Origin of the sequence: Nocardia sp. CA-135953, assembly GCF_050955735.1 — a bacterium.
In the GTDB taxonomy this organism is placed as follows: domain Bacteria; phylum Actinomycetota; class Actinomycetes; order Mycobacteriales; family Mycobacteriaceae; genus Nocardia.
Map to the genome: position 1 here is coordinate 2,171,833 of NZ_CP192082.1, position 57,671 is coordinate 2,229,503.

48 protein-coding genes, 3 pseudogenes and 1 riboswitch (2 of these 52 only partly in view) are annotated in these 57,671 nt (G+C 66.1%); of the genes and pseudogenes, 35 read left to right on the plus strand and 16 right to left on the minus strand.

What is annotated here, in order from left to right; genetic code table 11:
* Positions 1-742: the 3' portion of a D-alanine--D-alanine ligase family protein gene (locus ACQPXH_RS10000; protein ID WP_433602037.1), read on the plus strand. Its footprint begins 356 nt before the window's first position; only the last 742 of its 1,098 coding nucleotides appear in the window; the start codon falls outside the window, past its left edge; it ends in the stop codon at positions 740-742.
* 78 nt (positions 743-820) lie between these two features.
* Here the strand turns inward: ACQPXH_RS10000 and ACQPXH_RS10005 are convergent, their stop codons facing one another.
* Positions 821-1,876, minus strand: coding sequence for a DUF3515 family protein (locus ACQPXH_RS10005; RefSeq protein WP_433603397.1), 1,056 nt, complete (start codon positions 1,874-1,876; stop codon positions 821-823).
* 172 nt (positions 1,877-2,048) lie between these two features.
* On the opposite strand from ACQPXH_RS10005, the gene thiL reads away from it, so the two are divergent.
* Genes thiL through ACQPXH_RS10025 form a run of 4 tightly spaced genes read left to right on the plus strand, consistent with a single transcriptional unit; the run spans position 2,049 to position 5,087 of the window.
* Complete coding sequence (gene thiL, locus ACQPXH_RS10010; protein WP_433603398.1) at positions 2,049-3,161, plus strand: thiamine-phosphate kinase; 1,113 nt, start codon at positions 2,049-2,051, stop codon at positions 3,159-3,161.
* An 11-nt stretch (positions 3,162-3,172) separates the two neighbouring features.
* On the plus strand, positions 3,173-3,856 hold the full coding sequence (locus ACQPXH_RS10015) for a uracil-DNA glycosylase (RefSeq protein WP_433602038.1): 684 nt from the start codon (positions 3,173-3,175) through the stop codon (positions 3,854-3,856).
* A gap of 43 nt (positions 3,857-3,899) precedes the next feature.
* A complete protein-coding gene (locus ACQPXH_RS10020) occupies positions 3,900-4,166 on the plus strand; it encodes a hypothetical protein (protein ID WP_433602039.1) in 267 nt (88 codons plus the stop codon).
* A 57-nt stretch (positions 4,167-4,223) separates the two neighbouring features.
* A complete protein-coding gene (locus ACQPXH_RS10025) occupies positions 4,224-5,087 on the plus strand; it encodes an alpha/beta fold hydrolase (RefSeq protein ID WP_433602040.1) in 864 nt (287 codons plus the stop codon).
* Here the strand turns inward: ACQPXH_RS10025 and ACQPXH_RS10030 are convergent, their stop codons facing one another.
* The 3 genes from ACQPXH_RS10030 to rpmB form a co-directional block, all read right to left on the minus strand.
* A complete protein-coding gene (locus ACQPXH_RS10030) occupies positions 5,088-5,870 on the minus strand; it encodes an enoyl-CoA hydratase/isomerase family protein (RefSeq protein WP_433602041.1) in 783 nt (260 codons plus the stop codon).
* A gap of 39 nt (positions 5,871-5,909) precedes the next feature.
* Entirely contained in the window at positions 5,910-6,401 is a 492-nt protein-coding gene (locus tag ACQPXH_RS10035) for an N-acetyltransferase family protein (RefSeq protein ID WP_433602042.1), read from the minus strand.
* Between the two features lie 102 nt (positions 6,402-6,503).
* Positions 6,504-6,695: a 50S ribosomal protein L28 gene (gene rpmB, locus ACQPXH_RS10040; protein ID WP_011210730.1), complete on the minus strand. Its 192-nt coding sequence runs from the start codon at positions 6,693-6,695 to the stop codon at positions 6,504-6,506.
* Between the two features lie 340 nt (positions 6,696-7,035).
* On the opposite strand from rpmB, the gene ACQPXH_RS10045 reads away from it, so the two are divergent.
* Together ACQPXH_RS10045 and recG are read left to right on the plus strand one after the other, a co-directional pair.
* Positions 7,036-9,864 carry a DAK2 domain-containing protein gene (locus ACQPXH_RS10045; RefSeq protein ID WP_433602043.1) on the plus strand — a complete coding sequence of 943 codons (2,829 nt, stop codon included), beginning with the start codon at positions 7,036-7,038 and terminating at the stop codon, positions 9,862-9,864.
* Between the two features lie 4 nt (positions 9,865-9,868).
* The gene (recG, locus tag ACQPXH_RS10050; protein ID WP_433602044.1) at positions 9,869-12,133 is read left to right on the plus strand and encodes an ATP-dependent DNA helicase RecG; all 2,265 of its coding nucleotides are present in this window, start codon (positions 9,869-9,871) and stop codon (positions 12,131-12,133) included.
* Between the two features lie 72 nt (positions 12,134-12,205).
* Here the strand turns inward: recG and ACQPXH_RS10055 are convergent, their stop codons facing one another.
* Positions 12,206-13,660, minus strand: a complete 1,455-nt coding sequence (locus ACQPXH_RS10055) for a short-chain fatty acyl-CoA regulator family protein (protein ID WP_433602045.1) — start codon at positions 13,658-13,660, stop codon at positions 12,206-12,208.
* 225 nt (positions 13,661-13,885) lie between these two features.
* Here ACQPXH_RS10055 and ACQPXH_RS10060 point away from each other — a divergent pair, with 225 nt between their 5' ends.
* Positions 13,886-14,272 (plus strand): nuclear transport factor 2 family protein, encoded by a 387-nt coding sequence (locus ACQPXH_RS10060; protein WP_433602046.1) that lies wholly within the window; start codon positions 13,886-13,888, stop codon positions 14,270-14,272.
* Positions 14,273-14,727: 455 nt separating this feature from the next.
* On the opposite strand, the gene metE is transcribed toward ACQPXH_RS10060, so the two are convergent.
* Entirely contained in the window at positions 14,728-16,983 is a 2,256-nt protein-coding gene (gene metE / locus ACQPXH_RS10065) for a 5-methyltetrahydropteroyltriglutamate--homocysteine S-methyltransferase (protein ID WP_433602047.1), read from the minus strand.
* A gap of 141 nt (positions 16,984-17,124) precedes the next feature.
* Positions 17,125-17,360, minus strand: a riboswitch (cobalamin riboswitch).
* Positions 17,361-17,594: 234 nt separating this feature from the next.
* Here metE and ACQPXH_RS10070 point away from each other — a divergent pair.
* From ACQPXH_RS10070 to coaD, 3 genes are read left to right on the plus strand one after another with little or no spacing between them, the layout of a single operon-like run.
* Positions 17,595-20,999, plus strand: coding sequence for a pyruvate carboxylase (locus ACQPXH_RS10070; protein WP_433602048.1), 3,405 nt, complete (start codon positions 17,595-17,597; stop codon positions 20,997-20,999).
* Positions 20,996-21,556 carry a 16S rRNA (guanine(966)-N(2))-methyltransferase RsmD gene (gene rsmD / locus ACQPXH_RS10075; protein ID WP_433602049.1) on the plus strand — a complete coding sequence of 187 codons (561 nt, stop codon included), beginning with the start codon at positions 20,996-20,998 and terminating at the stop codon, positions 21,554-21,556. Before ACQPXH_RS10070 ends, rsmD begins: the two co-directional genes overlap by 4 nt.
* 54 nt (positions 21,557-21,610) lie before the next feature.
* Positions 21,611-22,096 carry a pantetheine-phosphate adenylyltransferase gene (coaD, locus tag ACQPXH_RS10080; RefSeq protein ID WP_433602050.1) on the plus strand — a complete coding sequence of 162 codons (486 nt, stop codon included), beginning with the start codon at positions 21,611-21,613 and terminating at the stop codon, positions 22,094-22,096.
* A 63-nt stretch (positions 22,097-22,159) separates the two neighbouring features.
* Here the strand turns inward: coaD and ACQPXH_RS10085 are convergent, their stop codons facing one another.
* Entirely contained in the window at positions 22,160-22,675 is a 516-nt protein-coding gene (locus ACQPXH_RS10085; protein WP_433602051.1) for a GtrA family protein, read from the minus strand.
* 305 nt (positions 22,676-22,980) lie between these two features.
* Between ACQPXH_RS10085 and ACQPXH_RS10090 the strand changes: the two genes are divergently transcribed.
* From ACQPXH_RS10090 to ACQPXH_RS10130, 9 genes are all read left to right on the plus strand, one after another.
* On the plus strand, positions 22,981-23,727 hold the full coding sequence (locus ACQPXH_RS10090) for a DivIVA domain-containing protein (RefSeq protein ID WP_433602052.1): 747 nt from the start codon (positions 22,981-22,983) through the stop codon (positions 23,725-23,727).
* Positions 23,728-23,803: 76 nt separating this feature from the next.
* Positions 23,804-24,433, plus strand: a complete 630-nt coding sequence (locus tag ACQPXH_RS10095; RefSeq protein ID WP_433602053.1) for a YceD family protein — start codon at positions 23,804-23,806, stop codon at positions 24,431-24,433.
* A 54-nt stretch (positions 24,434-24,487) separates the two neighbouring features.
* Complete coding sequence (gene rpmF, locus ACQPXH_RS10100; RefSeq protein WP_014987105.1) at positions 24,488-24,670, plus strand: 50S ribosomal protein L32; 183 nt, start codon at positions 24,488-24,490, stop codon at positions 24,668-24,670.
* A 22-nt stretch (positions 24,671-24,692) separates the two neighbouring features.
* Positions 24,693-25,415: a ribonuclease III gene (rnc, locus tag ACQPXH_RS10105; protein WP_433602054.1), complete on the plus strand. Its 723-nt coding sequence runs from the start codon at positions 24,693-24,695 to the stop codon at positions 25,413-25,415.
* Positions 25,416-25,592: 177 nt separating this feature from the next.
* Positions 25,593-26,459 carry a bifunctional DNA-formamidopyrimidine glycosylase/DNA-(apurinic or apyrimidinic site) lyase gene (mutM, locus tag ACQPXH_RS10110; protein WP_433602055.1) on the plus strand — a complete coding sequence of 289 codons (867 nt, stop codon included), beginning with the start codon at positions 25,593-25,595 and terminating at the stop codon, positions 26,457-26,459.
* Between the two features lie 94 nt (positions 26,460-26,553).
* Positions 26,554-27,135: a dihydrofolate reductase family protein gene (locus ACQPXH_RS10115; RefSeq protein ID WP_433602056.1), complete on the plus strand. Its 582-nt coding sequence runs from the start codon at positions 26,554-26,556 to the stop codon at positions 27,133-27,135.
* A gap of 5 nt (positions 27,136-27,140) precedes the next feature.
* Entirely contained in the window at positions 27,141-28,214 is a 1,074-nt protein-coding gene (locus ACQPXH_RS10120; RefSeq protein ID WP_433602057.1) for a PHP domain-containing protein, read from the plus strand.
* Between the two features lie 151 nt (positions 28,215-28,365).
* Positions 28,366-29,904: a PstS family phosphate ABC transporter substrate-binding protein gene (locus ACQPXH_RS10125; protein ID WP_433602058.1), complete on the plus strand. Its 1,539-nt coding sequence runs from the start codon at positions 28,366-28,368 to the stop codon at positions 29,902-29,904.
* A gap of 65 nt (positions 29,905-29,969) precedes the next feature.
* Complete coding sequence (locus ACQPXH_RS10130) at positions 29,970-30,419, plus strand: carboxymuconolactone decarboxylase family protein (RefSeq protein ID WP_433602059.1); 450 nt, start codon at positions 29,970-29,972, stop codon at positions 30,417-30,419.
* A gap of 1 nt (position 30,420) precedes the next feature.
* Here ACQPXH_RS10130 and ACQPXH_RS10135 read toward each other — a convergent pair whose 3' ends face one another.
* Positions 30,421-30,702 carry a hypothetical protein gene (locus ACQPXH_RS10135; RefSeq protein WP_433602060.1) on the minus strand — a complete coding sequence of 94 codons (282 nt, stop codon included), beginning with the start codon at positions 30,700-30,702 and terminating at the stop codon, positions 30,421-30,423.
* A 463-nt stretch (positions 30,703-31,165) separates the two neighbouring features.
* Here ACQPXH_RS10135 and ACQPXH_RS10140 point away from each other — a divergent pair, with 463 nt between their 5' ends.
* The 3 genes and pseudogenes from ACQPXH_RS10140 to ACQPXH_RS10150 all read left to right on the plus strand — a co-directional run bounded on the left by ACQPXH_RS10140 (position 31,166) and on the right by ACQPXH_RS10150 (position 33,348).
* On the plus strand, positions 31,166-32,269 hold the full coding sequence (locus tag ACQPXH_RS10140) for a glycosyltransferase family 4 protein (RefSeq protein ID WP_433603400.1): 1,104 nt from the start codon (positions 31,166-31,168) through the stop codon (positions 32,267-32,269).
* Positions 32,266-32,980 (plus strand): annotated as a pseudogene (locus ACQPXH_RS10145) (glycogen debranching N-terminal domain-containing protein); the annotation flags it as partial. The gene ACQPXH_RS10140 and the pseudogene ACQPXH_RS10145, both read left to right, overlap by 4 nt.
* 182 nt (positions 32,981-33,162) lie before the next feature.
* Positions 33,163-33,348, plus strand: a complete 186-nt coding sequence (locus ACQPXH_RS10150; protein ID WP_387289187.1) for a hypothetical protein — start codon at positions 33,163-33,165, stop codon at positions 33,346-33,348.
* 49 nt (positions 33,349-33,397) lie between these two features.
* Here ACQPXH_RS10150 and ACQPXH_RS10155 read toward each other — a convergent pair whose 3' ends face one another.
* From ACQPXH_RS10155 to kdpA, 3 genes are read right to left on the minus strand one after another with little or no spacing between them, the layout of a single operon-like run.
* Positions 33,398-34,285, minus strand: a complete 888-nt coding sequence (locus ACQPXH_RS10155) for a potassium-transporting ATPase subunit C (protein WP_433602061.1) — start codon at positions 34,283-34,285, stop codon at positions 33,398-33,400.
* A gap of 1 nt (position 34,286) precedes the next feature.
* Positions 34,287-36,449, minus strand: a complete 2,163-nt coding sequence (kdpB, locus tag ACQPXH_RS10160; RefSeq protein ID WP_433602062.1) for a potassium-transporting ATPase subunit KdpB — start codon at positions 36,447-36,449, stop codon at positions 34,287-34,289.
* A 1-nt stretch (position 36,450) separates the two neighbouring features.
* Complete coding sequence (kdpA, locus tag ACQPXH_RS10165) at positions 36,451-38,121, minus strand: potassium-transporting ATPase subunit KdpA (RefSeq protein WP_433602063.1); 1,671 nt, start codon at positions 38,119-38,121, stop codon at positions 36,451-36,453.
* Positions 38,122-38,586: 465 nt separating this feature from the next.
* On the opposite strand from kdpA, the gene ACQPXH_RS10170 reads away from it, so the two are divergent.
* The 10 genes and pseudogenes from ACQPXH_RS10170 (at position 38,587) to ACQPXH_RS10215 (ending at position 46,310) form a co-directional block, all read left to right on the plus strand.
* A complete protein-coding gene (locus ACQPXH_RS10170) occupies positions 38,587-38,745 on the plus strand; it encodes a hypothetical protein (protein WP_433602064.1) in 159 nt (52 codons plus the stop codon).
* Positions 38,742-41,243: an ATP-binding protein gene (locus ACQPXH_RS10175; RefSeq protein WP_433602065.1), complete on the plus strand. Its 2,502-nt coding sequence runs from the start codon at positions 38,742-38,744 to the stop codon at positions 41,241-41,243. Before ACQPXH_RS10170 ends, ACQPXH_RS10175 begins: the two co-directional genes overlap by 4 nt.
* Positions 41,244-41,281: 38 nt before the next feature.
* Entirely contained in the window at positions 41,282-41,989 is a 708-nt protein-coding gene (locus tag ACQPXH_RS10180) for a response regulator (protein WP_433602066.1), read from the plus strand.
* A 180-nt stretch (positions 41,990-42,169) separates the two neighbouring features.
* Positions 42,170-42,640: an OsmC family protein gene (locus ACQPXH_RS10185; RefSeq protein WP_387289172.1), complete on the plus strand. Its 471-nt coding sequence runs from the start codon at positions 42,170-42,172 to the stop codon at positions 42,638-42,640.
* Complete coding sequence (locus tag ACQPXH_RS10190; RefSeq protein WP_433602067.1) at positions 42,640-42,918, plus strand: acylphosphatase; 279 nt, start codon at positions 42,640-42,642, stop codon at positions 42,916-42,918. Before ACQPXH_RS10185 ends, ACQPXH_RS10190 begins: the two co-directional genes overlap by 1 nt.
* Before the next feature lie 319 nt (positions 42,919-43,237).
* Entirely contained in the window at positions 43,238-43,921 is a 684-nt protein-coding gene (locus tag ACQPXH_RS10195) for a hypothetical protein (protein WP_433602068.1), read from the plus strand.
* Positions 43,921-45,084 carry a glutathionylspermidine synthase family protein gene (locus ACQPXH_RS10200; protein ID WP_063042864.1) on the plus strand — a complete coding sequence of 388 codons (1,164 nt, stop codon included), beginning with the start codon at positions 43,921-43,923 and terminating at the stop codon, positions 45,082-45,084. Before ACQPXH_RS10195 ends, ACQPXH_RS10200 begins: the two co-directional genes overlap by 1 nt.
* A gap of 29 nt (positions 45,085-45,113) precedes the next feature.
* Positions 45,114-45,563 (plus strand): DUF350 domain-containing protein, encoded by a 450-nt coding sequence (locus tag ACQPXH_RS10205; protein WP_433602069.1) that lies wholly within the window; start codon positions 45,114-45,116, stop codon positions 45,561-45,563.
* Positions 45,564-45,645: 82 nt separating this feature from the next.
* Positions 45,646-45,843 (plus strand): annotated as a pseudogene (locus ACQPXH_RS10210) (SDR family NAD(P)-dependent oxidoreductase); the annotation flags it as partial.
* An 80-nt stretch (positions 45,844-45,923) separates the two neighbouring features.
* Complete coding sequence (locus ACQPXH_RS10215) at positions 45,924-46,310, plus strand: hypothetical protein (RefSeq protein WP_433602070.1); 387 nt, start codon at positions 45,924-45,926, stop codon at positions 46,308-46,310.
* A gap of 126 nt (positions 46,311-46,436) precedes the next feature.
* Here ACQPXH_RS10215 and ACQPXH_RS10220 read toward each other — a convergent pair whose 3' ends face one another.
* The gene (locus ACQPXH_RS10220; RefSeq protein WP_433602071.1) at positions 46,437-48,422 is read right to left on the minus strand and encodes a hypothetical protein; all 1,986 of its coding nucleotides are present in this window, start codon (positions 48,420-48,422) and stop codon (positions 46,437-46,439) included.
* A 146-nt stretch (positions 48,423-48,568) separates the two neighbouring features.
* On the opposite strand from ACQPXH_RS10220, the gene ACQPXH_RS10225 reads away from it, so the two are divergent.
* The gene (locus ACQPXH_RS10225) at positions 48,569-48,952 is read left to right on the plus strand and encodes a hypothetical protein (RefSeq protein WP_433603401.1); all 384 of its coding nucleotides are present in this window, start codon (positions 48,569-48,571) and stop codon (positions 48,950-48,952) included.
* On the opposite strand, the gene ACQPXH_RS10230 is transcribed toward ACQPXH_RS10225, so the two are convergent.
* The 4 genes and pseudogenes from ACQPXH_RS10230 to ACQPXH_RS10245 form a co-directional block, all read right to left on the minus strand.
* Positions 48,861-49,805 carry an alpha/beta hydrolase gene (locus tag ACQPXH_RS10230; protein ID WP_433602072.1) on the minus strand — a complete coding sequence of 315 codons (945 nt, stop codon included), beginning with the start codon at positions 49,803-49,805 and terminating at the stop codon, positions 48,861-48,863. The two genes, ACQPXH_RS10225 and ACQPXH_RS10230, sit on opposite strands and share 92 nt — an antisense overlap.
* An 816-nt stretch (positions 49,806-50,621) precedes the next feature.
* Positions 50,622-51,499 (minus strand): annotated as a pseudogene (locus tag ACQPXH_RS10235) (endonuclease domain-containing protein).
* Positions 51,500-51,764: 265 nt separating this feature from the next.
* Positions 51,765-52,190, minus strand: a complete 426-nt coding sequence (locus ACQPXH_RS10240) for a DUF1707 SHOCT-like domain-containing protein (RefSeq protein ID WP_433602073.1) — start codon at positions 52,188-52,190, stop codon at positions 51,765-51,767.
* 831 nt (positions 52,191-53,021) lie between these two features.
* Positions 53,022-54,653: a hypothetical protein gene (locus tag ACQPXH_RS10245; protein ID WP_433602074.1), complete on the minus strand. Its 1,632-nt coding sequence runs from the start codon at positions 54,651-54,653 to the stop codon at positions 53,022-53,024.
* Between the two features lie 740 nt (positions 54,654-55,393).
* On the opposite strand from ACQPXH_RS10245, the gene smc reads away from it, so the two are divergent.
* Positions 55,394-57,671: the 5' portion of a chromosome segregation protein SMC gene (gene smc, locus ACQPXH_RS10250; protein ID WP_433602075.1), read on the plus strand. It continues 1,340 nt past the right edge of the window; the window shows 2,278 of its 3,618 coding nt (coding positions 1-2,278); it begins with the start codon at positions 55,394-55,396; its stop codon lies off the right edge, out of view.

A 57,671-nucleotide genomic window follows, 5' to 3' on the forward strand; every position in this document is an offset into this window, starting at 1 on the left:
GCAGGGCATGCTCGAATTGGCCGGGGTGCCGTATGTCGGGCCGGGGGTACTGGCCAGCGCCGCTGGCATGGATAAGGAATTCACCAAGAAGCTGCTCGCCGCGGAGGGGCTACCGATCGGGCGGCAGCTGGTGCTGCGGCGCGGGACCGACACACTCGCTGCGGACGATCGTGCGCTGCTGGGCCTGCCGGTGTTCGTCAAACCGGCACGCGGTGGCTCCTCGATCGGCATCACCAAGGTCACCGACTGGAGCGAGTTGGACGCGGCGATCGCGACGGCGCGCGAACACGATCCGAAGGTGATCGTGGAAGCGGGCATTGTCGGACGCGAAGTCGAATGTGGCGTGCTGGAATTTCCGGACGGGCGGGTCGAGGCCAGTGTGGTCGCCGAGATTCGGATGCCGGATGCCGATGCCGCGGCGCCGGAGTTCTACGACTTCCACACCAAATACCTCGACGATGTCTGCGAATTCGATGTTCCGGCGAAACTGGACGACGAAGTGTCCGACAGCGTCAGGGAACTCGCGGTGCGGGCGTTCAAAGCGCTCGACTGCCAAGGGTTGGCGCGGGTGGACTTCTTCGTCACGACGGAGGGGCCGGTGATCAATGAGATCAATACGATGCCCGGCTTCACCTCGATCTCCATGTATCCGCGGATGTGGGAGGCGACCGGAATCGACTACCGGGCACTGGTTTCCACACTGATCGAAACGGCGCTCGCACGTGGTACCGGATTGCGGTGAGCGACCCTCTTTTGGCCAGGGCCGCTCATTCGGTGTCTCGAGTAGAGCTGGTGTGGCGATACGACGCGGGGTGCGACGTCAGTTCGGCAGCGGGCCGGGATCGATCGGCTGAGCCGGTATGTTGGCGGTAATCGCGTCCGAAACTCCTTGCAGCGGAGTGGGTCCGGAGCCGTCGGGGACGGTCAGCGCGATATAGGTCGGGCGGTCGACGGCGAACCAGGTGCTCGCCTTGGCGGCCGCATCGCGGACCTCGAACCACTGCACGCCATCGACGATCTGTAGCGGCGAGGCGCGGTTGAACTCCAACGGTCGTTCCAAACCGCAGCGCAGCACGATCGCGTCGCCGCCGTCCTTGCGCTGCCAGGCGCGAGTCGCTGGAGGAGCCGGCTCCACCAGCGTGGATTTGGAGTATTCGCCGAGATCGACCGGCAATGCGGGCAGCAGCGCGGCGCACGCCGGACCATCTGCTGCGGGTGCGGGAACCGGACCGAGAACCAGCGGTTCGCGTTCGGTCGGTGCGCGTAGCGCGAGGACCGCGGCGACCAGAACGGCGACTACCAGCACGACCGGGAGTGCGACCGCTGTCGCGATCAGCGCGGGCGGGTATCCGCTGGATTCGGTGGCGGGCTCGTCGGCGGATTCGGTGCTGTCGGACGCCGCGAGTTCGGTGTCGGCGGCATCGGCGACCGCGGGTTCGGTGTCGGCGGCATCGGCGACCGCGGGTTCGGTGTCGGCGGCATCGGTCGCGGCTGGTGCGGTGTCGGCGGGCTCGGCGTTAGCGGCATCGGTTGAAGCTGTGGCGGGCTCAGCGTCGTCGGTAACGGTTGGGGCTGCTACGGGGTCCGTGGGTCCGGTGTCGGCGGAACCGTTTGAAGCTGTTGGGGAGCCAGCGGCCTTGGCTTCGGCGGCACCGGTCGAGGCTGGTGCGGGCTCGGCATCGTCGGCACTGGCGGAGGCTGGTTCGGGCTCGGCGTCGGCCGCTGGAGAAGGGCTGTCGGCTCCGGTGTGATCGACGGTGGGCGTGGGTTCTGCCGCAGCGCTGTCCGCGGGCGAATCGGCCGTCCCTTTCGACAGCTCGGCCTCGGATGACGACTCCGCCGCCGACGAATCGCGGTCCGACGATCCCGCAGCCATGCTCACCGGTCCCTTCCTGTTCGCGCCGGCGGGCCCGGTCACCTGGGGATGGATGCCGCGCACCGGCCTGGTCGTACTCGATTGCCTTGGAAAGGGTACCCTCGGGGCGATTTCAGCCAGCACGACGCCGGGAAGGGACCAGGTCATCAGCGACAGCACACGGCCGAGCACAGTGCGTGAGCTGGGGGAGTTCGCGCTGATCGAGCGGATCAACTCGGGGCGGACGCAGGCGCCCGGCGTGCTGCTCGGCCCCGGTGACGACGCCGCCCTGGTAGCAGCGCCGGACGGCCGTTTCGTGGTCACCACCGACATGCTGATCCAGGATCGACATTTCCGGCTCGACTGGTCCGATCCGCGCGATATCGGGCGCAAGGCCATCGCGCAGAATGCCGCCGACGTGGTCGCGATGGGTGCCGTGCCGACCGCATTCGTGGTGGCGTTCGGTTGCCCGGCCGATACGCCGCTCGAGCTGGTGGACGGGCTCACCGACGGGATGTGGGCCGAGGCGCGTCGCGCGGGCGGTTCCATCGCGGGCGGCGATGTGGTGCGCAGCCCGCAGCTGGTCATCTCGGTCACCGCTTTCGGTGATCTGGACGGCCGCGCGCCGATCACCAGAGCCGGTGCACGCGTGGGGGATACGGTCGCCGTGGTCGGTCGCCTCGGCTGGTCCGCAGCCGGGTTGGCGGTGCTGACCGCCGGATTCGATCCGGCAGACGAACTATTCGCCGAAGTGCTTGCGGCCCATCGGGTCCCACGGCCGCCCTATTCGGCTGTGCTCGCTGTTGTCGCCGATTCCGCTGCCGAAGTGGACAACTCGGGGGCGTCCCCCGCGGAAGGCGTGCTCGGTTCGGAGCACATCGGGGTGTCGGATCAGAACGCGACGGAGTTCGAATCGGAAGGCGTCATCGGGTCTCCCACCGAATGGCCCGCGATACCCACCGCGCTCACCGACATCTCGGACGGATTGCTCGCGGATCTGGGGCATATCGCCGAGGCGTCCGGCGTCGCCATCGATGTCCACTCGAAGACATTGCGCGATCCCGCTCTGGCGACCATCGCGCGGCGTCTGGATGCCGATGCGGCGCAATGGATTCTGACCGGCGGCGAGGATCACGCATTCGCCGGAACCTGGCCCGCGCACCGTGAGCTGCCGCCCGGATGGGTGCCGATCGGACGGGTGCTGGCAGGTCACGGCATCACCGTCGACGGCGTGCGGCATCCGGGCAGTGGGGGCTGGGAATCGTTCAGCGGGGTGGACTCGGCATCCGAGCCGGAGCCACGATAGGTTGTGCGGTCATGGGCGCGAAACCACTGACGGAAATCATGGATCCGGGTTGGGCGAAGGCTCTCGAGCCGGTTGCCGAACAGATCTCGGCGATGGGCGAATTCCTGCGCGCGGAGAATGCGGCGGGCCGCGGTTATCTACCTGCCGGTGAGAATGTGCTGCGCGCTTTCCAGCGTCCGTTCGATGCGGTGCGCGTGCTCGTCGTCGGCCAGGATCCGTATCCGACGCCCGGACATCCGATGGGCCTGAGTTTCTCTGTCGCCCCGGATGTTTCGCCGGTGCCGCGCAGCCTCGCCAATATCTTCGCCGAATACAGCAAAGACCTCGGCCACGAGACACCGTCCAACGGCGACCTGAGCCCGTGGTCGAATCAGGGCGTATTGCTGCTGAACCGAGTCCTGACGGTTTCGCCGGGAAAGCCGGCCTCGCACCGCGGCAAGGGCTGGGAAGCGGTGACCGATCAGGCGATTCGCGCGCTGGTGGCCAGGGACGAACCGCTGGTCGCGATCCTGTGGGGTCGTGACGCACAGACACTGAAACCGCAGCTGACCGCGGCCGAGGTGCCCTATATCGAATCCGTGCACCCGTCACCACTGTCGGCCTCGCGCGGCTTTTTTGGTTCGCGACCCTTCTCACGAGTGAATGAACTACTCGACGAATTGGGTGCCGAGCCTGTTGACTGGCGCCTGCCCTAGATCCCGGGCGTCGAGGTAAAACACAGTAGAGGAGCGCAATTACATGCAGAACAAGACCGTTCGCGGCGCACTGCGCGGCACCACAGCCACGCTGGCCCTGTGCGCGGCCCTGGCCGGCGGCAGTGCGGCGGCGAATGCGGCCGGGTTGCCGCTCGAGCCCGCCACGGAGACCTCCGCGCCGAAGACCGCCGCTCCGGTCGGCGAGGAATTCACCTCCAATGGCTCCTCGACCATCTCGTCCTCGGTGAATGCCAAGGTCGCGTGCCTGCTGCAGAACACCGTCAGTGCGCAGGGCAAGTGGGACTGCTGAGGTTCCATTGACCGGGGCACGCATGAGCCCCAGAGGTAACTGTGCGATCCTCGGATCGTGAGTAATGCGAACAACCTTCTCGATCCGATCCGGCTGCGGCTGCGCGGTTCGGATGGGATCGAGCTGGCCGCTGACCAGTTCGGCCCGGCGGACGGCCCGCTCGTCCTGTTTCTGCACGGTGGTGGTCAGACCAGACACTCGTGGAAGCAGACCGGTGCGAAGCTGGCCGCCGCCGGGATGCGGGTCGTCACGCTGGACGCGCGCGGCCACGGCGACAGCGAATGGTCTCCGAACGCCGATTACCGGCGCGCCACGATGGTCGCTGACCTGGTCGCGGTCCTCGAACAGCTGGCGGCCCCAGCGGTCGTGGTCGGTGCGAGCATGGGCGGGATCACCGGCCTGCTCACCACCGCGGATCCGGGCGGCGCGGCAATCACCGCACTGGTGCTCGTCGATATCGTCACCCGCCCCGAACCCGCCGGTGTCGCGCGGGTGATCGACTTCCTCGGCAAACATCGCGACGGCTTCGACAACCTCGAGCAGGCCGCCGACGCCGTCGCGGAATATATGCCGCATCGGCCACGGCCCAAGAACACCGACGGCCTGCTGCGCAATCTGCGCCGGCGCGACGGCCGATGGTACTGGCATTGGGATCCGAATATGCTCGGTGACCGCGTCGAGGATGCGAGCGAAATGGTGCCGCGGCTGGAAGCCGTCGCGCGCGCCCTCACCATTCCCGTACTGCTGGTGCGCGGCATGCAGTCCGACGTGGTGACGCCGGAAGGTGCCGCGGAATTCCAGGCACTGGTGCCGCATGCGCAGTTGGTCGAGATCGGCGGCGCGGCGCATACCGCGGCCGGTGACGACAACGATTCGTTCACCGACGCGGTCGCGAAATTCGTGCTCCAGGCGCGCGGTTAGCTACCGGTTCCGGTAGTCGGGCTTGCGCTTCTCGACGAAGGCATCCACGCCCTCGCGTCCGGCCGGGCTGTTCGCCGCGACGCTGATGGCATCGCGCTCGTAGTCGAGCTGATCGCTCAGCGTCGACGAATTCGACCGTGCCAGTAGCGATTTGATGCTCGCGTAGGCGGATCGCGGTCCGCTGGCGAGGGTTCGGGCCACCTCGAGTGCCTCGGCCCGCACCTGCTCGTCATCGACGAGCCGACTCAGGATGCCGAGCTGAACCGCCGTTTCGGCGTCGAGAATCGCATCGGTGAGCAAGATTTCGCGGGCGCGGCCGGCGCCGACGATCCGCGGTAGCGTCCACGACATGCCGCCGTCCGGGCTCAACGCGATGCCCGGATACGCCGGGCGCAGCTTGGTGCTCGGGCCGCCGATCGCGATGTCCGCCGCGCACACCAGGCTCATCCCGGCTCCGGCCGCCCACCCCTGCACCCCGGCGACGACGGGCACGATGGTCTCGTCGAGCGCGCGCACGAAATCGTGCAGATCCGTCGCGAGGCCGTAGATATGACCGGCCCGATCCTCGGCCGCCGCGAAACCGCGCACATTGCCACCCGCGGAGAAGTTGGGTCCGGCGCCCGTCAGCAGGACGGCCCCGATCTCGCGGTCGGCCGATCGCAATGCCTCGGTGCCCGCGTTGATGCCCGCGAAGTCCAGGGAAGTGCCATTCGCGGCGGTCGAGATGGTGATCTGTAGTACGCCGTCGACGACGGTGATGTACTCGGTCTGCGTGGAAGTCATGACCAGCACATTATCTCCCCGCCCCGAGCCGCCCTCCGGTCAGCGGCGGACCATGCGGAGTTCGATGGCGGGGGTGAAGGCCTCGATGCGGCTGGTGCCGTCGAGTTCGAAGCCGTGTTTGCGGTAAAAGGCCTGCGCGCGCGGGTTCTTCTCGAAGACCCAGAGAGAGCACGGAATGTCGGGTGCGACGGCGGCGCGAACGAGGTCGTGAGCGACGCCAGTGCCGTACCAAGCGGCGCGGACGTAGAGGGCATTGAGTTCGGTTGGGGTGACCGGTGATTCGTCGCGTGACGCGCTCGCACACGAGAAGCCGATCACCTCGTCGTCGATGAGGGCGACGTAGGCGCTGCCCGGGTTGCGGACCCGGATGCGTTCCCACTGCTCGGCGCGGCGGTCGACCTCGAACGCATCCAGGATGTGGTCGGGGACCAGACCGCGATAGGCCTCACGCCAGCAGGCGATATGGCATTCGGCGAGGCCGTGAACGTATTCGGTGGTGAGTGGGGCTATGCGCCAGGCGGGCTGGGTCATGGAGACCATCGTTGCCGAGGGCGGTCGGCGATGACCAGGGTCCGCAGATGACTACGCCCCGAGCACGGGGTGGTGTCGGGGCGTACGTCGGTCTCTGGGAAATCAGCCGCGAACGACCTTGCCCGCCTTCAGGCAGGAGGTGCACACGTTCATGCGGCGGGTGTTGCCCGGCGCGACCTGTGCGCGCACGGTCTGGATGTTCGGATTCCAACGACGGTTGGTACGCCGGTGCGAGTGCGAGACCGACTTCCCGAAGCCGGGGCCCTTGGCGCAGACGTCGCAGACGGCAGCCATAGTCGCGAACTCCTTCATGTCATGTGGGGACCGCCGCACGTCGGCAGCCTGTCCGGAAACAATGTCTTAATGCCCTGCCGACTCACGTCGGCCAGCGCGAACTCTCTCGGCCGCGCTAGGCAACCCTGCAAGGGTAGCTGGCGGCGCCCTGATCCACCAAACCGGGTCATGAACCGACGACCCGTGGGCACACCCGATGGTAGTGGATCGGTGTCGCCGATCGACTGTCGGTATCGCCAGCTAACCTGGCCAACGGTGGCAGAACCTTTCGAGCGATCTGCCAGCAGTCGCTTGGGTGCGGGTGGCACGGCGGTGTGAACGATCGCAGAGAGAGGTGGCGGTGCCCGGAGTGCGGGACATGAAGGGCGACGGCCCTGACGCGGGTCTGCCTGCCGTTGCCGGTCCGAATGAACTGAACGGCACGGCCCTGCTGGGCTGGGGGCGCATCTGCCTAGAAGGTCTGCAGCAGCGTCGCGAGGAGATCAACGCCCTCAACGTCTTCCCCATCGCCGACGCCGACACGGGTACGAACATGCTCGCCACCATGCGAGCGGCAATGCAGGCCGCGGATGCTGCGGTGATCTCGGCGCGCGGGGCCGAGCAATCGGATGGTTTCGCCGGTTGTGCAGTGAATGCTGGGGCGGTCGGCGGTGTCGAGGAGTCCGATGCCGAGGCGGTCGGGAATGGGGCGATATCGGGCGCCGGAGCGGACGGCGGCGTCGCAGTGTCGCAATCCGCGGCGGAGTCGCCCGGGGAGTTCACGGATCGAGTTATCGCCCGCCGCGGCATTGATCGCCCCAACCCGCCTGATCTTGCCGGGCGGGGCAGCTCGCGGAATGGCCTCAGCGCAGCGCAGTCGGGTGGAACCGCGGACGGGTATCTCGAACCGGGCGCGTTCTCGACGCACGATGTGGCCGCGGCGATGGCGCGCGGGGCCACACTCGGGGCGCGTGGAAATTCCGGGATCATCTTGTCGCAGGTGTTGCGGGGGATTGCCGAGGCGGCGCGCGGGGGGCCGTTGACGGCGCAGACGTTGCGTGACGCGCTGGCCACGGCATCGGCGCTGGTTCGGGAATCGCTGAGTGTGCCGGTCGAGGGGACCATCCTGACCGTCCTGGAGCGGGCAGCCGAATGTGCGGCGGCATCTCCGGAATCAACCCTGGCCGACGTGGCGGTGGCGGCGGCCGACGGCGCTGCCGAGGCGCTCGGCGATACGCCCACCCAACTCGGCGTGCTGCGCGAGGCGGGGGTGGTCGATGCGGGGGCGCGCGGGTTGGTCGTGTTGCTCGACAGTCTGGTCGCGGTCACCCTCGGCCGGACGCCCGATCGACCGGCGTACGCGCGCGGCGAATTCGCATTCGAGGCAAGTGTCGATCGCGCCACCGTCCCTGCGCATACCGATTCCGCGCCGCGAACCGACGCCGAACCGCGCGGCACCTGTGCCGAACCTCTGAACAGTGCCGAACCCCACTTCGAGGTGATGTACCTCCTCTCCGACACCGACGACCGACGAATCGCACGCCTCCGAGATCGCCTCGCGGACCTCGGCGACTCGGTGGTGGTCGTCGGCGACGGCGCGGGCTCCTGGTCCGCGCACGTCCACTGCGCCGACGCGGGCGCCGCCGTCGAGGTAGGCATAGCAACCGGCACCCTCAGCGCCATCCGCATCGAAAGCTTCACCATCACCGCTCGCCCAACACCCGCGCACTACGACGCGGCCGCGCACTCGGGCAAATTCCCGCTCGCCGACTTTGCCCACCGCGCTGAGGTCGTCGGGCACCGTGACGCAGCTCCCGCCGATGTTCCCGATCGCACTGGTACCGCAGGGCAGCCTGGTGGCGCCGGGCGCACGATCGCACCCGTACCTACTGATGCTGGGCACCGCGATCCAGCCCCGGCCGCCGACGTTGCTGGTCGCGCTGATGGGTTTGCCGCTGGCGCTGTGGGCGGTGCTGATGCCGTCGTGCAGCCTGGGCGTACTGTCGCTGGCCGCCCTGATGGGGTCGCTGCCGACGTTGTGGGTGGCACCGATGCCGTCGTGCGGCCGGGACGTACTGATGTGAGTACGAGTGTTGCTGGTGGCGCTGAGGGGGTCGTCGCTGGCGTTGCGGGTGGCGCTGATGCCGTCGGGCGGCCGGGACGTATTGATGTGAGTACGAGTGTTGCTGGTGGCGCTGAGGGGGTCGCCGCCGATGTTGCGGGTGGCGCTGATGCCGTCGTGCCGCCGGGGCGCACTGACGTGAGCACGCATGCTGCTGGTCGCGCTGATGGGGTCGCCGCCGACGTTGTGGGTGGCGCTGATGCCGTCGTGCCGCCGGGACGTACTGACGCGACGGCGCGTACTGCTGCTGGCCGCCGTGATGGTACCGCGGCCGATGGCGCGGGTCAGGCTGATGACCCCGGGCAACCTGGAGGGGTTGGATGCACCGATGCGCCCGCGCGTGCTGAAGCTTCCGACACGACCATCGGATCCGGCGCAACCGCGCCCATCGGTCCCGATCACGACGGTCCCGCAGACCGCGCCGTTCTGGCTGTGGCATCGGGGGATGGTGCGGCGGCGCTGTTCGAGGCCGGGGGTGCGGTGGTGCTCGGCGGTGACGGCGCGGTGACCAGTGCGGCGCTGCTTTCGGCAATTCGGCGGCTGCCGAATCGGGAGGTGTTGGTGCTGCCGAATGGTGCGCTGCCCGCGCACGAGTTGGTTGCGGTCGGTGTTGCGGCGCGTGACGCGCATCGGGACGTCTTGTTGTTGCCGAGCGGGTCGATGGTGCAGGGGTTGGCGGCGCTGGCGGTGCACGATTGCGGCCGGATCGCGGTGGACGATGCGTTCGCCATGTCGGAAGCGGCCGCCGCGACCCGCTGGGGATCATTGCGTGCCGCGACAGAACGGGCGCTCACCATGGTCGGCACCTGCGAGGCCGGTGATGGGCTGGGGCTGGTCGGTCACGATGTTGTGGTGATCGACCGAGATGTGCCGACCGCGGGCCGGACCCTGCTCGACCGGATGCTCGCGTTCGGCGGTGAGCTGGTCACTTTGCTCATGGGCGCGGCGGCCCCCGACGAACTCGCGGACGAACTGGCCACGCATATCGCGAACGGCTTCCCCGGCGTCGAGGTGAGTGTGTATTCCGGTGGGCAGCAAGCGGATCTGGTGCAGATAGGGGTGGAATAGGGATATGGCGACACTCAGCGATCGGCTGGACCACCTGCTAGGCGTGAAGGCGGCCGAGCCGCTCGCCGATGCCTTCGACATGCACACCGTCGAGGATCTGTTGCGGCACTACCCATTACGCTATGCCACCCAAGGCCAGCCGCTCACTCAGGAGCAGCCGGAAGAGGGCGCGCACATCACCGTCATCGGTCGGGTGACGAAAACCGAACTGCGCCCGATGAAGAACCGCAGGGGGCGACTGCTCAAGGTGGCCCTCGACACCGGATCGGTCGCACCGATAGATATCACCTTCTTCAACGGAGACAAGGTGAGTTACCTTGTCCGCGAAGGAGTCCGGGCCATGATGTCGGGCACCGTGCACTGGTGGCGCCCGGACCGCTGGAACCTTTCACATCCCGACTATCTGATCCTGCCCGAGAAGGAAGAGGATTCGATCGAGAACCTCACCTCGGTGCGCGGCGGGGGCGCCTTGCGCGGACTGGCGCAGAGCGCGAAAGATAAGGGGGGAGTGGATGTTTCGTTCTTCGAACGGGAATACATCCCGGTATACCCGGCGACCGCGAAAGTGCAGAGCTGGGATCTACTCGCTTGCGTCCGGCAGGTACTCGACCAGCTCGACCCGATCGACGATCCGCTGCCGAGCGGGCTGCGCGACGACCGCGCGCTGATGAAGATCTCCGACGCACTGCGCCTGATCCACCTGCCCGAACGCAAGTCCGATATCGAACAGGCCAGGGAGCGTTTGCGTTTCGACGAGGCGCTCGCCCTGCAACTGGTCCTCGCCGAGCGACGACACGATGCGCAGGCGCGAGCGGCCCGGCCGTGTCCGCCTCGATCCGACGGTATCGCAGCGGCTTTCGACACCCGCCTGCCCTTCGAACTGACCGAGGGGCAGCAGCAGGTGATCGCGGAGATCTCCGACGATCTCGCGCGCAGCCACCCGATGCACCGGCTACTGCAAGGTGAGGTGGGTTCGGGCAAGACCATCGTCGCACTGCATGCCATGCTGCAGGTGGTCGACGCCGGTCAGCAGTGCGCGCTGCTCGCCCCAACGGAAGTCCTTGCCGCCCAACACTATCGGTCACTGCGTACGATGCTCGGCGATCTCGGCACCGCCGGTGAACTCGGCGCCGCCGACAACGCGACCAAGGTTGTGCTGGTGACCGGCTCGATGTCGGCGTCGGCGAAGAAGGCCGCGCTACTCGATGCGGTGACCGGCGAGGCGGGCATTGTGATCGGTACACACGCGCTCATCCAGGACGCGGTGGAGTTCTTCGATCTCGGCATGGTAATCGTCGACGAACAACATCGGTTCGGTGTCGAACAGCGGGATGCGTTGCGCGCCAAGGCGAAATCCGGCACCAGCCCGCATCTGCTGGTCATGACCGCGACCCCGATCCCCCGCACCATCGCCATGACTACTCTCGGTGATCTGGAGACCTCGACCCTCACCCAGCTGCCCCGCGGTCGATCGCCGATCGTGTCGAAGGTGGTGCCGCGCAAACAGCATCCGAACTGGGTCGACCGTGCCTGGGAGCGCATTCTCGAGGAGGTCGGCGCCGGTCGACAGGCCTATGTGGTGTGCTCGCGCATCGGCGACGACGAGGAGAACGGCAAGGGCCGCAACGGAAAGAAGGCAGAGGAGAAGGAGGGCCCGACCACGGCCGCGGCGCTCGAGGTCTTCGACATGCTGCGCGCCGGTCCGCTCGCGAGCGTCCGCGTCGGCCTGCTGCACGGTAGGCTCCCGACCGATGAAAAAGACCAGGTGATGCGCGCATTCAACGATGGCGACATCGATGTGCTCGTCTGCACCACGGTCGTGGAGGTCGGCGTCGACGTGCCGAATGCGACCGTCATGGTCATCGTGGACGCGGACCGCTTCGGTGTCAGCCAGCTGCATCAGTTGCGCGGCCGCATCGGCCGCGGCGAGCACCCCGGCCTGTGCCTGCTCATCACCGACGCGGGCCCCACCGGCACCGCCATGGCCCGGCTCGACGCCGTCGCCGCCACCACCGACGGCTTCGAACTCGCCGTCCTCGACCTGCGCCAACGCCGCGAAGGCGACGTTCTCGGCGCCGCCCAATCCGGCACCGCCCGTTCCCTGCGCCTGCTCTCCCTCCTCGACGACCTCGAGGTCATCACCGCCGCCCAAGACCTCGCCCGCCAACTAGTCGAATCCGACCCAGGCCTACACCACCACCCAGCCCTGGCCACCATGATGCACGCAGCCGTAGACGCCGAACGCCTCGAATACCTCGCGAAGTCCTGATCGAGAATGCGCTGGTGGAGAGTCCTTCTCGACGTCTGCCTGCACCAGCGCATGGTGATCAATTGTCCAGAGCTAGCGCAGGGCTCGGGGGTAGGGCAGATCCGTGCTGATGTGCTCGGTGACCGCGAGGGGGCTGCCGATCTGGGGGAAGGCACGCTGCGGGCAGGAGGGGCGCTCGCAGACCTTGCAGCCCGCGCCGATCGGCACCGCTGCGGCCGGACTGCCGAGGTGTAGGCCGTTCGAATACACCAGCCGGTCGGCGTATTCGATATCGCAACCCAGGCCGATCGCGAAATCCTTTGTCGCCGTGCTGAATCCGTGGGGTCCCGCGAGCGCGGTGCGGGCGATCCAGAGGTAGCGGCGACCATCGGGCATCGCCGCCATCTGGGTCAAAATCCGACCCGGATTGGCGAAGGCCTGGTGCACCACCCACAGCGGGCAGCTGCCGCCGACCCGGGAGAAGTGGAATGCCGTGGCGGACTGGCGTTTCGAAATATTGCCCGCCCGGTCGGTGCGGACCAGGAAGAACGGAACGCCGCGCTGCCCGTGCCGCTGCAGGGTGCTCAACCGGTGGCAGATGGTCTCGAAGCCGACCTCGAAACGCAGACCGAGCAGATCGATATCATAGCGCAATTCCTCGGCCGACCGCAGAAAGCGGCCATAAGGCAGCACTAACGCGCCCGCGAAGTAATTCGCCAACCCGATGCGCGCCAACGTCCTGGATTCGCCGGTGAGCGACGGGGTTTCGGCGAGCACGGCATCCAAATCCTTGCCGTACAGCAGAAAACCGAGGGTAGTGGCGATTTGAAATGCGCGCTGCCCAGGACGCAGCCGCCGCGCCAGCGTCAGCGTGCGGCTGTCCGGATCGTACTGCCGTTTCGGGATGGACGGATCCGCGCCGTCACCGCGGACCAGCACGGTGACCCCGGCGCGCTCCTCGGCCACCCTGGCGAGTTGTCGATCGAGGGATCCGATGCTCAGACCGCACTCCTCGAAGAGCTGTTCGGCCGCATGATCGAGCTGCGCGATGTGATTGTGATGGTCGTAGAAGAAGTCCCGCACGTCCTCATACGGCATGGGCACGCCGGGTGCGCCCGTGGGCGCGGCCACCCTTGCGGAGAGCAGATCGAGTTGATCTGTCGCCGCGCGTAATCGTCGATGCATCGCGACGACGATTCGGGAGACCTCCGGCAGTCGCGTCGCCAGTTCCTCCACCTCGGTCAGTGGCGCACTGTCACCGCCCGCCGCGTCGACGAGGACCTCGTGCAGATCCGAGACCAGCCGGGCATCGGAGTCGGCCGCGAAGAATTGCACGTCGAGGTCGAAGGTGGAGTTGAGCTTCAGCAGCACCGGAATGGTAAGCGGTCGCTGGTCGCGCTCGAGCTGGTTCAGGTAGCTGGGCGATAGATCCAGGGATTTCGCCAGTGCCGCCTGGGTCATCCGCCGTTCCTCGCGCAACCGTCTCAGTCGGGCGCCCGCGTACATCTTGCGCACCGCAAGATGGTAGCCCTCGGAATTCGCAATCATCGCAAAATGGAGGATTCTCGCTCGCAGAAATCTGCTGTTGCAAGGGGATTTTGCCGAAGGTGAATCCTGCGTAGCGTGCGAAGTAGGGCCGCTGGCCTGGGTGCCGCAGCGCGAACTGCTGGTCACGGGCTGATCCTGGCGCAACCAAGCAATTGTTTGGTGTAATCGGGGCGATCGAACGACCGATGTGCCGATCGTATCGGCGCAAGGAAGCGAGCGAACCGAATGTCGAGCCCCGACGAAATCGTCACCGCAATGTGCCGCAGCTGGGCCGATCCCGACCCGGACCGGATCAGCGCCTTCTTCGCCGAAGACGCCGTCTACCACAACATTCCGATGGAACCCATCAAGGGTCGCGCTGCCATCCGCGATTTCATCGCCGGTTTCCTCAGCACCTTCGAATCCATCGAATTCGACGTGCACCACCAGGTCGCCGCCGGGAATATTGTCATGAACGAGCGCACCGATATCCTGCGCGGCCTGGGCAAAGACACACCGCTGCCGGTAGTGGGCGTCTTCGAGGTCACCGACGGCGCCATCACCGCTTGGCGCGACTACTTCGATATGGCCGCCATCAATCGCGCATTCGGAACCGAGCCCGCGGCCGAATAGTCGCGGGAATCGGCGGAACCGAATCGGTCTGCCATGCGTCGAAGTAGGACATCAGGGGTGATATCTGATGGCGACGTATGAGGAGGGGTTACGCATGGATCGTTGCTCGGAATGTCATACGGCCTGGCGGCGGGGACTGAGCGCGCGGTCGCGCCTGCGGCCGATGGTCCGCAACGGCGAGAGTTGTGAGAGGTACACGCCGCGCCGTCGGCTACGGCCTTTTCCTGGGACCGAATCTCATTGATATGCAGCCCGATAGCGCGGTGACCAAACCGCGCTATCGGGCTGCACGGACTTCGAGGGGCAATGTGATCGATTCTCAGGTCGGGTGTTCGCGTAGGGCGGTGCGGCCGCCGTCGCTCTCGGCGTAGAAACTGTTGGGAACGGTCCGCCGGACGGCGCGAACCCGGGCGGATGCGCTCGCCCCGGCCTGCGAGGACGAGCGCACCATCCGCTTAGCGCACCGCGGCCGCAGCAGCGACCAGATTGCGCAGTGACGCCTCGACCTCGACTGGTCCACGTGTCTTCAATCCGCAATCCGGATTGACCCAAAGCCGTTCGGCGGGAACGGCCTTCAGCGCGGCGCGCAGGGACGCGGTGATCTCCTGCACAGTCGGCACCCGCGGTGAGTGGATGTCGTACACACCCGGTCCGACGCCGAGATCGAAGCCCGCCGCATTCAGATCGTCGAGCACCTCCATATGCGAGCGCGCCGCCTCGATCGAGGTCACATCGGCATCCAATCCGGCGATCGCATCGATGACCTCACCGAATTCCGAATAGCAGAGATGGGTGTGGATCTGCGTGGCATCCGAAACTCCGGAGGTCGCCAACCGGAAAACGCCGACCGACCACCGCAGGTAATCGCCCTGATCGGCCGCGCGCAGCGGCAGCAGTTCCCGCAGCGCGGGCTCGTCGACCTGGATGATCCGAATGCCCGCGGCCTGCAGATCGATCGTCTCGTCCCGGATCGCCAGCGCCACTTGACGTGCCGAATCCGCCAACGGTTGGTCATCGCGGACGAAGGACCAGGCCAGAATGGTCACCGGGCCGGTCAGCATGCCCTTGACCGGCTTATCGGTCAACGATTGCGCGTAGCCGATCCAATCCACGGTCATCGGCGCGGGCCGCGCCACATCGCCGAACAGAATCGGCGGACGCACGCAACGCGTGCCGTAGGACTGCACCCAGCCCGCGTCGGTGGCGGCGAATCCGTCGAGCTGCTCGGCGAAGTACTGCACCATGTCATTGCGCTCCGGCTCGCCGTGCACCAGTACATCCAGGCCCAACTGCTCTTGCAACGCAATCACATCCGCGATCTCGGACCGCATCCGCCGCACGTACTCGGACCTGTCGATCTCACCCTTGCGCAGTGCCGCACGCGCCAGCCGGATCGCCGAGGTCTGCGGATACGAGCCGATCGTCGTGGTCGGCAGCGATGGCAGCCGCAGCCGCTCGGCTTGCAATGCCCGTCGCTGTTGCGCGGGTGCCCGCCGAGTCGCATCCGCGCCGAGCGTGGCCAGCCGCGCCCGCACCTGCGAATTGTCCAACCGAGGATCGGTGCGCCTGGTGGCGAGGGCGGCACGGACCGTGGCCAATTCGTCGGCGATGGCCCCGGGTCCCGCGCTCAGGCCGGTCGCGAGCAACCGCACCTCGGCGACCTTCTCCGCGCCGAACGCCAACCAGGAACGCAGGCGCTCGTCGAGGCCGGTTTCGCTCGCCAAGGTGTAGGGCACGTGCAGTAACGAGCAGGAACTCGACACCGCAACGGATTTCGCGCACCCCAGCAGCGTGCCGAGCGTCGCCAAAGCCTTTTCCAGATCGGTCCGCCAGACATTCCGACCGTCGACCACACCCGCCACCAGCAGCTTGTTCGCCAGCGCCGGTACACCGGACGGATCGGCGTCGACCGTGAAATCCAGTGCGAGACCTTCGATTTCGGTCTCGGCCAAGCCGCTCAACGCCGCACCTGGCCTGCCGAAGTACGTGGCAACCAGCAGCGCGGGGCGATCCGTCGTGGCCGACAGTTCAGCGTAGGTCCGCCGCACGAGTTCGACCTCGTCGGTGGTCAGATCGGTGACCAAGATCGGCTCGTCGAGTTGTACCCATTCCGCGCCCGCCACGGCAAGCAGCCGCAGCAGCTCCCGATAGAGCGGTACCAACTCGTCGAGGCGATCCAGCGCCGCACCGTCGGCCGCCTTCGCCAACTTCAGGAAGGTGATGGGTCCGACCACTACCGGCCGCGCGGGCACCCCGAGCGCGAGCGCCTCCCGCAACTCGTCCAACACCTTCGATGGATCCAGCGAGAACGCCGTCTCCGGACCGATTTCCGGCACCAGATAGTGGTAATTGGTATCGAACCACTTGGTCATCTCCAGGGGTTCGACCGTGTCGGTGCCGCGCGCCGCCGCGAAATAGCGATCCAGCGGATCGGCTATTCCGGCGACTCTGGGCGGCAGCGCGCCGAGCAGTACTGCGGTATCGAGCACCTGGTCGTAATGGGAGAAGGTGCCGATAGGGATGGAATCCATTCCGGCGCTTTGTAATTCGGTCAGCTGATCGAGCCGCAGGTCGCGGGCGATCGCGTGTAGTTGCTCCGCGTCGATGCGCCCGGCCCAATAGGACTCGGTGGCACGCTTGAGCTCACGGTGCGGCCCCACCCGCGGGAGACCGAGAACCGTCGCGGTGAACGGGTTATGCGTAACAGTCACGAATTTCTCCAGTGCTGAGATCGAAGACCATTGCCCTACGAGCTAGCGGAGACCGAGTGAACGTGCCGGCGCGCCGATGGAGCCCGACAATCGCACAGAGGTCCGCGCGCCCAATCCACGAGGCGGTGGCCGCCGGATACGGCGTATCCGACACGGCTGGCAGGTCTTCGGACTTGCGGGCACGGGCCTTCTGGCCGACCCCGTACGGGGCTCACCTACTGGCCGTCGCTTCCCGGGCTGACCATTTCGAGCGACCTGCAAGCAGTCGCTACTACCCAGTGCTGATGACGGCGGTCGTTCCTGCATACCGCTGCGGGACAGTCCCGGATTCTCACCGGGTTCCCTCTCGTCCGCGCACCGGTTACACCGATCCGCGAACTCGACTCCGTGACGCGACGTCGGGGCTCCATCTCGTCTACGCACGGCGAACCAGCTGCGTCAACCAGCATAGTCGGTAGCGCCACCCGATTTCCGTGCCGCGACAGCCAACACCCAGTTATGTGTCGGAGGTATGAACACAACTTCGCAAGCCTGCTAGGACCCGTTGTGAAGATTCCTGCGAAAGGGACTTCCCCGTCAGGCCACGATTCCGGGGCGGGTACCTTAGTTCAATGTTCTCGAAAGTCTTGGTTGCCAACCGTGGCGAGATCGCCATCCGCGCCTTTCGCGCGGCTTACGAACTCGGCATCGGGACGGTCGCCGTCTTCCCTTACGAGGACCGCAACTCGGTCCACCGGTTGAAGGCCGCGGAGTCCTACCAGATCGGCGAAGAGGGGCACCCGGTCCGGGCGTACCTGTCGATAGAGGCGATCATCGAGGCGGCCAAGTCCGCGGGTGCCGACGCCATTTACCCCGGTTACGGCTTCCTGTCCGAGAACCCGGACCTCGCGGCGGCCTGTGCGCGCGAGGGCATCACCTTCATCGGTCCGTCGGCCGAAGTGCTCGAACTGGCTGGTAACAAGGCCCGCGCGATCGAGGCGGCGCGGGCGGCGGGTCTGCCGGTGCTGAAGTCCAGCGCGCCGTCGGCCGATGTGAACGAACTGCTCGCCGCATCCGAGGCGCTGGACTATCCGATCTTCGTGAAGGCCGTAGCGGGCGGCGGTGGTCGCGGCATGCGCCGGGTCGCCGATCCCGCACAGCTGCGCGAATCGATCGAGGCCGCGTCCCGCGAGGCGGAGTCGGCCTTCGGTGATCCGACCGTGTTCCTGGAACAGGCCGTTGTCAATCCGCGCCACATCGAGGTGCAGATCCTGGCCGACCAGCACGGCAACGTCATGCACCTGTTCGAGCGCGACTGTTCGGTGCAGCGCCGCCACCAGAAGGTGATCGAGCTCGCGCCCGCCCCGAACCTGGATCCCGCACTGCGGATGCGCATCTGCAACGATGCCGTGGCCTTCGCTCGCCAGATCGGTTACAGCTGCGCGGGCACCGTCGAATTCCTGCTCGACGAGCGCGGCAACCACGTCTTCATCGAGATGAACCCGCGCATCCAGGTCGAGCACACGGTGACCGAGGAGATCACCGATGTCGATCTGGTGCAGTCCCAGCTGCGCATCGCGGCCGGGGACAGCCTCGAACAGCTCGGTCTGAGCCAGGACAAGGTCGCCATTCGCGGTGCGGCCCTGCAGTGCCGGATCACCACCGAGGATCCGGCCAACGGCTTCCGCCCCGACACCGGCCGCATCACCGCCTACCGCACCCCCGGCGGCGCGGGCATCCGCCTCGACGGCGGCGCGAACCTGGGCGCGGAGATCGGCGCCTACTTCGACTCGATGCTGGTCAAGCTCACCTGCCGCGGCCGCGATCTGCACGCCGCAGTGGCCAGGGCCAGTCGTGCGCTCGCGGAATTCCGCATCCGTGGCGTCACCACCAATATCGGGTTCCTGCTCGCGGTGCTCGACGATCCGGACTTCAAGGCCGGCCGGGTCACCACCTCGTTCATCGATGAGCGCCCGCAGCTGCTGACCCTGCGCGGTTCGGCCGACCGCGGCACCAAGATCCTGAACTACCTGGCCGATATCACCGTCAACAAGCCGCACGGCGAGCGTCCGACCACGGTGTATCCGCACGACAAGCTGCCCGCCATCGATCTGAGCGTGCCGCCGCCGGACGGTTCCCGTCAGCGGCTGCTGCGCCTCGGTCCCGAGGGTTTCGCGCAAGCGCTGCGTGAGCAGAAGGCCGTCGGCGTCACCGACACCACCTTCCGCGACGCACACCAGTCGCTGCTGGCCACTCGAGTGCGTACCAATGGTCTGCTCGGTGTCGCCCGACATGTCGCGCGCCTGACCCCGGAACTGCTATCGATCGAGGCATGGGGCGGCGCGACTTATGATGTGGCGCTGCGCTTCCTGTTCGAGGACCCGTGGGAGCGGCTGGCCGCACTGCGCGAGGCGGTGCCGAATATCTGTCTGCAGATGCTGCTGCGCGGACGCAATACCGTCGGCTACACGCCCTACCCGGAGCAGGTGACGCGCGCGTTCGTGCAGGAGGCCACCAGCACCGGTATCGACATCTTCCGCATCTTCGACGCACTCAACAATGTCGACCAGATGCGTCCGGCCATCGACGCGGTGCGCGAAACCGGCACGGCCATCGCGGAAGTCGCGATGAGCTACACCGGCGACCTGTCCAACCCGGACGAAAACCTCTACACCCTCGACTACTACCTCAAGCTCGCCGAGCAGATCGTCGACGCGGGCGCGCACGTGCTGGCCATCAAGGATATGGCGGGCCTGCTGCGCGCTCCGGCCGCTGCGACCCTGGTCTCCGCGCTGCGCAGCAACTTCGACCTGCCGGTGCACGTGCACACCCACGACACCCCCGGCGGTCAGCTGGCCACCTACCTCGCCGCGTGGCAGGCCGGTGCCGACGCGGTCGACGGCGCGAGCGCCGCCATGGCCGGAACCACCAGCCAGCCCGCGCTTTCCGCGATCGTCGCGGCCGCCGCGCACAGCGAATTCGACACCGGTCTCAGCCTGCAGAACGTCTGCGATCTGGAGCCGTACTGGGAGGCGCTGCGAAAGGTGTACGCGCCCTTCGAATCCGGGCTGCCCGCCCCGACCGGCCGGGTCTACACCCACGAAATCCCGGGCGGTCAGCTGTCGAATCTGCGTCAGCAGGCCATCGCACTCGGCCTCGGTGACCGTTTCCAAGAGGTCGAGGCGAAATACGCTGCGGCGGACCGGCTGCTGGGCCGACTGGTCAAGGTCACCCCGTCCTCGAAGGTGGTCGGCGATCTCGCGCTCGCACTGGTCGGCACCGGCGTCGATATCGAAAACTTCGCCGCCGATCCGGGCCGCTACGACATCCCGGATTCGGTAATCGGTTTCCTGCGTGGCGAACTCGGCAATCCGGCGGGTGGCTGGCCCGAACCGTTCCGCAGCCGCGCGCTGGCCGGTCGCGGACCGGCCAAGCCGGAGACCCCGCTGACCCCCGCTGACGAGGCCGGACTCGCCGGGTCCTCCGAGCTGCGCCGGGCCACGCTCAACCGCCTGCTCTTCCCCGGTCCCACCGCGGAATTCCTCGCGCACCGGGAAAAATACGGCGACACCATGGGTCTGTCGGCCAACCAGTTCTTTTACGGACTGCGCCGCGGCGAGGAACATCGGGTGCAACTGGAGAAGGGCGTCACCCTGCTCATCGGACTGGAGGCCATCTCCGAACCCGATGAGCGCGGTATGCGCACGGTCATGTGCATCATGAACGGCCAACTGCGCCCGGTCGCCGTGCGCGACCGCTCCATCGCCAGCGATATCCCGGCCGCCGAGAAGGCCGATAAGAACAACGCGGGCCATATCGCCGCCCCGTTCGCCGGTGTGGTGACACTGGCTGTGTCCGAAGGCGATTCGATCGCGGCAGGCGATATCGTCGGCACCATCGAGGCGATGAAGATGGAGGCCGCGATCACCGCACCGCGCGCTGGCATCGTCGGCCGGGTCGCGATCGGCAAGGTGCAGCAGGTCGAAGGCGGTGACCTGCTGGTCGAACTCACGGTGCGCGAGTCCGCGGCCGAATGACCCGGATCGTCGCGGGTACCGCGGGCGGGCGGCGGCTGCGCGTCCCGCCCGCGGGTACCCGGCCCACCTCCGATCGGGTGCGCGAGGCGCTGTTCAGCGCTCTCGATGCCCGCATCGATTTCGACGGCGTCCGCGTACTCGACCTCTACGCCGGATCCGGCGCACTGGGCCTGGAGGCACTATCCCGCGGCGCCACCCACGCCATGCTCATCGAATCCGACCGCAAGGCCGCGGCCATCGTGCGCGGCAATATCGCCGACCTCGGCCTGCCGGGCGCCGAACTCCGCATCGGCTCCGTCGCCACTGTCCTGGCGGGCGGCGGCGCGGGCACGTACGACGTGGTCTTCTCCGATCCGCCCTACGACGTCGACACCGCGACGGTCACCGCCGACCTGCGCGCCCTCGCCGAACACGACTGGCTGGCACCGGAGGCCCTGGTCGTGGTGGAGCGTTCTATTCGCTCACCCGAGATCGTCTGGCCCGCAGGCTATGTCCCCGCCAAAGCGCGCAAATATGGTGAAACCCGCATCGAACTAGCCGAATTCGTCCCGGAGTAACTCCGTCGTCGCGGCATTCGAGGTGCGGATCCGGCCTCCTGATACCGTCTGTTCATGGCAGGAGCGTTGTGCCCGGGCTCGTTCGACCCGGTGACCAATGGACATATCGACGTCTTCGCGCGCGCGGCGGCCCAGTTCGACGAGGTCGTGGTGACCGTCATGGTCAATCCCAAGAAGCAGGGCGTGTTCAGCGTCGAGGAGCGCATGGAGATGCTGCGCGAGGCCACCGCACACCTGCCCAATGTGCGGGTCGAGTCCTGGCAGGGGCTGACGGTGGATTTCGCCAAGCAGGAGGGGATCAGCGCGATCGTCAAGGGTCTGCGCGATGCCACCGATTTCGGCTACGAACTGCAGATGGCGCAGATGAACAAGAAGCTCAGCGGCGTCGACACCTTCTTCATCGCCACCAACCCGACCTTCAGCTTCCTGTCCAGCTCACTGGTCAAGGAGGTCGCGACGTACGGCGGCGATGTCACCGACATGCTCCCGCCCGCCGTCCACAAGCGCCTGCTGGATCGCCTCGCCGAACGCAAAGGCTGAACGCCCCCAACGAAATCCGCCCCGGTTCCGAAGAAGCCGGGGCGGATTTGCATGGGCTGTTGATCAGAAGACCAAGCCACGCAGGGCGAGGAAGCGCATACCACCGACCGCGGCGGTGATGACCAGAACGGCTGCGGCCTGGAACGTACCGCCCATGCCGGGTGCCCACAGGTCGAGCGCGGCCAGTGCGGCGGTGGTGATCCCGAGTCCGACCAGCGCGAGCCCGCCGCCCTCCCACTGCGCGGTGAACCAGCCGACCCGGCCTGTGGCGTGGAAGGTGAGGTGACGGTGCATTTCATTGGCGATCACGGTGCTCACGACCGAGCCCGCGATATTGGCGATCAGGGGACCGCCGCCGTGCATCGCCAAGAACAGCAGCACGTAGGCGATATTGCTGGAACCGCCGACCAGGGCGAAGCGGATCAGCTGAGCCGGCGCGCGGTCGCCGCGCAGATACTGCATCGACTGGCGGAACCGAGCGGCAGTCCCCGGCCGCAGCACGGGGTAGGGCCCCGTCCACGGCGTGTACAGGCTGCTTGTCGGCAGAACCGTCGTCCGCGGTAGTTCCAGTACGGTCATTGTCTTTCCGATCCCACACGAGCCTTCGGTACGGACAACCGCGATGGTCATCGCAATCCGCCCGGTCGGCCTCCTCTAACCCCACAGTCCCGGTCAGGGCCTGCGATCCACTTAAGAAGATCTTGTTGCGACCTTCACCGATAAATGTAACACCAAGTGGAGACATATCCTCCACTTGTTTTTTGTGGCGTACGAGACACCTACACGACACACCGGTGGGGGACTCGGCACGAGCCGTGACGAGGGGCACACTGGGCCACGGCGGAAAGTTTCGCCGTAGGTCTGCACGAGAGTGGGGTAGGAGCATGTATCGCGTATTCGAAGCTCTCGACGAGCTGGTCGCCATTGTCGAAGAGGCGCGCGGCATCCCGCCGACCCGCAGCTGCATCGTGCCGCGCGGTGATGTGCTCGAACTGCTCGACGACGTGCGCGATGCACTGCCCGGCGAACTCGACGACGCCCAGGATGTGCTCGATCATCGCGACAAGATCGTCTCCGACGCCCGTACCACCGCCGAGACGACCGTGACCACCGCCAACGACCAGGCACACCAGACCATCGGATCGGCCCGCGAGGAGGCCGACCGGATTCTCGCCGACGCCAAGGCGCACGCCGACCGCATGGTCGCCGAGGCCGGCGCGCACGCCGACCACCTGGTGAATACCGCTCAGGCCGAGGCCGACCGCATCGTCGCCGACGGCAATGCCGAATTCGAGGCTGTCACCGGTCGGGCCCGCATCGAATCCGAGCGGATGATCGAGGCGGGCAAGGCCTCCTATGACCGCTCGGTCGCCGAGGGCGAAGCCGAACGCGACCGCTTGGTCACGCAGACCGAAGTGGTGCGTGCCGCACATGCCGAATCGGCCCGGTTGATCGACGGTGCGAACGAAGAGGTCGATCGGATGCGCGACGAATGCGACCACTACGTCGACAGCAGGCTCGCCGACTTCGAGGAGACGCTCAACTCCACCCTGCGGACCGTGCGCGGCGGACGCCACCAACTGCGTTCGGGTGCGGGCGCTCCGGATTACGCGGCCGACTATCGTCGCTGACGGTTTGGGTCCGCGCCGGGCCCTCGCGTATTGTGGAGTGGTTGCCCATTTCCCTCGAATGTGAAGTGAGTTCGTGATGTCCGCCGGTTCCGGTCCCGATTCGCGCCCTCGTTCGGCATCGCGCCGTGCGCCGGACGCGGGTTTCGTGCTGGATGTCATCAGCCTGGGCCGTCGCCCCGGCACGATGAAAGAGTTGCATCGCGTCGTCACCACCGACGAGCGGATCGGGCTGGATCTGATCGCCATTCCGGTGGGCGCCGAGGTGGACCTCGATCTGCGGTTGCAGGCGGTGTCCGAGGGTGTGCTCGTCACCGGGACGGTCTCCGGGCCGACGGCCGGTGAGTGCGCGCGCTGCCTCGAACCGTTCACCGGAACGGTGGAAATTCAGGTCACCGAACTGTTCGCCTACCCGTACAGCGCGACCGAGCAGACCACCGAGGACGACGAGATCTACCGCATCGTCGACGACAAGATCGACCTGGAACCGGTGATCACCGACCAGATCGGCTTGGAACTGCCGCTGCAGCCGCTGTGCACTCCGGACTGCGCGGGCCTGTGCCCGGAATGCGGTGTCCGGATGGCGATTGCGGGTTCCGGCCATGGACATGAGATACTTGACCCTCGCTGGGCCGGGTTGGCGAAGTTCGCCGCCGAGTCGCCCGGCAATGGCAGCCCCGATTCGGGTGCAACCAACACAGACCATTAAGACCGAGACAGTGCTGCCGTACCGGCAAGCAATAGGACAAGAGGAGAAGTAGTCGTGGCCGTTCCGAAGCGCCGGATGTCCCGTTCCAACACCAGGTCGCGGCGCAGCCAGTGGAAGGCCACCGCGCCGACCCTGATCACGTGCCCGAACCGCGCCTGCGGCGAGAAGACGCTGCCGCATATCGCGTGCCCCTCCTGCGGTACCTACAAGGGCCGCCAGGTCACAGCTGCTGTCTGATCGTTCGACCTGTCGTATCGACGTGACCGCCAGTAAGGACGAATCCGGCGCGTCCGGTGAACATGCGAGCCTGCTCGCGGCGCTCGGCGTCGACGTGCGGGCCGATCTGCTGCGGCTGGCGCTGACGCACCGGTCGTACGCGTACGAGAACGGCGGACTGCCGACCAACGAGCGTCTGGAATTCCTCGGCGACTCGGTCCTCGGCCTGAGCATCACCGAGCGGCTCTACCACGAGCACCCGGACAAGTCCGAGGGCGAACTGGCCAAGCTGCGGGCGAGCGTGGTGAATATGCACGCGCTCGCCGAGGTGGCGCGCGGGCTCGGCGAAGGTGGGCTGGGCGTGCACCTGCTGCTCGGTAAGGGCGAAGAGCTCACCGGCGGCCGGGACAAGCCGAGCATTCTCGCCGACGGCATGGAGTCGCTGCTCGGCGCGGTCCATCTCGAGCACGGTATCGATGTCGCGCGCGAGGTAGTGCTGCGGCTGTTCGCCGACCTGCTCGAGCGCGGGCCGCGGATGGGCGCCGGGCTGGATTGGAAGACCAGCCTGCAGGAGCTCACCGCCGAACGTGGCCTCGGCGTGCCCAGCTACGAGATCACCTCGACAGGTCCCGACCACGACAAGGAATTCACCGCGACCACCGTGATCGGCGGTCGTCCGTACGGTCAGGGCGTCGGCCGCTCGAAGAAGGAAGCCGAGCAGAAGGCCGCGGGTGCCGCCTATCAGGCGCTGACCGAAAGTGTTTGATTGCCGCGCCTTCGGCGCGGCGGGTTCGCGGCCCCCTGGTGTCTCGCGTCCGAGCCGTCGAGACTCGCGACGTCGTCGCATGCGCTTTGACGGCTGGGCCGCCAACGGGTCGCTCGCAAGACTCGCTCCGTTGGGGTCGGCAGTGCGGTCCACCTCCTCATATCGATTGGGAGCCTGATGCCGGAGCTACCGGAGGTCGAGGTCGTGCGGCGCGGACTCGCCGCACATGTCGTCGGGCGGGTGGTCGAATCCGTCACAGTGAGCCATCCCAGATCGGTGCGCCGCCATCTCGAAGGTGCGGATGATCTGACGGCTCGGATGAAGGGGCTGCGAGTTGCCGCCGCCGAGCGGCGCGGCAAGTATCTGTGGCTCACCTTCGACGATCCGGACACCTCGCTTGTCGTCCATCTCGGTATGAGCGGGCAGATGTTGGTGCAGCCCGCCGATGCTCCAGTGGAGAAGCACGCGCATATCCTCGCGACCCTCGACGACGGCGCGCAATTGCGCTTCGTCGATCAGCGCACCTTCGGCGGCTGGACGCTCGCACCATTGGTCGAGGTCGACGGGACTCTGGTGCCCCAACCTGTCGCCCATATCGCCCGGGATCCGCTGGACCCGCGCTATGACCCTGAGGTCGTGGTGGCCGCGGTGCGCGCCAAACAGACCGAGATCAAGCGGGTGCTGCTGGATCAGACCGTGATCTCCGGCGTCGGCAATATCTACGCCGACGAATCTCTGTGGCGGGCGAAGATCCACGGCAACCGGCTGGCGTCCGGGCTGACCAGACCTGCCGTACGCACTCTGCTCACCGAGGTCGGCACGGTGATGGGGGAGGCGCTCGCGGCCGGTGGCACCTCGTTCGACGCGTTGTATGTCAATGTCAACGGCCAATCCGGCTACTTCGAACGCTCGCTCGCGGTCTACGGCCGCGAGGACGAACCGTGCCGTCGCTGCGGTGCGCCCATCGTGCGGGAGAAGTTCATGAATCGTTCTTCCTATTCCTGCCCGCGCTGCCAACCGAAGGCCCGTCGCCGCTTCCCGTAGCGACTGCTTTGCAGGTCGCTCGAAAAGATCAGCGTTGGCGAGCTACCGTTCTTTTAGGCGGCTCGGGAGCCGACTGGCCGTGGAGGAAGGACTTATGCGCAAGCTCACCTACTACGTCGCTTCGACCATCGACGGGTTCATCGCCACCGAGGAGGGGTCGGTCGACTTCTTCCCGGTCGGTGGCGATCACGGCCCGGCGATCACCGCGCAGTACCCCGAGACCCTGCCGACGAAGGTACGGGAGGCCCTCGGCATCGATAAGCGCAACCGTTACTTCGACACCGTGCTGATGGGTCGCAAGACCCACGACTTCGGCGTGCGGACCGGAACCTCCAGCCCGTATTCGCATCTGCGTCAATTCGTCGTATCGACGACGCTGCCGGAGAGTCCGGATCCTTCGGTGGAGCTGATCTCGGCCGATCCGCTCGCCACCGTGCGAGAGTTGAAGCGCGGCAACGGGCTCGGGATCTGGCTGTGCGGCGGCGGGGAATTGGCGCAGGAGTTGCTGCCGGAGATCGATCAGATCTTCCTGAAGCTGTACCCGGTCGTACTCGGCCGCGGCCGCTCGCTGTTCGGTTCCGGCCCGCGTCTGCCCGAGGCGGCCCGCTTCCGGGTGATCACCAGCCGGGTGTTCGAGGACGGCGTCGCCTTCGTGAAGTACAGCCGGATTCGATAACCGTGGTGGCGGAAGACGATTCGATCGTCGCTCCGGGCCTGGGGAACGCTCCGGGTCCGGTGGAGGCGCTGCGCGAGATCGGCTTCTGGCTCGAACGCGCACGAGCGCAAACACATCGGGTGAAGGCGTACCGGCGGGCCGCCGAGATCGTCGACGAGCTGTCCGAGGACGAGCAGGTGGTCCATCGCGCCGCGCACAGCTGGCAAGAGCTCGCGGGGATCGGGCCGAAGACCGCCGCCGTCATCGAACAGGCGTATTCCGGTGCGGTGCCGGACTATTTGAGCGAACTCCGCACGGCCGCGCAGCCCATCGGGGCGCCGGGCAAACCCATGCGGGCTCAGTTGCGCGGCGATCTGCACACCCACTCCGACTGGTCCGACGGCGGCAGTCCGATCGCGGAGATGATGGGCATCGCGACCGCGCTCGGCCACGAATACTGTGCGCTGACCGATCATTCGCCGCGGTTGACCGTCGCAAACGGGCTTTCGGCGGACCGGTTACGGCGGCAGTTGGATGTGGTCGCGGAGCTGAACGAACGAGTCGCGCCGTTCCGAATTCTCACCGGGATCGAGGTGGACATCCTCGATGACGGGACCCTCGATCAGCAGAGCGATCTGCTAGCCGAACTCGATATCGTGGTGGCCAGCGTACATTCGCATCTGCGTGCCGACAGCGAGACCATGACCAAGCGCATGGTGTACGCGGTGGCGAATCCGAATGTGGATGTGCTCGGCCACTGCACCGGCAGACTGATCGCGGGGCAGCGGGGTCTGCGGCCGGAGTCTACGTTCGATGCCGAGCTCGTCTTCGAGGCGTGCCGGAGTTACGGGACAGCCGTAGAGATCAACAGCCGTCCCGAACGGCTCGATCCGCCGTCGCGACTGCTGCGGATGGCGGTCGAGATGGGGTGCTATTTCTCGATCGACACCGATGCGCATGCCCCTGGCCAGTTGGATTGGCTCGGTTACGGCTGCGAGCGTGCTGTCGCGAACGATGTTGCGGTGGAACGGGTTATCAACACTTGGCCAGCCGAGAAGCTGCTCGCCTGGACGAAATCGGCAGCTGGGGACGTGGTTTGATCGTCGCCCCGGCGCGAGCGGGCCGCCCTGGTCGGAGGTGATTTCGGCGGCAGCTGCTGACCGTCGGGTTAACTGTTGTCGAACACTCGTGCGGGATCTGGGAGGATGCCTGATGACGTTCGAGAATGGTTGACACAACGATCTCTTGGGGGTGGCGGCACCGGTGGGTGGTTTTCCGATCGAAATCGTGCTCGGACTCATCGGTATCGCGGTGCCGATCATCGCGTTCCTCTGGGAGTTCGTGTTCGTCGGACGCAAGGAAATCGGCTATCGGGTGCAGATGGATACGCCGGTCACCGGTGAGATCGAATCGGTCTTTCCCGGTGTACTGCCGCAGCTGCGCCCCGAGCAAGATGGTGTGAGTCCACCGCTGAAGGATCTATCGGTGGTGCTGGTCCGTATCGAAAACAGCGGTGCGACACCGATCGATACGCACGACTACCGGGCACCCGAGGCGGGGCGGGTCGGCCTGCATCTGAACTTTTCGCAGCGCAGGGTCATCGGCATGGCGGTGACCGAGCTGAGTGACGAGGGTCTGGCCGATTCGCTGGGGCGTGATTCGGGTATCGCGGTTCGCGAGGATACCGAAGGACATATCGGTGCCATCGATCTGCCGAGGGTTCCACTCAATCGCGGTGATCACTACAAGATCCTGGCCATTCTGCAACGTTCGGAGGGTACGGGGGAGTATGCGGATCCGGTACTGAGCGGCGGCATCAAGGGTGGGCGGGTCATCGAAACCCAGAGCCGCACCGGCATTTCGCGAGTGATGGTGGCGCTCACGGCCTTTCTGGTCGTGGTGATTGTCGTCCAGCTTTTGGTTTCCGTGCTGTCGGCCGATCCGACGCCATTGGATTGTGCCGCGGGCAAACTCACGGTGGTCGGCTCGTCGGCCTTCGAACCGGTCATCCGCGATGCGGCCGCGCAGTACGGGAAGCGCTGCACCGGAGCGGAATTCACCTTCGGCTTCGAGGGCACCGAACGCGGCCTCGACCGGCTCGCCGAGGAGGGCAAGGACGATCCCGATCTGCTCACGATCAGCGACGGACCGAAAGGTGATGGCTACCAACCGCTGCTGGCCCGTCCGCTGGCGCTGTCGCTGTTCACCATGATCGTGCACAAGGATGTCGGCGTCACCAACCTTTCTGTCGCGCAGATCCAGGATCTGTATCAGGGCCGCATCACCAACTGGCGCGATGTCGGCGGTGCCGACCTGCCGGTCGTGGTGGTCAATCGGATACCGGGATCGGGCACTCGAAATACGTTGGAGCGCAGGGTGCTCGGCGGTCCGCAGCCCGATCGGCCGCATGTCAGCTGTGTCGCGATCAAGGATGGCGCGCCCGCGACGGCCAGATATTGCGATGTGCAGGTCACCAAGGATATGCAGAAGGCCGTCGGCGATATTCCGGGCGTGATCGGCTACAGCGAGTTCTCCGAGGCGGTGAAGGCGGGAGCCACGACCCTCACCATCAATGGCGTAACACCGGGTCGCGATGCCGCCGTCAACCGCAGCTATCCGTTCTGGGGCGTCGAATACGCCTACAGTTACGGCGAACTCCCCGGCGATTCGCTCGGCGCGAGCTTCCTGCATTTCTTGACCGATCTGACCGGCAAGGATGTGCTGCGTGAGCATGGCAACGAGCCGTGCGGTGAGCTACCCGATCGGGCCCGCTGCCTGCCGTCTTCGTGACGTTGTCACAGATTCGGCGGCTGTCTCGTCCAACTCGGGTAAGCGATTTCGAGAGAGGACGACCGATGTCACGCATGCAACTCGCCGAGGTGGCGCCCGAGATCTACAAGGCCTGGTACGCCGCAGAGCAGGCGATCCGCCGCGGGCCGCTGGATCCGACGGTGCGCGAGCTGGTGAAGATCCGCGTTTCCCAAATGAACGGTTGCCTGTTCTGCATCGATATGCACACCACCGACGCGCGCATGGCGGGCGAGACCGAACAGCGGATCTACTATCTCAACGCGTGGCGCGAGTCGGTGAAGTTCACCGCGGCCGAACGAGCCGCCCTCGCCTACGCGGAGGCGGTCACCAGGCTCGGTGAACACGGTGTCAGCGATGAGATCTGGGCCGAGGTGGAGAAGAACTTCGACGAGGGCGCGCGGGCCGGCCTGGTCGCGGTGGCCGCGATGATCAACCTGTGGAACCGGATCGGGGTGCCGCTGCGCATGCAGCCTGCCTCGGCGGCAGAATCGTGAGTCAGTCCGTCGTGGGCATGATCGGTCTGCTGAAGTACTCCTCGACGGGGACCGGACCGGTGTAGCGTCGGCAACCGCACTGCACCCATACGGGCCCGCCGTAAGTCTTGCGGACCAGCTCGGCATGGCAGGTGCCCGCCTCCGGATCGTGCAGCGCCAGGTTGTGGCCACAGCCGCACCGGGCGACTGCGGATCCAGCGGGCGAGCGCCTGCCGAACCGGCCGACGGCCCAGCCGACACCGGCGATTCCGGCCCCGATGGCGAGAGTGAGGGGATCCAACATGCATATATTATATGTATGCGTATAACAAGACGGTAGAGCAATCGGACACCGGATTCGTTTGCTTCCCCGCTTACTCTTGGGACCCTCGATAGTCCGGTAACTCCCCTCGATATCAACTCCGGATAATGGGCCATTTCATCCCAAATACTGAGATTTCACACCGACTGCGTGGTTTGAACCCCCAGAAATAAGGTACGTCTGTGTGCGGCCCCCCTGTTCATGCCAATTGGTGTGACCAGGCCAACCAAGCCTTCATGGACGGCGGTGCAGGCTCCAGTCTTCACCTCCGCCGCGGCGGCCAACACGTTCGGCGCCCAGCGCACCGAAGTGCTGGGTGGATGTGCACAAGGTTGTCCCTGGAAGGATGGTCATGAGCGCAGGTCTGATCGCGCCGAAATCGGCGCACATTGCCGCTTCGGATTTGCTGTCTACCGAGCACGTCGGCGAACGATTCCGCATTGCGATGGTTGTTCCGCCTTACTTCGACGTACCGCCGAAGGCCTATGGCGGAGTCGAGGCGGTAGTCGCCGATTTGGTCGACGCATTGGTCGCGCGCGGGCACGACGTGACATTGTTCGGCGCCGGTGAACCCGGCACCACCGCGAAATTCGTTCCGGTGTGGGATCGCGCACTACCCGAACGGCTCGGAGAGCCTTTTCCCGAGGTCGTGCACGCTCTGAAGGTGCGTAGGGCGATCGAACAGGTCGCCGCGACCTCCGGCGTGGATCTGGTGCACGACCACACTTTTGCCGGACCACTGAATGCCCCGGCGTATATGGGCTTGGGTTTACCAACGGTGGTGACCGTGCACGGGCCGGTCGACGAGGGCGACTGCTACCACTACTACCGCGAATTGGGCCAGGAAGTATCGCTGGTCGCCATCAGTGATCGGCAGCGCGAATTGGCGCCCGATCTGAATTGGGTCGGTCGCGTACACAATGCACTACATGTCGACCAGTGGCCCTACCAAACCGAGAAAGGCGACTACGCACTGTTTCTCGGCCGCTTCACCGCAACCAAGGGCACGCATCTCGCATTGGAAGCCGCCCACGAGGCCGGTATTCCGTTGGTGCTCGCGGGTAAATGCAGCGAGGCCCCCGAGCGGGCGTATTTCGAGAAAAAAGTGCGCCCACTGATCACCGAGCGCGATCACCTTTTCGGACTCGCGGATGCGTCGGCCAAGCGCAAACTGCTCGCGAATGCGCGCTGCCTGTTGTTCCCTATCGATTGGGAGGAACCGTTCGGCATGGTGATGATCGAGGCGATGGTCTGCGGCACACCGGTTGTCGCGCTACGCGGCGGTGCCGTTGCCGAGGTCATCGTCGATGGCGTGACCGGTCGGATCTGTGATGATCCCTCCGAACTGCCCGCCGCGATCCATGAGGCGAGCCGGCTGGATCCGGCCGCATGCCGTGCGCACGTCGAGGCGAACTTCGGCGCGGGCACGCTCGGGCGCGGCTATGAGCAGGTCTATCACCAGCTCCTGCGTTCGCGGCGCCATGCGCGTGCGGCACTGCTACTCGATGAGACGGTGCCGGTCCGTCTTCCCGCCAGCGAACGAGTATGACCGCAGACGCAGGCGCCGCGTCGAATCCCGCACCGCTGAATTCCGGTGAGCCGACCGGTCCCGGCGGTTGCGGCAATTCGGTGACCTTGGTCGAGGGCGGTACCTTCTGCCTGTCGAATCGGCTCGGCGATGTCGAACCGGGACATCCGCACGGGTTGTTCTTCCGCGACGCCCGCGTCATCTCCCGCTGGGAACTGCTGGTGGACGGCCAACCGGCCGAATCGCTGTCGGTGCTCAGCCCGGAGGCGTTCGCCGCAAGATTCGTGCTGCGCCGGCCACCGCGGGCCGGACAGGCCGACAGCACCCTGCTGTTGGTGCGCGAACGCCTCATCGCCGATGGCATGCAGGAGATTCTGACCCTGGAGAATCTAGGCCGAGAGGCCACCGCGGTCACTCTGGAATCGCATGTCGACGCGGGATTTCGTCGATCTGTTCGCGGTCGAGGAGGGCCGCGTCGCGCACGGCCGCGCCGAGGTCACCGTGGCCGAAGGCGAATTGCTGTTGCACGACCGCACCGATCGGATGCGCGGGCTTACGGTTTCGGCGACCGTCGAGCCCGCCGTTCTGCCCGGCACCCTGCTCTGGCGGGTGGTCGTACTGCCCGGCGAACGCTGGCAGACCGAGATCGTTGCCCAGCCGACCGTCGGCAATCAACGCGTCCAGGCGCCGCTGGCGCCGGGGAAGCACCATCGCAATGGGGCACGGTCACGCTGAGCGATCCGCGATTGGGGTCGGCGACCGTGGATCTCGTGGCCGAGGGCGATCAGGTCACCACGGTGCGGCTGCCCGATGATTGGCAGATCACGCGATGAACGGCGCCGGATCGGGTAATCCACCAATGTAAGGACATTGGTTCGCTTCTCCACTGACTACCAACAGGCTGGAGGTGCACAATGCAGACATCACTGGATCGCCGGGATCTGTGGAGCACTCAGCACCGTGATTGCAGTGCCGAGCCGATGGATCTCGATCTGGACCTGGCGCGTTTCATCTGCAGTACGCATGCGGGCCACGGTCCGGACTGCCGCCAGTATCTCGCCGCGTCGGCCTATTGCTTCGCCTGTGTCGAGGACAACTGAACGAATCGGCCGAGCGCCCATTCCCGTTCGGGAATGAGCGCTCGGTTCGCTAGCCGCGCATCGGGTATCGCTTGTCGAGATCGAGATTGAGCTCGACCACATTCACACGCGGTTCACCGAGGAAGCCGAGAGTCCTGCCGTCGGTGTGCGCGTCGAGGAGTGCGCGCACCTGATCCTCGGAGATATTGCGGGCCTTGGCGATTCGCGCGACCTGGATGGCCGCGTACCGCGGTGAGATGTGCGGGTCCAGACCGCTGCCGCCGGCAGTGACCGCATCGGTGGGCACCGGTGTGTCGGTCGAGGCGTCGCCGATGATCGGGACGATCCGGCCGACCGAATAATCCTCGCCCGGCTTGGCGCATTCGACCTGCACTCCCTTGTACGTAGCCAGGAACGGCCTCGCCGGGCACGCCTCGTTGACGCTTACGACCTGCACCGGATGCGAGACCGCACCATCCGCGTCGCGCGGTCCGATCACCGAAAGCACCGCGCCGACACCATCCTTGGTGCAAAACGGACGTCTGCCATCGACTCCCTCGCGGTCGCCGACCGCCTTGCTGCGCGCGCAGACGGTCGACAGCAGGCTCGGCTTCACCTTCGCAGGATCGGCGTCGTGGGTGTCGACGATGCTCTCCGGGCCGAGGTTGGACGCCGCAGTGGACAGCGGGTCGTAGCCGTCGCCCGCTGCGGACGGGCGGCTCTGGAAGTACTGCACCAGTGCGTTGCCGTCCTTATCGGTGAACGACTGCCCGATGATGCTGCTGCCGACGACCTTGCCGTCGGACTCGATCAGCGAGCCCTCCGCCTTGTCGTGCAGGCCGGGCAGTTGAGCAACCGCGAAAACCGCCAGCGGATAGGCGATTCCGGTGATCGCGGTAAGCACCAGCAACGCACGCAACGCCGCCAAGTGCTGCCGGATCCAAGTTGACATACGCATATCAGGACATCCCGGGGAGGAGTTGGACGAGCAGGTCGATGAGCTTGATGCCGATGAACGGCGCGACGATGCCGCCGATGCCGTAGATCGTCAGATTGCGGCTCAACAGTTTCGACGCGTTGGTCGGTGTGTAGTTCACCCCGCGAAGCGCCAGCGGAATCAACGCGACGATGACGAGTGCGTTGAAGATGACCGCCGACAGGATCGCCGACTGCGGACTCGACAGACGCATGATGTTGAGCGCGTCGAGGCCGGGGAACATCGCGATGAACAGCGCAGGCAGGATCGCGAAGTACTTGGCGATGTCATTGGCGATGGAGAAGGTGGTCAGCGCACCGCGGGTGATGAGCAGCTGCTTGCCGATTTCGACGATCTCGATGAGTTTGGTCGGATCCGAATCCAGATCGACCATGTTCCCGGCTTCTTTGGCTGCGGAGGTGCCGGTGTTCATCGCGACACCCACGTCGGCTTGGGCGAGTGCGGGAGCGTCGTTGGTGCCGTCACCGGTCATCGCGACGAGGCGACCACCGTCCTGTTCCTTCTTGATCAGGGCAAGTTTGTCCTCCGGTGTTGCTTCGGCGAGGAAGTCGTCGACACCGGCCTCGTCCGCGATCGCCTTGGCGGTCAACGGGTTGTCGCCGGTGATCATGACCGTACGGATACCCATACGGCGCATCTCGTCGAAGCGTTCCCGCATGCCCTGTTTCACAACGTCTTTCAGGTGGATGACGCCGAGCAGTCGGGCCTTGCCGTCGTCGACCTCACCCACGACCAGTGGTGTGCCGCCGGATGCGGAGATACCGTCGACGATCATGCCGATCTCGTTGGGTACGGTCCCGCCTTGTGCGCGAACCCATTCGGTGACGGCACTGGCCGCCCCCTTGCGGAGTTGGTGACCGCCGGCCAGGTCCACGCCCGACATCCGGGTTTGGGCGGTGAATTCCACCCAGGCCGCGCCGGTCAGCTCGCCCGGTGTGCGCTCGCGCTTGTTGAATGCCTGCTTGGCGTACACGACGATGGAGCGCCCCTCCGGGGTTTCATCTGCCAGGCTGGAAAGCTGTGCGGCATCGGCCAATTCGTCATCCGCAACGCCGGGCACCGGAACGAATTCCGAGGCTTGGCGGTTGCCGAGGGTGATGGTGCCGGTCTTGTCCAGCAGCAGGGTGTTGACATCGCCCGCGGCCTCGACGGCGCGGCCGGACATGGCAAGCACATTGCGCTGTACCAGGCGGTCCATACCGGCGATGCCGATGGCCGACAGCAGTGCGCCGATGGTGGTCGGGATCAGGCAGACCAGCAGCGAGACCATCACGATTCCGGTCACACCGTGCAGGTCCAGAGCCGAAGTATCGGCCACACCAGGGTTGTTCGACTTGGAGAAGATCGCCAGCGGCTGCAGGGTGGCAACCGCGAACACGAAGATGATCGTGAGCGAGGCGAGCAGGATGTTCAGCGCGATCTCGTTCGGCGTCTTCTGTCGCGACGCGCCTTCGACCAGGGCGATCATCTTGTCGATGAAACTCGCGCCGGGCTCCTGGGTGATCTTGACGACGATCCGGTCCGAGAGCACGGTGGTGCCACCGGTCACCGCCGAGCGGTCACCGCCGGATTCCCGGATGACCGGGGCCGATTCGCCGGTGATTGCCGACTCGTCCACCGATGCGATGCCTTCCACGACATCACCGTCGCCGGGAATGATCTGGCCCGCCTCGACGACCACATAGTCGCCGCGCGCCAGCGCGGGCGCGCCGACGCTCTGCTCGACGACCCGCGCGCCGGGCGACCATTCGACCAGTCGACGAGCCATCGTGTCGGTCTTGGCTTTGCGCAGCGTATCGGCCTGTGCCTTACCGCGGCCCTCGGCGACGGCCTCGGCGAGGTTGGCGAAGATCACGGTGAGCCACAGCCACACCACGATCGCCCACGCGAAGAAGGAAGGATCGGCGATCGCGAGAATCGTGGACCAGACGGCCCCGATCTCCACGATGAACATCACCGGATTGCGCCACATGGTGCGCGGATCGAGCTTGCGCGCGGCATCGGGCAGCGAGGTCAGCAGCATCTTCGGGTCGAGCGCGCCACGCGGGACGCGGCCGGTTCTGCGCTCGACGGGCTTGGCCGGCTCGGCGGTGGTTTCGACTACATCAGTTGTGGGACTGGTCATTTCAGTGGATTCCTTCGGCGAGCGGCCCGAGTGCGAGTGCGGGCAGGAAGGTCAGCGCGACCAGGATCACGGTGACGCCGACGACCATGCCGACGAACTGTGGCCGGTGCGTTGGCAGCGTGCCGATCGACTCGGGGGTGGTGCCCTGCTGGGCGAGCGAACCGGCCAGCGCGAGCACGAAAATGATCGGCAGGAAGCGGCCGAAGACCATGGCCAGACCAAGAGCGGTGTTGTACCACTCGGTATTGCCGGTCAGACCCGCGAAAGCGGAGCCGTTGTTGTTGGCCGCGGAAGTGAAGGCGTACAACACTTCCGAGAGCCCGTGTGGCCCGGAGTTGAGCATGCCCGCACGTTGTCCCGGCATTGCCATCGCGGCCGCCGTACCCACCAGCACGATGAGTGGGCTGATCAGGAAATACGAAGCGGCGAGCTTGATTTCGCGCGGGGTGATCTTCTTGCCCAGGTATTCCGGCGTGCGACCGACCATCAGACCCGCGACGAAAACCGTGATCACCGCGAGGATGAGCATGCCGTACAGGCCCGAACCGGTACCGCCCGGGGCGACCTCACCGAGCTGCATGTTGAACATCGTCATCATGCCGCCGAGGCTGGTGTAGGAATCGTGGAACGAATCCACCGCACCGGTCGAAGTCAAGGTCGTCGCGGTTGCGAAGGTCGCGGAATCGGCTACGCCGAAACGGGTTTCGACGCCCTCGAGGGATGCGCCGATCGCGGTCGGGACGGTGCCGTGGTGCTGCAACTGGAAGAAGTTCTGCAAGGTCACGCTGATCAGCGCGATCGTGCCCATCACCGCCACGATCGCGTAGCCCTGGCGCTTGCTGCCGACCATGCGACCGAAGGTGCGCGGCAGCGAGAAGCTGATCACCAGCAGCAAGAAAATTTCGAGCCAGTTGGTCCAGGTCGTCGGGTTCTCGAAGGGGTGCGCGGAGTTCGCGTTGTAGAACCCGCCGCCGTTGGTGCCGAGTTCCTTGATGACCTCCTGGCTGGCCACCGGCCCGCCGGTGATCGTTTGCTCGGTGCCGTTCAGCGCCTGTGCGACCTGGTCGTGCAGGTGGAAGTTCTGAATCGCGCCACCGGCGACGAGCACGATCGCGAAGATGAACGCGAACGGCAGCAGAATGCGAATAGTGCCGCGGACCAGATCCACCCAGAAGTTGCCGAGGTCGCCGGTGTGCCTGCGGGCGAAGCCGCGGACCAGTGCGACGGCCACCGCGATGCCGACGGCCGCAGAGACGAAGTTCTGCACCGCGAGCCCGGCCATCTGCACCAGATGGCCCTGGGTCGACTCGCCGGAGTAGTTCTGCCAGTTCGTATTGGTCACGAAGCTGATGGCGGTGTTCCATGCCAGCGCCGGCGTCATTTCGGTGGCCGGATCGTTCAGGTGCAGCGGCAGCTTGCCCTGGATCAGCTGGAAGAAGAACAGGAACAGCACACTGACCGCTGAGAACGCAAGCACACTGCGGGCGTACACGGCCCAGGTCTGCTCGACCTCGGGGTGTACGCCGATGGCCTTGTAGATGATCCGCTCCGCGCGGGAATGCTTCTCGGCGTTGTACACCCGGAACATGTAATCGCCGAGCGGCACATGCACCAGAGCCAACGCGATGACCAGGGACGCGAGGAACGCGATCCCCGCGGTTGTCGTGTCCACCTAGAACCTCTCGGGGAAGAGCAGCGCCGCCACCATGAAGACGGCGATGAGGACGGCCAGAACCAGACCGATCAGGTTCGCGATCACAGCTTCTCCGCCCCCCGCTGGATCAAGCCCAGCAGCACGAAGATCGCCACGGTGAGCACCGTGAACACGACGACAGACATTTACACAACCTCCAATGGCGCTCCCTGCGTGGAGCGCGACAGGGTGAGTCAAGCGGTCATTCGAGCTGGTGCGGAGCGCGTTTACGGCTCCTTAGCGCCCCATTGATGAGCATTGACGCTTCGTTTACGGGATGGCGCGGACGCACGGTGAAAGGATGCCGTCAAGGTAGGCGGCCAACCCGTCAACACACCGTAAAGATCCAGATAGGCGGCCGATACGGGAGTAGAAATTCATCGACCGGCATGCGGGGGATTCCAGCGTGATCGGGTTCTTATTGGTTTCGGTGAGAGGATCGTCATGTCGGCTGTCACAGTCGCGGTGATCATCGGATTCGTCTGCTGTGCGCTGATCATTCGCGCGCTGTCGATGCTGGAGCAGCGACGGAATTCGGAACTCGCGACAGAACGGGTACGAATGTTCGATGACACGCCGTATCGCGCGATGATGGACGAGTGAAACGCGGTCAACTGCGCATCTACCTCGGTGCGGCACCGGGAGTCGGCAAGACCTACGCCATGTTGGGCGAGGCTCATCGCCGACTCGAACGAGGCCGCGACGTGGTAGCTGCGGTAGTGGAGACACACGGCCGAGCCAAGACCGCCGAACTGCTGGCGGGCATCGAGCGGATTCCGCCGCGCATGGTGGAGTACCGGGGCACCAGGTTGCCCGAACTCGATGTCGAGGCGGTGCTGCACCGCGCACCGGCCGTGGTGCTGGTCGATGAACTCGCGCATACCAATGCGCCCGGCAGCAAACACGACAAGCGCTGGCAGGACGTCGAGGATCTGCTGGCGGCGGGCATCGACGTCATCTCGACGGTCAATGTGCAGCATCTGGAGAGCCTCAACGACGTCGTCGAGCAGATCACCGGCATCCAGCAGCAGGAAACCGTGCCCGACGCCGTGGTGCGCGGTGCCGACCAGGTCGAACTCGTCGATATCACACCGGAGGCGTTGCGGCGCAGGCTGTCCCACGGCAACGTGTACGCCGCCGATAAGGTCGACGCGGCATTGCGCAACTATTTCCGGCCCGGCAATCTCACCGCCCTGCGCGAATTGGCGCTGCTGTGGCTGGCCGACCAGGTCGATGCGGCACTGGCGAAATATCGAGCCGACCACAAGATCACCGAGCTGTGGGAAGCACGCGAACGCGTGGTCGTCGCGGTGACCGGCGGTCCCGAATCGGAGACCGTGGTGCGCCGGGCCAGCCGTATCGCCACCAAGTCCAGCGCCGACCTGGTCCTGCTGCACGTGGTGCGCGGCGACGGACTCGCCGGCGTATCGACCGAACGGCTGACCCGGCTGCGGGAATTCGCCGCGAGTCTGGATGCGTCGCTGCATACCGTCACCGGTGACGATGTGCCGAATACGCTGCTGGAATTCGCCCGCGAGGTGAACGCGACCCAGTTGGTGCTCGGCACGTCCCGGCGCTCACGCTGGGCGCGCATGCTCGACGAGGGGATCGGCTCCGCCGTGGTGCAGGCATCCGGCAAGATCGATGTACACATGGTCACGCATGAGGAGGCCAATCGTGGGCTGCGCCGCTATTCGCTGATGCCGCGCCAGCCGATCCGCGCATGGCTCGCGGCGGTGCTGGTTCCGGCAGCGGTCTCGGTGATCTGTTCTTTCCTGGACGGCTATCTGCAGCTCGGTGGGCTCAGCGCGGTGTTCTTCATCGGCGTCGTCGCGGTGGCGTTGCTGGGTGGCGTTGTGCCTGCGGCACTTTCGGCGCTGCTGTCGGGCATGCTGCTGAACTGGTTCTTCGTCGATCCGCGCTACAGCCTGACGATTGCCGAACCGGACAGCTTCATCACAGTCGTGGTTTTGCTGATCGTCGCGGTGGCGGTCGCCGCGCTGGTGGATGTGGCGGGCAAACAGACCCGGCAGGCGCGCCGAGCCTCCCAGCAGGCCGAATTGCTGACCCTGTTCGCCGGTGCCGTACTGCACGGTGCGGATCTGCCCAAGCTGCTGGAGCAGGTCCGCGAGACCTACGGGCTGCGCGCGGTCAGCATGCAGTGCGGCGACGAGGTGATCGCCGCGGTCGGCACGAGTCCGCCGCAGCGAGCGTCCGAGGCCGAGACCGCGATTCAGGCGGGGGATGCGACCAGCTGGCTGCTGTTGGCCGGGCGGCCGCTCGCCGCGGTCGACCGTCCGGTGCTCAGCGCGGTCGCGAACCAGGCGGTCGGGCTGGTCCGACAGTCCAGGCTGGCCGAGGAGGCCAGCGCCGCCGCGGCCCTGCTCGAGGCCGACCGGTTGCGCCGGGCGTTGCTGTCCGCGGTGAGCCACGATCTGCGCACGCCGTTGGCCGGCGCCAAGGCCGCGGTTTCCAGTCTGCGCAGTGACGACATCGAGTTCTCGCCCGAGGACACCGTCGAACTACTGGAAACCATCGAGGAATCGGTGGATCAGCTGACCGCGCTGGTCGGCAATCTGCTCGACTCGTCGCGCTTGGCGGTCGGCGTGGTGCAGCCGCAGTTCCGTCGGGTGTACATGGACGAGGTCGTGCATCAGGCGCTGGTGAGCGTCGGGATGGGCGCGCGTGGGCTGCGGCGCGCGGCGATGGATCGGGTGAAGGTGGAGGTCGGTGAGGTCTCGGTGCGGGCGGACAGCGGCCTGCTCGAGCGGGTGCTGGCCAATCTGATCGATAACGCGCTGCGGCATTCGACGCGCGACACGCCTGTGCGGGTCACCGCGGAACACGACGGCGAGCGGGTGTCGATCGCCGTGATCGATGTCGGTCCCGGTGTCCCGCCGGGCACCGAGGAGCAATTATTCGAGCCGTTCCAGCGGCTCGGCGATCGTGACAACACCACCGGTGTCGGGCTCGGCCTGTCGGTGGTGCGCGGTTTCGTCGAGGCGATGGGCGGCACCGTGCACGCCGAACCGACACCGGGCGGAGGATTGACGATGATCGTGGACCTGCCTGCCGATGAAACCGGGGTGAGCAGCCGATGATGAGCACAACGACACCGCGGACCGCACAGGAAGTCGTAATGACGGACAAAAAGCAGGAAGCACCGTCGACCAGGGTGCTTGTAGTCGATGACGAACCGCAGATCGTGCGCGCCCTGCGCATCAATTTGTCGGTGCGCGGCTATGAGGTGATCACCGCGGGCACCGGCGCAGCGGCATTGCGTGCGGCGGCCGATAAGCATCCCGATGTGGTCATCCTGGATCTGGGTCTGCCCGATATGGACGGCATCGAGGTGCTGGCCGGACTGCGCGGCTGGACCGCCGCCCCGGTGATCGTGCTCTCGGCTCGCACCGATTCGACCGACAAGGTGGAGGCGCTGGACGCGGGCGCGGACGACTATGTCACCAAGCCGTTCGGCATGGATGAGCTGCTGGCCCGGCTGCGCGCCGCGGTCCGGCGCGGCGCGACCGATACCGATGCCACCGATCCGGTCGTGGTGACCTCATCGTTCACCGTCGACCTCAGCGCGAAGAAGGTCACCAGGAACGGTGAAACGGTCCACCTGACCCCGACCGAGTGGGGCATGCTCGAGATGCTGGTGCGCAACCGCGGCAAACTCGTCGGGCGGCGCGAACTGCTGCGTGAGGTGTGGGGGCCGTCGTACGCCACCGAAACGCATTATCTGCGGGTATATCTCGCGCAATTGCGGCGCAAGCTCGAAATCGACCCGTCGAATCCGAAGCATCTGCTGACCGAGGCCGGAATGGGGTACCGCTTCCAGGAATAGCGACGGCGGCGATAGCTGTTGCGAGCAACGTGACAACTGATCTCGGACGAACATGGGTAACTCGTCGGGTACGTCCAGGACCCGACCATGCACACGACGCGGGACCTGAGCGGGACTCCAGGGGCTGCCAACCGGTATGGCCTAAATATTCGGGGAGGCGGGACTGGCAGGATCGTGACCATGGCTGACCAGACCACCGCATCCGCGACCACCACCGCCGCCGCGACCGAGCCGACCACCCTGTGGGTCGAGCGCACCGGGACCAGGGCGTACACCGGCCGCAGCTCGCGCGGGGCCGAGGTATTGATCGCATCGCAGGGCGTGCCGGGGGCCTTCACCCCGGGTGAGCTGCTGAAGATCGCCCTTGCGGGCTGCTCCGGACTGAGCGCGGACTTCCCGCTCTCGCGCAAGCTCGGTGACGCCTTCGACGCGACCATCCGCGTCTCCGGCGACGCCGACCGAGAGAACGAGGTGTACCCGCAGCTCGACGAGGTATTCGAGCTGGACCTCAGCGAATTGGACGAGGAGGCCCGCGAGCGACTGCTGGTCACAGTGCAGCGCGCCATCGACAAGGTCTGCACCGTGGGCCGGACGCTGAAGGCCGGCACCAAGGTCACGTTGACATTCGATATAGACGCCATCGACGCGTGATGCCGGAACCGGTTCGGCTCAGCGCGTGGGTGCACGGCTACGTGCAGGGCGTCGGCTTCCGCTGGTGGACGCGCTCGCGCGCACTGGCGCTCGGATTGGTCGGAAGCGCCACCAATGCCCGCGACGGTCGGGTGCATGTGGTAGCCGAAGGTCCGCGACCCGCGTGCGAAATGTTGCTGGATCTTCTGCGTTCTGGAGATACTCCTGGTCGGGTCGACCTTGTTGTGGAAAGCTGGGAGCCCGCGCGGGGAGATTTGTCCGGATTCGAGGAGCGGTAGTGGTTTCGACGACCGAGCGATGTGATCGTTGAGTACGGGAGGTCCGGGGGCGGGAGACGACCCGGGGCGGACTGAGCCCGATCCTGAGTCGGGGTCGGGGTCGTCTACGCCCGCATCCGGCGGCGACGCAGGCTCTGAAGCCACACCGCCGCAACCGCTTTCGCCTGGCAGTGGATCTGGTTCGCCGAGTGTCGGGGCTGGTTCGGCTAGCGGCGGATCTGGTTCGGCGGACGGGCCTGGCATACCAGGCAGTGAGACTGGTTCGGCGGATCCCGGATCTGGCTTGCCGGGCGGCGGATCTGGTTCGTCGGGCGATAGGTTGGGTTCGCCTGGCGAGGGGCGTGGCGCGCCAGGTGGCGGATCTGGTTCGTCGGATGCTGGTCATGGTGCGCCGGGCACCGGCCCGGTTCCGCCTGGCACCGGGCCGCAGCGGTTCGGTACCCCGCCGCAAAGGGGCAGTATCCAGCGCCAAGAGGCCGGCGTCACTCAGCCGCGTCCGCCGACGGTGGCCGAGGCGCGGGCGCGTGACAAGGCACGTAAGCGCGCGGAGGAGGCGCAGCAGGCCGCTACCGCCGCCGCCGAGCACAAGAAGCGCACTCGCAAGCGCGTACTCATCGGCGGTGTCGCCATCGTCGGTGTCGCGGGTCTGGTCGGCGGTGGTTATCTCGCTTATCGGGCGCTCACCAAACCCGATCAGGTGACCGCGTATTGCACCGTGATCGATCAGAACGGTCAGGAGGTCGTCGCACCCGACGACGACTGCGAGGTCGCCTCGACCGCCGTCGGGTCCGGTACGACCGGCGCGTACACCGGCAGCAACGGGATCTTCATATACAACGGACACCAGTACCGCTACTACTACGGCGGCAACAACACAGTAGGCAAATCGCCGACCGGCGGAACCACGGTGCAGCCCAAGGGAGCTCAGATCTCGACCAAGAGCGGCAGCACCGTCACCCGCGGCGGTCTCGGCACCAGCAGCAAGAGCAGCGGGGGTTCGTAATGCGACGCGTGCGCGCTACGCCGCGGCCCGGCTGGCAGCAGATCATCGAGGGCCAGGGGCTGGTCTACGGCTCGCCCGGCCGTGATGCGAGCGGTCTGCCCCGGCCGTACTGGGATGAATCGGTGCATTACGAGTTCGAGATGTCGGAGATCCTCGCGTTGGAGGCCGATGTCGAACTGCTGCATTCGATGTGCCTGAATGCTGTCGAGCATGTGGTGCTCACCGAGCGGTACAAGGATTTCGGTCTGCCCGAATGGAGTTGGGGGCCGATTGCGGAATCCTGGAAGCGCAATGACCCGTACGTCTATGGGCGCTTCGATCTGCGCTACGACGCGCGCCGTCCGGCGAAACTGTTGGAGTACAACGCCGATACGCCGACCTCACTGCTGGAAGCGGCAATTGTGCAGTGGCACTGGCTCACCGCGCTCTATCCCGACGGCGATCAATGGAATTCCCTACACGAGAAGCTGGTCGAGCGCTGGACCGAGCTGCGCGACATCCTGCCCTCGGCGCAATTGCATTTCACCTGGTCCGGCGCGGATGCCACCGGCGAGGACAATGTCACCACCGCGTATATGCAGGAGACCGCCGCCGAGGCCGGGTTCGACACCATCGCGCTACCGATCGAGGACGTCGGATTCGACAGCGAGCTGGAGCGTTTCGTCGATCTGGCCGAGGGTTCGATCGATGCGATCTTCAAGCTCTATCCGTGGGAGTGGGTGCTCGACGACGATTTCGGAAAGCGCGTGGTCGCGAGCCTGCCGCAGACCATGTGGGTCGAGCCGCTGTGGAAGACCCTGCTGAGCAATAAGGCGATCCTCGCGATCCTGTGGGAAATGTATCCCGGGCACCCGAATCTATTGCCCGCCTATCTCGATCAGCCCAATGAGCTCACCGAATACATTCGCAAACCGAAGCTCGGGCGCGAGGGCGCGAATATGACCATCGTCGGCGCGGGCCTGGAGACGGCCACCGGCGGGGTCTACGGCGAAGAGGGTTTCGTCTACCAATTGCTCGACCCGCTACCGGAATTCGACGATATGCGCCCGGTCCTCGGTGCCTGGATCGTCGGCGACAACGCGGCCGGACTCGGGATTCGCGAAACCGCCGGATTGATCACCGACGACGGCTCGGCCTTTGTCCCGCACCGCATTACGCAGTAACTACGCGACCTCACCTCGGAAGGATCACGATGACCGCAGTTGCCCTCGAGACGGATTACTGGAACTCGCTCGGCACCGGCGTTGGAGCCATCGTCCTCTACGCCATCGTCGGCTTGGCCCTCATGCTCGTCGGCTTCTACGCCATCGATCTGACCACCCCCGGCAAGCTGCGCGCGCTGGTCGCCGCGGGTAAACCCAATGCCATCATCGTCACGGCCGCGGGCATGGTCAGCATGGCCTTGATCGTGGTGTTGGCGACCTACGCCTCGGCGGGCAAACTGTCCGAGGGGCTCATCGCGGCGAGCGTCTACGGGTTGGTCGGCATCATCGCGCAGGTGATTTCGGTACGGGTCATCGAACGGGCACTCGGCATCGATATCGGCGCGGCGCTGGCATCCGATGTCTACACCACCGAGGTTCTGGTGGTTGCCGCGGCGCATTTCGCGCTCGGCCTGGTTGTCGCCTTCGCCATTCTGTAGTTCTTCGGGTGCAATTCCGGTGCGGCGGATCACACTGATAATCCGATATTCCGGCACTGGCGAAAGGTACTGGCACTCATGGGAACCGGCCAAGGACACCGTCGCGGCCATCGAAGCCGTGGGCGGACAGGCGGTTTCGTGTATCAGCAGCGTCACCGACGCCGATTTCGCCGAACGTTTCGTCCAGACCGTCGTTGACGCATTCGGCGGACTGGATGTCATCATCAACAATGCGGGCTACACGTGGGATTCGGTGATCCAGAAGATGACCGATGAACAGAACCCGACCGGCCCCGCGAGTGGGATGCGTTCACTGCGGGCGTGCGCGGCGGCGAGTTCAAGACCGGCTGAGGTGGGACGATGAATGAACACCGACGAGTCGGGTACGGGGACTTGGTCATTCAGCCGATCGACGTCCCCGACCCGGCCCTTGTCGACGGGTGGTGGCGCGCCACGTGGCGGTTCGCCCTCCCCGACAGGGCGGACGTCGCCACTTTCGAGGTCCCGGCGCCGCCTGCGGACTTCGACGGAGCGACCGTGGTCGTGCGGCTTGTCGACAGCACGTCCGAGGTCGTCGTCGACACCTTCGACCGGCGCGGTCATGAGCTCGCGGGCGACGTGATCACCTACCTCAGCCTGATCGCGCTGGGTCTGAAGGAGCGGTTCGGCGCCGGAGTCGCGTTCGGCGGTCGGCCCGACCACCCGTTGTTCACGGTCTCGCGCAGGTCCTCGGGGGAGGCCGACTGAACTCGGGTCAGCCGCGGTACGGCGCGAGCAGCGACCTGATGAGGCGACGCCTACGGAGCGGCGTGGCGCTGGAGGAACTACGGCAAGTACGACGAACCAGCAGGCCATAGGACATGGGCCCGGAGGTCAGTTGTCGTAGGAGGCAACTCCTACGGGCCCAACCGCGACGCAGAGGTCGAGTCCCGGTGTGCGAGGACTGATTCGGAGCATGGACCCACTACCGACCACGCGAACGTAGACGGTATTCAACCCCTTGCGAACCGGCGCGCCCACAGGCTCGCCGTGTTCGAACGAGACGGTAATCCGTCCGTCTTCGTTGACCAGATAGTTGAGCTGCACAGTCCATTCGTGTTCGAGCATCGGTCCGTCGAGCGGAACATCGCTCGGCTGCGGCCCCCGTATCCGATACCCACAGCCCTCCTCGGGCCCAGGCAGAATACTGCGATTCCACCAAACCGCCGCCTCGACGATCTCCCCGCTATCGGTAATCATCCGCAGCCGCGAAGTCGAATCAGCAAAGGTAGTCGGCTTCGCCAGCGGCGCAAGCACCCGGCTGACCAAATTCTGCGGATAAGCCGTCGGATTCAACACATCCCACGGCACCTCCTGCTCCAGCAACGGCACGCCATCACTCCCCGCCAACGCGCCCTTCGCATTCGTCACATAAGTCCGCGTCGGATTAACCCGCCAAGACTCCACAAACGAAGCAGTAGACCAAAGGCTGCTAGCCAAAAACACCAACCCCAACACAGCCATTGTCCGCGAACGGGGGAGCAGTACCGGGATGCGACCATGCGGTCCGAGAACCCATACAGCGACACGGCTTCCCAGCCTCGCAAGCACTGCAACGGATCCGCGAGCGTTGCCATGTCGGCCGGGGCCGGGCGCACGAGTGAGATCGCCCGAACCGGAGGGCAATTCAGCCATGCGGCCGTGCGTATCCGGAAGCAAGTCCGGTGCATGGTTGCGTGGTCGCGCACGCAGTATCAGTGCACCTGCTGCGCTCAACACCACCGCGATATCGGCGAAGTAGCGTAGGGACTGCATCAGTTCGGCGGCGGTGTTCGGTCCGCTGCGGGCCAATGCGACCGGCAGTTGGGCGACGAACACGTATACCGTCGCAATCAGCCACACCGGCCCCACCCGAAGCCGCGACCGCAGCGACAGCAGCACCAGCGCACACAATGCGACCCATGCCGCCACGACCGCCCAACTCGGCGGATCCGCCCATGGCGTAGACGGTAACCAGCGCTCCCAACTCCACGGACCGCCGAACAGCGTCGGCACAATCCCCAATGACGTTGCGCTGGGCAATAAGTCGCGCAATTCCGCCGGACTTGTGTGCACCGCCGAAACATCCACCACAGTCAGATATCCGGCCAGCCAACAAGCGATCACCACACCGGATCCGCCCCACAGCGCCGCTGCACGCCGCGCCACGACCCGCAGCGCGGATCCGAGACCATCGACGTGCCGAACGAGCACCGCGACAGCGAACGCCGCGAACGGCACGATCACCGACTTCTCGAAAAACAGCAGCGCCACCCCCAGCACCACGACTCCTGATACCGCATACCGCCGTCGACCCGTCTCGACCAGCCGCACCGCATCACCGATCACCCACGCGAGCGCGAATTGCAGCGGCAGCGCGTTGAGCGCGGCAGCCCACCACGCGTACGCCGGAAGCGTCAGGGGACAGAACAGATAGAACCCCAGCGGCACCAGAATCGCCCACCGCACCCCCATGAGCACGACCAGCATCCGCACCACCGCCACCGACGCCGCCAGTTGCAACAGCACCAGCGATACCACCGGCCCAGCCCACGTCAGCGGCGCAACCGCAGTCACCACCCAGGCCGTAGCGAACGCCAACGGCATGAAATGCCCATCGTGGTTGTACAGCAGCAAATCCGCGGACCACAGCGAATAACTCCCCGCCCGCCCCACCAGAATCAGATCATCCCAATAGAAAAACCCACTCCCCGCCACCCACCCCCGAACCGCCAACTGCACCACCACAAGAAACGCCACCGCGCCGAGAACACCCCGCCCCGCCCCACCCACCCGCGCGGGCGCTACGCCAACCCACTTCGGCACGGCAACGGTATCCATGTCACCCCACCGTAGTGTCACGCCCTGGACCCGCGACAACTTCGCGCCGCATGCCGCACCTTTTCGCGCGCCGCGCGCCGATTCCCCGGGCGGAATGTGCGCGGTACGTGAATGCGCGCTGGAGCAGCCCCGAGATTCTCGGCGCAATGTTGTTCGGCGAAGCACAGGTATGCGCGAGAGCACCGGCCGCGCTGTCCCGCACGTCCGCGAGGAGCGGTGCGCGGGCAGGCTGGAGATTATCGGCATGGATCAGCACCCCAAGCAGTCCGCGCGCACACGCTGGCTGGCCGGGCGGACCAGGCAAAACCGCGCTCGTGAACGGGCTCGCGCACGCCGCTGCCGCCAGGGACGAGGACGTGCTCGTCGGTGATGTCGACCCGCAGGGCACCACGACCGCCCATTTCACCGGTCACAACGCCCGCGACGGGCCAGGCCTGGTTATGCGCCGAGGGCCCGGGCCAGGTGGGGCCAGGAATCGTGGAGGTCGGTTTCGAACTGGCCCCAGGTGTGGGAGCCTTCGGGGCGGTTGACGTGGATAGCGGGAAGGCCGAGCTCGCTGAGCCGGTCCGCGAATGCATCGGTGCACGAGCTGGCGATGGCCTCGACCGGCGGGAAGCCGAGTCCGCCTTCATCGATCGCGCCGGGGGCTCCGGTGGCGGCGGAGAGGTAGATCGTCTTACCCGCCAACGCACCCGCATTGGCGAACGCATCATGCATCCGCCAGATCCCTTGGCCCAGCTCGCCCCACATATTCACCGGATTGGCGCCGCCGCGGATCACCTGCGCGCTGACCATCGCGACCCCGAGCGCATCCGATGTCCACGGACATCCGCTGTAGGCCGCGACCGCGCTGTACACATCGCGCGCCTGAATCGCCAGGTCCACCGCCGACCCCGCGCTCATCGACACACCCGCGATCGCATTGCGTCCGGTGCTGCCGAGCCGAGTATCGAGCACGGCCGGAAGTTCGCGGGAGAGATACGTTTGCCACCGGTTCCGGCCGACCGCCGGATCGTCGCTGAGCCAGTCGGTGTACAAGCTGTACGCGCCACCGATCGGCATCACCACATTGACGTGTTTATCGGCGAAGAACTGCCGGACATCCGTATCGTCCCACCACGAGATGCCATCGGTGCCACCACCGATTCCGGTGAGCAGATACAGCGTCGGCGCAGGACCCCCCGCGGCCCGAATCACCCTATTGCTCACCACCCGATCCATCGCGGGTGAGTAAACGTCCACCTGCGAAACCGACCCGTCCAGCGGCATCTCACCAACAACTTGCGGCACCGCAACAGCAGAACGCGCAGACAGAACAGAAACCGCGAAACCGGCCACCACCACACCCACAAGCGAGACCAAAACCCTTGAAGCCCTCACCATTCCGCAATACCACCAAACCCAAACCCGCAAACCCCCACCCCCGCTGGCGTCGAGAATGTAGTGATGGAGTGGCGCTCTCGACTTTCCCGCCACCAATACATGGTGAACATCGGTCCACCTCCACCACCTACCTCCCAAACCTGCGCAACTCCGAATCCCATGTGCGGCCGGGGGCTCCGTGCGCTGATCGGCGCTTGGAGTGGGAAGAACTCGGTCAGGGCCCACTTGGTATCTCCGCAATGCACGGCCCCACGCCGCCCCCTACTCGCTCGACATGTCCCCCGCATTCGCTGCCGCCGAGAATGTATTGGTGGCAGGGCGTCTCGATGTTTGCCGCCGTCAGCACCTGGTGATCACGGGTCCAGTTTCGCGACCGCACCACAACTGCCCACCGCACCCAACTGCCCGCAGCTCTGGATATGTCGGCTCCACCAGCATCTGCTGGCGGCGAGAATGTATTGGTGGCAGGGCGTCTCGATGTTTGCCGCCGTCAGCACCTGGTGATCACGGGTCCAGTTTCGCGACCGCACCACAACTGCCCACCGCACCCAACTGCCCGCAGCACTGGATATGTCGGCTCCACCCGCATTTGCTGGCGGCGAGAATGTATTGGTGGCAGGGCGTCTCGATGTTTGCCGCCATCAGCACCTGGTGATCACGGGTCCGATTCCGCGACCGCACCACAACTACCTACCGCACCACCGATCCCAACTGCCCAGTGCTCGCACTCGACATGTCGCTCACCCGTATTTGCTTGCGGCGAGAATGTACTGGGGAGTGGGTATCTCGGTGGTTGCCGCTACTCGTGCATGGTGGTCAAGCGATCAGATGTGCGCCTTGGGTGCGGAGGGCGGTTCGGACTCGGTCGAGGATGATGTGGGGGCGGGTGCGGAGTTGGTCGGCGCTGACTCGGATTACCAGCCAGCCGAGGGCGGTCAGTTCGGCGTGGCGGTCGATGTCTTTGGATCGCTGTGCTGGATCTGTCCAGTGTTGGGCGCCGTCGTACTCGACGGCGACTTTCCATTGCTCCCAACCGATATCCACGCGGGCGACGAAGGCTCCGTAGTGATCTCGGACGACGATCTGGGTCTCCGGACGGGGGAGACCGTTGTCGATCAGCAGCAGTCTCGTGCGGCTTTCCTGCGGGGATTCGGCGCTACCTTCTACCAGTGGCAGCACCTCGCGCAATCTCGCGATGCCTCGTGCTCCCGGATGCAAATCGCTCAGCTCGATGACTTCTTCTGTGCACAATCCGGTTGCGGCGCACAGAGCATCGAGGACGACCACCGCATTCTCCCGTGACAATCGCCGCCCCAGATCGAAGGCCGTTCGAGCGGGCGTAGTCACTCGAAAGCCGCTCTCTCACAGCATTCCGACGCCGGAATAACGTCCTGCCGAAGCACAATTCCACGCGGTCCCCTGGAGCAACCGACGCGCGCGATCTCCGCAGGCCGTTCCCCGTCCAACCACCGCGTCCCATGCAGCGCCGCCGCCGACCGCCCAACCAGAACACCGGTACCCTTCCCCCAATGCCCGGCTGCCACGGCCCTCTCGACAGCCCCCACCCCACACCCACGCCGCACATAAACATCCGGAAGCAGCCGAACAAACCCGCGCCGCAACTCCCACCGCGAAACCACCCCAGCCGCAACCGCCCAAGACCCCCGAAACGGCCCATCCAAAACATCCCCCATGCCCCACATCCTCCCCCACCCCACCGACACGTCAGCCGAGAATGCACTGGTGGCGGCCACTCTCGACATTTGCCGCCACTAGCGCATGGTGATCAACTGGCCAACTCTGCAGCCCTGTGCCTCGGCGTCGAGAATGCTTTGGCGGAGAGGGGCTCTCGGTGTTTGTCTGCGTCAGCGGATGGTGGATCGGGGTCCGGGTGGGGAGTGAAGGTGCGGGGGGCGAGGAGGGGGTAGCGACAGGGGCAATCGCTGACCATTTCGGGTGTCAGTTGGTGTGGCGTCCGAATCGGCCCGATTCGAAACCGGCCAACATGCGGAAGGCGAGTACGGCGCCCCATGGGCCGATGACCCAGATCGGCCACGGGTAGGTGAATTCGCCGACGCTGATCGAGATCGCGGCCCAGATGGTGAGCACCAGCACGCTCACTCCGAGCCATGAGGTGCCTTCGATCTGCTGCCAGATCGGGAAGCGATTGATCGAATTCTTCTGTACAGCAGACTCTTTCGGCAACTTCGGCAGATCCGACAGGACCAGCTGCAGATCGTCGCGAACGCCGGTCTCATAGACGCGGGCGACGCGTTGATCGTATTCGGCAAGGTCGATCCGACCGTCCGCCATGTGCCGTCCGAGCAGCCGCACAACCTTCTCGCGCTCCGCATCGGAGGCCCGAGTACCAGGCGAGATTTCCATGTCCAGTTCCTAACGACTAGGTCCATATTCCACATTGGAAGGTGAATTGAGCATGCACCCTCCAATGTGGAATGTCAAGCCTTCGGGTGGGGCCGCGATTGTGACGGACCCGTCATCGACGAGTACAAGATTCCGGAGGCTGCCATGGCCTGGACACACTCTGCAATGTGTTCGGCCGATGACCTACAGACCCGCATGGCTTGCACGATCGGTTGCCTGAACACCGATGAGTCCTGCGGTGGGGCTGTCGCCGATGAGATCCGCTATCCAGTGCGTCAACTTCCGCGCGGGCGATGACCTGGGTGATGTCGAACCGTGCCGGGTTCACCACGTCGCCTGCTCGGCCAATGCGGTTCGTCGGCGCGGGATCGGGCGTGCCGGCGGGTGTGTTCGTTCCGGCGATGGCTCGGGCTGCCGTAGATCCGCGGGGTTCCCGGCACAGTATGGATATGTCTAGCTCGTCCCGGATTCGGAGCCGTGGGGGTCGACTGTGCGCCTGTGACCTGCGGTGATGTCGGTCAGGCGACTCGTCCCGCCACCCCTGTGGTTCGCGCGGCCTGCGAGGCGTTTCGCTGGGTGCGCGCCGGATAGCATGTGCTGGTGTGCACGGGATTGCCGTGCTGCCGGGTGTGTTCGTTCCGGCGATGGCTCGGGCTGCCGTAGATCCGCGGGGTTCCCGGCACAGTATGGATACGGCTGGACAGTGTCGGGTACTGAGGGTTTCGGGATGCTCCGGGCCGAGGATGGCCAGTTGGTCGCGCAGCAGCAGCCGGTATTCGGCGCCGGGCGCAGCTCGTCCCGGGTTCGGTGCCGTGGGGGTCGACTGTGCGCCTATGACCTGCGGTGACGTCGGTCAGGCGACTTGTCCCGCCGTCCCTGCGGTTCGCGCGGCCTGCGAGGCGATTCGCTGGGATGCGCGCCGGAAAGCACGTGCCGGTGTGCGCCGGAACTTTCGTCCCCGGGCCGACCGGTGGGCTGGCGATAGTCCACTTGCTCCCTATGGCGGTTGACCGGTGGTTCGTTCCAGCGATCACTCGACGGCTCCGAACGCCGTGGGTCCGCAGGGGTTTCGCGGCGGCTGCGCGTCGGTGCGCCGAGTTCGTCGCGGGGCGACTCGGCGCGACGTCGGTCAGGCGGTGTGCCTCGGCTTGCGGACGGTTCGTCCGAGCCCTCACCTGAAGGCTCGGATCGAGGGGAATCCACGCGGCCCGCGCGGCGGGCGTTTGTTGGTGCGCTTGGTTCGAACGGTGGTTGATCGCGGCGTCGGATCGGCGATGCGCCACGGCTGGCGGCAGGCGGACCGATCCGGCTATCGGGCTCGTAACGGGTTGCTTCCGATGGTCGGGTGGAGCGTGCTGGTGGACTGTCCCACTGATTGCTTGGTACTGCGTTCCAGCTGTCGCTCAGTGCGTCGTCCTGCTCGTCGTTTGGTGGTGTGTCCCAGTGATTGCTCGGTGCTGTGCCGCGATGGTCGCTCGGTGGTGTGTCCCGATGGTCGCTCGGTGGTGCGTCCCAATGGTCGCTCGGTGGTGCGTCCCAGCGGTCACCGGATGGTGCGTCCCAGCGATCCTGTGGTGGTACGGCCCGGCGATCAGCCGGTGTTCTATCCGCGTAAGCGTCCGACTCCGCCTCCAGCCGATCGCTCGCTCTTCGGCGCGTGTTCGACGGTTGGTCTCGGCGTCGGGTTGGTTCGTCGTAGCGGTTCGGTGATTTCCGAGGGTCGGGGGAGTCCGAGGCCCGGCTGCGGGTGGGGGCTGGAGTGTCTTGGCCGGGTGGTTCGCGGCGGCTCGAGCGGCTGGGGTGGGGCGGGTCTATCGGATTGTGGCGCTTGCTCGATAGCTTTTGTGCCCCAGTGGATTCGCGGTGGGGACCTTCGGGCTCGACCACCGGCAGCTCGCGGGTGATGCGGTGGGAGGTGTCGCCGCGTTCGCGGAAGGCGGCGGGTATGCCGTGGTGGTGTAGCCAGGCGCCGGGGTCGTAGCGCTCTTTGCGGTCCAGGTCGGGGACCGTGCGTTCGAGGAGGTCGAGCAGGTCGCCTTTGCCGCCGCCGAGGGCGAAGCGGATGGCGGGGAAGGTGGTGGCGCGGAATGCCCAGTCCCATTCGTAGGCCGGATAGGTGCCGCCGGTGTCGTGGCCGTGGAAGACGAGATCGCCGGAGCGAGTGATGCGGGCCCGCACCGAGATGCTGTCGGATTCGATGCGGAAGCCGCGGATGTCGGTGCGGGCGCGGGTCGCGGCGTGGTCAGCTGCCTTTATCTCGAACCAGGCGGTCGTGAGCCCCGTGACTGCGAGTCCACCGGCGAAGGCGACGTGCAACCAGACGTCGGACAGGTCACTCTTCCGGCTGACCTCGCAGGCATACAGAAAAACCAAGCTCCCCACGACCAGCGTCCCGATGCGCGTCAGCCGCAGCGCGGTCGCATGGCGGACTGGACCGAGCACGCTGCTGGTCTTGTCCGACATGCTCTGCACTCCCGAACTAACGGTCCGCTGGCGAATCAGACTGGATCGTATGCGCCCCGGCAGCCCGGCGATACCGCAAGCACAAACCGGTCGGTCCAGGGAGTCGGAGTGCGCGCCAGGTCGAGGAAGACTCCAACCGGAATGGTGATATTGCCGCGGAACCGGTTGCATTCGAAGTCCTCCACGCCCCGCTGCTATCACTGCTTGCCGAGGACCCCGGACGACCCGCGAGGCATACCTCTTGCTCCGCGACGAAATCGACGCGCAGATCGTGCACAAGGACTACGCGGGCCGCCTCGGCTACTCCAGCCACCCCTCAACCGCCTGCCCAGCCAGAACACGGACCTAAGCGCCAAATAACTCATCGGCCAGCGAATCATCTTGGAAGCCAAGCGGTTGCTGCCCCGCGCACCGGACTCGGTCGCCGAATCCGCCGAACCTCTCGGCTTCGACGACCCGTCCAAACTCTCCAAATACCTTCAATCACCGCGCGGGCCGAACCTCTGCCACCGTCACCGCACGCTGAACGCCCGAGATGCGAACACCGACAAGGGATGCGAAACTGACGCGCGGCCAGCAAATGTGGAGCACACGGAAATGCGGGACATCGGGCACCGAGTCGATAACCTACGGAGGTATCCGCCCGCTTACGGGGTAACCCTTGCCAGACGGATACCATGGCTGGTCGCCCCAGTGGACGACGAATTGTCCGACCGCCGCGCAGGGAAGGGTCGTCGAATTTGCACCTGAAGAGTTTGACGTTGAAGGGTTTCAAGTCCTTCGCGTCCGCGACGACCTTGCGTTTCGAGCCGGGCATCACCTGTGTGGTCGGCCCGAACGGCTCGGGCAAATCCAATGTCGTCGATGCGCTCACCTGGGTGATGGGCGAACAAGGTGCGAAGGCGCTGCGTGGCGGCAAGATGCAGGACGTCATCTTCGCCGGTACCTCCGGACGCGCGCCGCTGGGGCGCGCCGAGGTCACGCTGACCATCGACAACTCCGACGGTGCGCTGCCGATCGACTACGCCGAGGTCTCCATCACCCGGCGCATGTTCCGCGACGGCGCGGGTGAATACGAGATCAACGGCAGCTCCTGCCGCCTGATGGATGTACAGGAACTGCTCAGCGACTCCGGCATCGGCCGGGAAATGCACGTCATCGTCGGACAGGGTCAACTCTCGGCCATCCTGGAATCGCGTCCCGAGGATCGCCGCGCCTTCGTCGAAGAGGCCGCCGGTGTGCTCAAGCACCGCAAGCGCAAGGAGAAGGCGGTCCGCAAACTGGAGGCGATGCAGGCCAACCTCGCCCGCCTCACCGACCTCACCACCGAACTGCGCCGCCAGCTCAAACCGCTCGGCAGACAGGCCGAGGTGGCTCGCCGCGCCCAGACGGTTCAGGCCGACCTACGCGACGCGCGCCTGCGTCTGGCCGCCGACGACCTGGTCACTCGGCGCAATGAGCTGGAGAGTCAGCAGAGCAAAGAGGCGTACGCGCGCGAACAGCAGATTACGGTGCAGACCGAACTCGATGCCGCGAATGCCGCACTGGCACAGCAGGAGTTCCAGCTGTCCCGGCTGACGCCGAGCGCCGAGGCCGCCGCGCAGATCTGGTTCCAGCTGTCCGCGCTGGCCGAGCGCGTCAATGCCACCGTCCGAATCGCGGGCGACCGAGCCCGCAACCTGCACACCGAAATGCCTGTCGGTAGCGGCCGCGATCCGGAGCAGCTCGAGGCCGAGGCCGAACGCGTCGAGGCCGAGGAAGCCGAACTGCGTGAGGCGGTCGAGATCGCGGCCGAAACCCTGGAGGCCGCGCGCGAGGCGCTCGCCGAACGCGAGCAGGCCGCGAAGGCCGCCGAGCAGGCACATCTGGCCGCGGTGCGTGCCATCGCGGATCGTCGTGAGGGGTTGGCGCGGCTGTCCGGTCAGGTCGAAACTTTGCGCACCCGATCGCAGTCGGTGGATGCGGAGATCACCCGGCTCACGGTCGCGATCGGCGAGGCCCGCCTGCGCGGTGAGGCGGCCCAGGCCGAATTCGATACGGTCCAAGGCGAACTCGGTGAACTCGAGGCCGGTGAGACCGGTCTGGACGCCCAGCACGAGCATGCGGTGCAGGCCCTCGCACTGGCCGATCAGCGCGTCACGGAACTGCGGGAACAGGATCGCGACGCCAGTAAGCGGGTGGCCTCGCTGAGCGCCCGAATCGAGGCATTGGGTATGGGTTTGGCGCGCAGGGACGGCGCGGCCTGGCTGATCGAGAATCGCGCACATGGTCTGCTCGGCCCGCTCTCCGGGCTGATCCGGGTGCAGGGTGGTTTCGAGGCCGCGGTCGCCGCGACCCTCGGACCGCTCGCCGACGCCGTCGCCGCCGATACCGGAGATTCCGCACACGCCGCGGTGCGCGCGTTGAAGGAGGCCGACGGCGGTCGTGCCGCGCTGGTCTTCGATGCCGCGGCTGCGCCGATCACGTCCGACAACGGGTTGCCCGGCGGAGCGCGCTGGCTGGTCGACGTGGTCGACGGACCGGACAACGTGCGCGGCGCCATTGCCGCCCTGACCGCAGGTGTCGCCGTGGTCGAGGATCTCGCCGCCGCCACCGAACTGGTCCGTGCCCGGCCGGAACTGCGGGCGGTCACCCGCGACGGCGATCTCACCGGAAGCGGTTGGGTGCTCGGCGGATCCGATCGGGCACCGAGTCAGCTGGAGATCCAGGCCGATATCGATACCGCCGAGGCCGATCTGGTCGCCGCGCAACGCCGTGCCGAAGAGTTGGAGGCGGCCCTGTCCGGTGCACTTGCCGAACAAGCCGACCGCAAGGATGCCGTCGACCAGGCGCTGCTCGCACTACACGAATCCGATCAGGCCTTGGTCGTGATCTACGACCGCCTGGGCAGGCTCGGCGAGGTGGCGCGCACCGCCCAATCCGATATCGACGGGCTCACCGGCCAGCGCGCGGAAACCGAGTCGGGCCGGGAAGAGGCGCTGGCGACGCTGGCCGATCTCGAAGAGCGGCTGCGCCGTA

Bases quoted from the DNA above. Each gene is read 5' to 3' on its own strand.
- ACQPXH_RS10005 (WP_433603397.1), bottom strand. From the start codon at position 1,876: ATGGCTGCGGGATCGTCGGACCGCGATTCGTCGGCGGCGGAGTCGTCA.
- ACQPXH_RS10015 (WP_433602038.1), top strand. From the start codon at position 3,173: ATGGGCGCGAAACCACTGACGGAAATCATGGATCCGGGTTGGGCGAAG.
- ACQPXH_RS10020 (WP_433602039.1), top strand. From the start codon at position 3,900: ATGCAGAACAAGACCGTTCGCGGCGCACTGCGCGGCACCACAGCCACG.
- ACQPXH_RS10030 (WP_433602041.1), bottom strand. From the start codon at position 5,870: ATGACTTCCACGCAGACCGAGTACATCACCGTCGTCGACGGCGTACTA.
- ACQPXH_RS10035 (WP_433602042.1), bottom strand. From the start codon at position 6,401: ATGACCCAGCCCGCCTGGCGCATAGCCCCACTCACCACCGAATACGTT.
- rpmB (WP_011210730.1), bottom strand. From the start codon at position 6,695: ATGGCTGCCGTCTGCGACGTCTGCGCCAAGGGCCCCGGCTTCGGGAAG.
- recG (WP_433602044.1), top strand. From the start codon at position 9,869: ATGGCGACACTCAGCGATCGGCTGGACCACCTGCTAGGCGTGAAGGCG.
- ACQPXH_RS10055 (WP_433602045.1), bottom strand. From the start codon at position 13,660: ATGATTGCGAATTCCGAGGGCTACCATCTTGCGGTGCGCAAGATGTAC.
- ACQPXH_RS10060 (WP_433602046.1), top strand. From the start codon at position 13,886: ATGTCGAGCCCCGACGAAATCGTCACCGCAATGTGCCGCAGCTGGGCC.
- ACQPXH_RS10070 (WP_433602048.1), top strand. From the start codon at position 17,595: ATGTTCTCGAAAGTCTTGGTTGCCAACCGTGGCGAGATCGCCATCCGC.
- rsmD (WP_433602049.1), top strand. From the start codon at position 20,996: ATGACCCGGATCGTCGCGGGTACCGCGGGCGGGCGGCGGCTGCGCGTC.
- coaD (WP_433602050.1), top strand. From the start codon at position 21,611: ATGGCAGGAGCGTTGTGCCCGGGCTCGTTCGACCCGGTGACCAATGGA.
- ACQPXH_RS10085 (WP_433602051.1), bottom strand. From the start codon at position 22,675: ATGACCGTACTGGAACTACCGCGGACGACGGTTCTGCCGACAAGCAGC.
- ACQPXH_RS10090 (WP_433602052.1), top strand. From the start codon at position 22,981: ATGTATCGCGTATTCGAAGCTCTCGACGAGCTGGTCGCCATTGTCGAA.
- ACQPXH_RS10095 (WP_433602053.1), top strand. From the start codon at position 23,804: ATGTCCGCCGGTTCCGGTCCCGATTCGCGCCCTCGTTCGGCATCGCGC.
- mutM (WP_433602055.1), top strand. From the start codon at position 25,593: ATGCCGGAGCTACCGGAGGTCGAGGTCGTGCGGCGCGGACTCGCCGCA.
- ACQPXH_RS10115 (WP_433602056.1), top strand. From the start codon at position 26,554: ATGCGCAAGCTCACCTACTACGTCGCTTCGACCATCGACGGGTTCATC.
- ACQPXH_RS10130 (WP_433602059.1), top strand. From the start codon at position 29,970: ATGTCACGCATGCAACTCGCCGAGGTGGCGCCCGAGATCTACAAGGCC.
- ACQPXH_RS10135 (WP_433602060.1), bottom strand. From the start codon at position 30,702: ATGTTGGATCCCCTCACTCTCGCCATCGGGGCCGGAATCGCCGGTGTC.
- ACQPXH_RS10140 (WP_433603400.1), top strand. From the start codon at position 31,166: ATGGTTGTTCCGCCTTACTTCGACGTACCGCCGAAGGCCTATGGCGGA.
- ACQPXH_RS10150 (WP_387289187.1), top strand. From the start codon at position 33,163: ATGCAGACATCACTGGATCGCCGGGATCTGTGGAGCACTCAGCACCGT.
- ACQPXH_RS10155 (WP_433602061.1), bottom strand. From the start codon at position 34,285: ATGCGTATGTCAACTTGGATCCGGCAGCACTTGGCGGCGTTGCGTGCG.
- kdpB (WP_433602062.1), bottom strand. From the start codon at position 36,449: ATGACCAGTCCCACAACTGATGTAGTCGAAACCACCGCCGAGCCGGCC.
- ACQPXH_RS10170 (WP_433602064.1), top strand. From the start codon at position 38,587: ATGTCGGCTGTCACAGTCGCGGTGATCATCGGATTCGTCTGCTGTGCG.
- ACQPXH_RS10180 (WP_433602066.1), top strand. From the start codon at position 41,282: ATGACGGACAAAAAGCAGGAAGCACCGTCGACCAGGGTGCTTGTAGTC.
- ACQPXH_RS10185 (WP_387289172.1), top strand. From the start codon at position 42,170: ATGGCTGACCAGACCACCGCATCCGCGACCACCACCGCCGCCGCGACC.
- ACQPXH_RS10190 (WP_433602067.1), top strand. From the start codon at position 42,640: ATGCCGGAACCGGTTCGGCTCAGCGCGTGGGTGCACGGCTACGTGCAG.
- ACQPXH_RS10200 (WP_063042864.1), top strand. From the start codon at position 43,921: ATGCGACGCGTGCGCGCTACGCCGCGGCCCGGCTGGCAGCAGATCATC.
- ACQPXH_RS10205 (WP_433602069.1), top strand. From the start codon at position 45,114: ATGACCGCAGTTGCCCTCGAGACGGATTACTGGAACTCGCTCGGCACC.
- ACQPXH_RS10215 (WP_433602070.1), top strand. From the start codon at position 45,924: ATGAATGAACACCGACGAGTCGGGTACGGGGACTTGGTCATTCAGCCG.
- ACQPXH_RS10220 (WP_433602071.1), bottom strand. From the start codon at position 48,422: ATGGATACCGTTGCCGTGCCGAAGTGGGTTGGCGTAGCGCCCGCGCGG.
- ACQPXH_RS10225 (WP_433603401.1), top strand. From the start codon at position 48,569: ATGTTGTTCGGCGAAGCACAGGTATGCGCGAGAGCACCGGCCGCGCTG.
- ACQPXH_RS10230 (WP_433602072.1), bottom strand. From the start codon at position 49,805: ATGGTGAGGGCTTCAAGGGTTTTGGTCTCGCTTGTGGGTGTGGTGGTG.
- ACQPXH_RS10240 (WP_433602073.1), bottom strand. From the start codon at position 52,190: ATGGAAATCTCGCCTGGTACTCGGGCCTCCGATGCGGAGCGCGAGAAG.
- ACQPXH_RS10245 (WP_433602074.1), bottom strand. From the start codon at position 54,653: ATGTCGGACAAGACCAGCAGCGTGCTCGGTCCAGTCCGCCATGCGACC.